Source organism: Vibrio sp. YMD68, assembly GCF_029958905.1.
Lineage (GTDB): Bacteria > Pseudomonadota > Gammaproteobacteria > Enterobacterales > Vibrionaceae > Vibrio.
In genome coordinates this window covers 2938102-2995772 of record NZ_CP124614.1, presented here as the reverse complement: position 1 = coordinate 2995772, position 57671 = coordinate 2938102, and the positions used below count along the sequence as shown (strand labels likewise).

Annotated in this window: 56 protein-coding genes and 14 tRNA genes (2 of these 70 only partly in view); 55 read left to right on the top strand and 15 right to left on the bottom strand. The window is 44.3% G+C overall.

The genetic code is table 11. The annotated features are described in order from the left end of the window. Positions 1-44, bottom strand: partial view of an MATE family efflux transporter gene (locus QF117_RS19650; protein WP_282387753.1) — the start only. Its footprint begins 1288 nt before the window's first position; 44 of the gene's 1332 nt are visible here — the first part of the coding sequence; its start codon is at positions 42-44; its stop codon lies beyond the left edge, outside the window. 147 nt (positions 45-191) lie between these two features. Further along, positions 192-965 (bottom strand): triose-phosphate isomerase, encoded by a 774-nt coding sequence (gene tpiA / locus QF117_RS19645; protein ID WP_282387751.1) that lies wholly within the window; start codon positions 963-965, stop codon positions 192-194. A 260-nt stretch (positions 966-1225) separates the two neighbouring features. Here tpiA and QF117_RS19640 point away from each other — a divergent pair, with 260 nt between their 5' ends. Both QF117_RS19640 and QF117_RS19635 read left to right on the top strand, forming a co-directional pair. Beyond that, a complete protein-coding gene (locus QF117_RS19640; RefSeq protein WP_282387749.1) occupies positions 1226-1576 on the top strand; it encodes a 5-carboxymethyl-2-hydroxymuconate isomerase in 351 nt (116 codons plus the stop codon). 49 nt (positions 1577-1625) lie between these two features. After that, positions 1626-2051 carry a DUF805 domain-containing protein gene (locus QF117_RS19635; protein ID WP_282387748.1) on the top strand — a complete coding sequence of 142 codons (426 nt, stop codon included), beginning with the start codon at positions 1626-1628 and terminating at the stop codon, positions 2049-2051. A gap of 100 nt (positions 2052-2151) precedes the next feature. On the opposite strand, the gene coaA is transcribed toward QF117_RS19635, so the two are convergent. Next, positions 2152-3075, bottom strand: a complete 924-nt coding sequence (gene coaA, locus QF117_RS19630) for a type I pantothenate kinase (RefSeq protein ID WP_282387747.1) — start codon at positions 3073-3075, stop codon at positions 2152-2154. Between the two features lie 209 nt (positions 3076-3284). Between coaA and QF117_RS19625 the strand changes: the two genes are divergently transcribed. From QF117_RS19625 to rpoC, 13 genes are all read left to right on the top strand, one after another. After that, positions 3285-3360, top strand: a tRNA-Thr gene (locus QF117_RS19625). 57 nt (positions 3361-3417) lie between these two features. Further along, a tRNA-Tyr gene (locus QF117_RS19620) sits at positions 3418-3502 on the top strand. A 35-nt stretch (positions 3503-3537) separates the two neighbouring features. After that, positions 3538-3612, top strand: a tRNA-Gly gene (locus QF117_RS19615). Between the two features lie 13 nt (positions 3613-3625). Beyond that, a tRNA-Thr gene (locus QF117_RS19610) sits at positions 3626-3701 on the top strand. A 103-nt stretch (positions 3702-3804) separates the two neighbouring features. Then, the gene (gene tuf, locus QF117_RS19605; protein WP_017035803.1) at positions 3805-4989 is read left to right on the top strand and encodes an elongation factor Tu; all 1185 of its coding nucleotides are present in this window, start codon (positions 3805-3807) and stop codon (positions 4987-4989) included. 231 nt (positions 4990-5220) lie between these two features. Next, entirely contained in the window at positions 5221-5601 is a 381-nt protein-coding gene (gene secE, locus QF117_RS19600) for a preprotein translocase subunit SecE (RefSeq protein WP_282387745.1), read from the top strand. A 12-nt stretch (positions 5602-5613) separates the two neighbouring features. Further along, positions 5614-6162, top strand: a complete 549-nt coding sequence (gene nusG, locus QF117_RS19595; protein ID WP_017035408.1) for a transcription termination/antitermination protein NusG — start codon at positions 5614-5616, stop codon at positions 6160-6162. A gap of 145 nt (positions 6163-6307) precedes the next feature. Then, positions 6308-6736, top strand: coding sequence for a 50S ribosomal protein L11 (rplK, locus tag QF117_RS19590; protein WP_017035406.1), 429 nt, complete (start codon positions 6308-6310; stop codon positions 6734-6736). 4 nt (positions 6737-6740) lie between these two features. Further along, on the top strand, positions 6741-7442 hold the full coding sequence (rplA, locus tag QF117_RS19585) for a 50S ribosomal protein L1 (RefSeq protein WP_017035405.1): 702 nt from the start codon (positions 6741-6743) through the stop codon (positions 7440-7442). Between the two features lie 302 nt (positions 7443-7744). Beyond that, a complete protein-coding gene (gene rplJ, locus QF117_RS19580) occupies positions 7745-8239 on the top strand; it encodes a 50S ribosomal protein L10 (RefSeq protein ID WP_017035404.1) in 495 nt (164 codons plus the stop codon). A 57-nt stretch (positions 8240-8296) separates the two neighbouring features. Continuing rightward, a complete protein-coding gene (rplL, locus tag QF117_RS19575; protein ID WP_017038554.1) occupies positions 8297-8665 on the top strand; it encodes a 50S ribosomal protein L7/L12 in 369 nt (122 codons plus the stop codon). Between the two features lie 233 nt (positions 8666-8898). Further along, positions 8899-12927, top strand: coding sequence for a DNA-directed RNA polymerase subunit beta (rpoB, locus tag QF117_RS19570; RefSeq protein WP_282387742.1), 4029 nt, complete (start codon positions 8899-8901; stop codon positions 12925-12927). Positions 12928-13001: 74 nt separating this feature from the next. Next, positions 13002-17204: a DNA-directed RNA polymerase subunit beta' gene (gene rpoC, locus QF117_RS19565; RefSeq protein ID WP_282387740.1), complete on the top strand. Its 4203-nt coding sequence runs from the start codon at positions 13002-13004 to the stop codon at positions 17202-17204. Between the two features lie 303 nt (positions 17205-17507). Here the strand turns inward: rpoC and rsd are convergent, their stop codons facing one another. Next, positions 17508-18002, bottom strand: a complete 495-nt coding sequence (gene rsd, locus QF117_RS19560; protein ID WP_282387738.1) for a sigma D regulator — start codon at positions 18000-18002, stop codon at positions 17508-17510. A 162-nt stretch (positions 18003-18164) separates the two neighbouring features. Here rsd and nudC point away from each other — a divergent pair, with 162 nt between their 5' ends. The 4 genes from nudC to QF117_RS19540 all read left to right on the top strand — a co-directional run bounded on the left by nudC (position 18165) and on the right by QF117_RS19540 (position 22040). Beyond that, positions 18165-18953 (top strand): NAD(+) diphosphatase, encoded by a 789-nt coding sequence (nudC, locus tag QF117_RS19555; protein ID WP_282387737.1) that lies wholly within the window; start codon positions 18165-18167, stop codon positions 18951-18953. 265 nt (positions 18954-19218) lie between these two features. Further along, complete coding sequence (hemE, locus tag QF117_RS19550) at positions 19219-20286, top strand: uroporphyrinogen decarboxylase (RefSeq protein ID WP_282387736.1); 1068 nt, start codon at positions 19219-19221, stop codon at positions 20284-20286. A 104-nt stretch (positions 20287-20390) separates the two neighbouring features. Then, positions 20391-21026 carry a TetR/AcrR family transcriptional regulator gene (locus QF117_RS19545; RefSeq protein WP_282387735.1) on the top strand — a complete coding sequence of 212 codons (636 nt, stop codon included), beginning with the start codon at positions 20391-20393 and terminating at the stop codon, positions 21024-21026. Between the two features lie 57 nt (positions 21027-21083). Next, positions 21084-22040 (top strand): DHH family phosphoesterase, encoded by a 957-nt coding sequence (locus QF117_RS19540; RefSeq protein WP_282387734.1) that lies wholly within the window; start codon positions 21084-21086, stop codon positions 22038-22040. Here the strand turns inward: QF117_RS19540 and QF117_RS19535 are convergent. From QF117_RS19535 to rsgA, 6 genes are all read right to left on the bottom strand, one after another. Continuing rightward, positions 22037-23176 carry a murein hydrolase activator EnvC gene (locus QF117_RS19535; protein ID WP_282387732.1) on the bottom strand — a complete coding sequence of 380 codons (1140 nt, stop codon included), beginning with the start codon at positions 23174-23176 and terminating at the stop codon, positions 22037-22039. The genes QF117_RS19540 and QF117_RS19535 overlap by 4 nt on opposite strands. Positions 23177-23360: 184 nt before the next feature. Continuing rightward, positions 23361-24893 carry a 2,3-bisphosphoglycerate-independent phosphoglycerate mutase gene (gene gpmM, locus QF117_RS19530; protein ID WP_282387730.1) on the bottom strand — a complete coding sequence of 511 codons (1533 nt, stop codon included), beginning with the start codon at positions 24891-24893 and terminating at the stop codon, positions 23361-23363. A gap of 160 nt (positions 24894-25053) precedes the next feature. Further along, positions 25054-25941, bottom strand: a complete 888-nt coding sequence (locus QF117_RS19525; protein ID WP_282387728.1) for a DMT family transporter — start codon at positions 25939-25941, stop codon at positions 25054-25056. 123 nt (positions 25942-26064) lie between these two features. Further along, positions 26065-27480, bottom strand: coding sequence for an SLC13 family permease (locus QF117_RS19520; RefSeq protein ID WP_282387727.1), 1416 nt, complete (start codon positions 27478-27480; stop codon positions 26065-26067). A gap of 181 nt (positions 27481-27661) precedes the next feature. Continuing rightward, a complete protein-coding gene (gene asd / locus QF117_RS19515; protein WP_282387726.1) occupies positions 27662-28543 on the bottom strand; it encodes an archaetidylserine decarboxylase in 882 nt (293 codons plus the stop codon). 110 nt (positions 28544-28653) lie between these two features. Beyond that, the gene (gene rsgA, locus QF117_RS19510) at positions 28654-29709 is read right to left on the bottom strand and encodes a small ribosomal subunit biogenesis GTPase RsgA (protein ID WP_282387725.1); all 1056 of its coding nucleotides are present in this window, start codon (positions 29707-29709) and stop codon (positions 28654-28656) included. Positions 29710-29856: 147 nt separating this feature from the next. Between rsgA and orn the strand changes: the two genes are divergently transcribed. Continuing rightward, the gene (gene orn, locus QF117_RS19505; protein ID WP_282387724.1) at positions 29857-30402 is read left to right on the top strand and encodes an oligoribonuclease; all 546 of its coding nucleotides are present in this window, start codon (positions 29857-29859) and stop codon (positions 30400-30402) included. An 87-nt stretch (positions 30403-30489) separates the two neighbouring features. On the opposite strand, the gene QF117_RS19500 is transcribed toward orn, so the two are convergent. Beyond that, complete coding sequence (locus tag QF117_RS19500; protein ID WP_282387723.1) at positions 30490-31218, bottom strand: hypothetical protein; 729 nt, start codon at positions 31216-31218, stop codon at positions 30490-30492. Positions 31219-31523: 305 nt separating this feature from the next. Between QF117_RS19500 and QF117_RS19495 the strand changes: the two genes are divergently transcribed. The 10 genes from QF117_RS19495 to QF117_RS19450 all read left to right on the top strand — a co-directional run bounded on the left by QF117_RS19495 (position 31524) and on the right by QF117_RS19450 (position 32890). Beyond that, positions 31524-31599 (top strand) — tRNA-Gly (locus QF117_RS19495). A gap of 74 nt (positions 31600-31673) precedes the next feature. After that, positions 31674-31750 (top strand) — tRNA-Met (locus QF117_RS19490). A gap of 58 nt (positions 31751-31808) precedes the next feature. Next, positions 31809-31884 (top strand) — tRNA-Gly (locus QF117_RS19485). 74 nt (positions 31885-31958) lie between these two features. Beyond that, positions 31959-32035, top strand: a tRNA-Met gene (locus QF117_RS19480). 58 nt (positions 32036-32093) lie between these two features. Continuing rightward, a tRNA-Gly gene (locus QF117_RS19475) sits at positions 32094-32169 on the top strand. Between the two features lie 74 nt (positions 32170-32243). Further along, positions 32244-32320, top strand: a tRNA-Met gene (locus QF117_RS19470). A 58-nt stretch (positions 32321-32378) separates the two neighbouring features. Further along, positions 32379-32454: transfer RNA gene (locus tag QF117_RS19465), tRNA-Gly, on the top strand. Positions 32455-32528: 74 nt separating this feature from the next. Next, positions 32529-32605: transfer RNA gene (locus QF117_RS19460), tRNA-Met, on the top strand. 58 nt (positions 32606-32663) lie between these two features. Then, positions 32664-32739, top strand: a tRNA-Gly gene (locus QF117_RS19455). Between the two features lie 74 nt (positions 32740-32813). Continuing rightward, positions 32814-32890 (top strand) — tRNA-Met (locus QF117_RS19450). A gap of 589 nt (positions 32891-33479) precedes the next feature. Here the strand turns inward: QF117_RS19450 and queG are convergent. After that, positions 33480-34628 (bottom strand): tRNA epoxyqueuosine(34) reductase QueG, encoded by a 1149-nt coding sequence (queG, locus tag QF117_RS19445; RefSeq protein ID WP_282387721.1) that lies wholly within the window; start codon positions 34626-34628, stop codon positions 33480-33482. Between the two features lie 209 nt (positions 34629-34837). Here queG and tsaE point away from each other — a divergent pair, with 209 nt between their 5' ends. The 9 genes from tsaE to QF117_RS19400 all read left to right on the top strand — a co-directional run bounded on the left by tsaE (position 34838) and on the right by QF117_RS19400 (position 44216). After that, positions 34838-35302 carry a tRNA (adenosine(37)-N6)-threonylcarbamoyltransferase complex ATPase subunit type 1 TsaE gene (gene tsaE / locus QF117_RS19440; protein WP_282387720.1) on the top strand — a complete coding sequence of 155 codons (465 nt, stop codon included), beginning with the start codon at positions 34838-34840 and terminating at the stop codon, positions 35300-35302. Positions 35303-35328: 26 nt separating this feature from the next. Continuing rightward, positions 35329-37014, top strand: a complete 1686-nt coding sequence (locus QF117_RS19435; protein ID WP_282389530.1) for a LysM peptidoglycan-binding domain-containing protein — start codon at positions 35329-35331, stop codon at positions 37012-37014. A 6-nt stretch (positions 37015-37020) separates the two neighbouring features. After that, on the top strand, positions 37021-39018 hold the full coding sequence (gene mutL / locus QF117_RS19430; protein WP_282387719.1) for a DNA mismatch repair endonuclease MutL: 1998 nt from the start codon (positions 37021-37023) through the stop codon (positions 39016-39018). Positions 39019-39027: 9 nt separating this feature from the next. Next, positions 39028-39960, top strand: a complete 933-nt coding sequence (gene miaA / locus QF117_RS19425) for a tRNA (adenosine(37)-N6)-dimethylallyltransferase MiaA (protein WP_282387717.1) — start codon at positions 39028-39030, stop codon at positions 39958-39960. Positions 39961-40162: 202 nt separating this feature from the next. Then, entirely contained in the window at positions 40163-40420 is a 258-nt protein-coding gene (hfq, locus tag QF117_RS19420; RefSeq protein ID WP_282387716.1) for an RNA chaperone Hfq, read from the top strand. 44 nt (positions 40421-40464) lie between these two features. After that, the gene (hflX, locus tag QF117_RS19415) at positions 40465-41754 is read left to right on the top strand and encodes a ribosome rescue GTPase HflX (protein WP_017035789.1); all 1290 of its coding nucleotides are present in this window, start codon (positions 40465-40467) and stop codon (positions 41752-41754) included. 45 nt (positions 41755-41799) lie between these two features. After that, entirely contained in the window at positions 41800-42978 is a 1179-nt protein-coding gene (gene hflK, locus QF117_RS19410) for an FtsH protease activity modulator HflK (RefSeq protein ID WP_282387714.1), read from the top strand. A 2-nt stretch (positions 42979-42980) separates the two neighbouring features. Further along, entirely contained in the window at positions 42981-43958 is a 978-nt protein-coding gene (hflC, locus tag QF117_RS19405) for a protease modulator HflC (RefSeq protein ID WP_017035791.1), read from the top strand. A gap of 72 nt (positions 43959-44030) precedes the next feature. Further along, positions 44031-44216: a DUF2065 domain-containing protein gene (locus tag QF117_RS19400; protein WP_026026703.1), complete on the top strand. Its 186-nt coding sequence runs from the start codon at positions 44031-44033 to the stop codon at positions 44214-44216. 108 nt (positions 44217-44324) lie between these two features. Here the strand turns inward: QF117_RS19400 and QF117_RS19395 are convergent, their stop codons facing one another. Both QF117_RS19395 and QF117_RS19390 read right to left on the bottom strand, forming a co-directional pair. After that, positions 44325-44552, bottom strand: a complete 228-nt coding sequence (locus QF117_RS19395) for a SlyX family protein (RefSeq protein WP_017035793.1) — start codon at positions 44550-44552, stop codon at positions 44325-44327. Beyond that, a complete protein-coding gene (locus QF117_RS19390; RefSeq protein ID WP_282387710.1) occupies positions 44545-45525 on the bottom strand; it encodes a hypothetical protein in 981 nt (326 codons plus the stop codon). The genes QF117_RS19395 and QF117_RS19390 overlap by 8 nt, the downstream gene beginning before the upstream one ends. A gap of 131 nt (positions 45526-45656) precedes the next feature. Between QF117_RS19390 and fkpA the strand changes: the two genes are divergently transcribed. From fkpA to rplI, 15 genes are all read left to right on the top strand, one after another. Then, positions 45657-46442, top strand: coding sequence for an FKBP-type peptidyl-prolyl cis-trans isomerase (gene fkpA / locus QF117_RS19385; RefSeq protein WP_282387708.1), 786 nt, complete (start codon positions 45657-45659; stop codon positions 46440-46442). A gap of 178 nt (positions 46443-46620) precedes the next feature. Next, positions 46621-47355 carry a transcriptional regulator gene (locus QF117_RS19380; protein WP_017035796.1) on the top strand — a complete coding sequence of 245 codons (735 nt, stop codon included), beginning with the start codon at positions 46621-46623 and terminating at the stop codon, positions 47353-47355. Continuing rightward, positions 47352-47750 carry a sulfurtransferase complex subunit TusD gene (gene tusD, locus QF117_RS19375; protein WP_282387705.1) on the top strand — a complete coding sequence of 133 codons (399 nt, stop codon included), beginning with the start codon at positions 47352-47354 and terminating at the stop codon, positions 47748-47750. The genes QF117_RS19380 and tusD overlap by 4 nt, the downstream gene beginning before the upstream one ends. Then, positions 47747-48103 (top strand): sulfurtransferase complex subunit TusC, encoded by a 357-nt coding sequence (tusC, locus tag QF117_RS19370; RefSeq protein WP_282387704.1) that lies wholly within the window; start codon positions 47747-47749, stop codon positions 48101-48103. Before tusD ends, tusC begins: the two co-directional genes overlap by 4 nt. 8 nt (positions 48104-48111) lie before the next feature. Beyond that, positions 48112-48390 carry a sulfurtransferase complex subunit TusB gene (gene tusB, locus QF117_RS19365; RefSeq protein ID WP_282387703.1) on the top strand — a complete coding sequence of 93 codons (279 nt, stop codon included), beginning with the start codon at positions 48112-48114 and terminating at the stop codon, positions 48388-48390. Between the two features lie 182 nt (positions 48391-48572). Then, positions 48573-48947 (top strand): 30S ribosomal protein S12, encoded by a 375-nt coding sequence (gene rpsL, locus QF117_RS19360; RefSeq protein ID WP_017035800.1) that lies wholly within the window; start codon positions 48573-48575, stop codon positions 48945-48947. A gap of 104 nt (positions 48948-49051) precedes the next feature. Then, on the top strand, positions 49052-49522 hold the full coding sequence (gene rpsG, locus QF117_RS19355) for a 30S ribosomal protein S7 (RefSeq protein ID WP_017035801.1): 471 nt from the start codon (positions 49052-49054) through the stop codon (positions 49520-49522). Positions 49523-49651: 129 nt separating this feature from the next. Then, the gene (gene fusA, locus QF117_RS19350; protein WP_282387696.1) at positions 49652-51748 is read left to right on the top strand and encodes an elongation factor G; all 2097 of its coding nucleotides are present in this window, start codon (positions 49652-49654) and stop codon (positions 51746-51748) included. Positions 51749-51894: 146 nt separating this feature from the next. Next, entirely contained in the window at positions 51895-53079 is a 1185-nt protein-coding gene (gene tuf, locus QF117_RS19345; RefSeq protein ID WP_017035803.1) for an elongation factor Tu, read from the top strand. A gap of 192 nt (positions 53080-53271) precedes the next feature. Continuing rightward, complete coding sequence (locus QF117_RS19340; RefSeq protein ID WP_282387693.1) at positions 53272-53460, top strand: (2Fe-2S)-binding protein; 189 nt, start codon at positions 53272-53274, stop codon at positions 53458-53460. Between the two features lie 69 nt (positions 53461-53529). After that, entirely contained in the window at positions 53530-54009 is a 480-nt protein-coding gene (gene bfr, locus QF117_RS19335) for a bacterioferritin (RefSeq protein ID WP_282387691.1), read from the top strand. 256 nt (positions 54010-54265) lie between these two features. Then, complete coding sequence (gene rpsF, locus QF117_RS19330) at positions 54266-54664, top strand: 30S ribosomal protein S6 (RefSeq protein ID WP_017035807.1); 399 nt, start codon at positions 54266-54268, stop codon at positions 54662-54664. A gap of 7 nt (positions 54665-54671) precedes the next feature. Next, positions 54672-54974 (top strand): primosomal replication protein N, encoded by a 303-nt coding sequence (gene priB / locus QF117_RS19325; protein ID WP_026026689.1) that lies wholly within the window; start codon positions 54672-54674, stop codon positions 54972-54974. Positions 54975-54990: 16 nt separating this feature from the next. After that, positions 54991-55218, top strand: a complete 228-nt coding sequence (gene rpsR / locus QF117_RS19320) for a 30S ribosomal protein S18 (RefSeq protein ID WP_000090472.1) — start codon at positions 54991-54993, stop codon at positions 55216-55218. 32 nt (positions 55219-55250) lie between these two features. After that, positions 55251-55703 carry a 50S ribosomal protein L9 gene (gene rplI / locus QF117_RS19315; RefSeq protein WP_017035809.1) on the top strand — a complete coding sequence of 151 codons (453 nt, stop codon included), beginning with the start codon at positions 55251-55253 and terminating at the stop codon, positions 55701-55703. Positions 55704-55845: 142 nt separating this feature from the next. Here rplI and QF117_RS19310 read toward each other — a convergent pair whose 3' ends face one another. Next, on the bottom strand, positions 55846-56565 hold the full coding sequence (locus QF117_RS19310; RefSeq protein WP_282389529.1) for a DUF481 domain-containing protein: 720 nt from the start codon (positions 56563-56565) through the stop codon (positions 55846-55848). A 214-nt stretch (positions 56566-56779) separates the two neighbouring features. Here QF117_RS19310 and QF117_RS19305 point away from each other — a divergent pair, with 214 nt between their 5' ends. Next, positions 56780-57671: the 5' portion of a replicative DNA helicase gene (locus QF117_RS19305; protein ID WP_282387686.1), read on the top strand. 515 nt of this gene lie beyond the right edge of the window; only the first 892 of its 1407 coding nucleotides appear in the window; it begins with the start codon at positions 56780-56782; the stop codon falls past the right edge of the window.

The following is a 57671-nucleotide window of genomic DNA, read 5'->3' as shown; positions in this document are numbered from 1 at the left end:
ACATTAGGAATGGGCGCTGTTAATAGGCCGTGTTTATCGTGCATTGTCCATACGCTATCTCATTAAAACGATAGGATACAAGATAAAGACAACATTGGGAACGAGCAGGAACTACCAGTAGAACTCAGATAAGTGCGATAAAAAAGGCCCGCGAATGCAGGCCTTAAGCAACAAGTTGTTGTGCTAACTTATTAAGCGTTTTTTGCTTCAGCCGCTGCTTTAGCGATAGCAGCGAAGCTTTTCGCGTCTAGCGCTGCGCCGCCAACTAGAGCACCGTCGATGTCTGGTTGTGCGAAGTAAGCTGCTGCGTTTTCTGGCTTCACAGAACCGCCGTATTGGATAACAACGTTCTTAGCGACTTCTTCTGATTTCTCAGCAATGTGAGCACGGATTTGAGCGTGAATGCGTTGTGCATCTTCAGCAGTCGCTGCTTTACCAGTACCGATAGCCCAGATTGGTTCGTAAGCGATGATCGCACCTTCAAGAGCTTCAACACCTTGAGTGTTGATAACAGCGTCAAGTTGACGAGCACATACAGCAACCGTTTCGCCTGCTTCGTTTTGTGCTTCAGATTCACCGATACAAAGAACTGGAGTTAGGCCGTTCTCTTTTAGGAATGCAAATTTCTTAGCAACGAACTCGTCTGATTCTGCGTGGTATTCACGACGCTCAGAGTGACCGATGATGATGTGAGATGCACCAAATTCTTTCAGCATAGCTGGAGACATGTCGCCAGTGAATGCACCGCTGTTGTTTAGGTCAGAGTTTTGAGCACCTAGGATGATTGCGCTGCCCGCTTCAGTAAGCGTACGCTCAGCAAGATCAACGAAAAGTGCAGGTGGAGCCACTGCTACGTCTACGCCTGTTACGCCTTCAAGTTCAGCATTAAGACCGTTTAGTAGGCCAACAACCATTTCTTTGCTGCCGTTTAGTTTCCAGTTACCCATCACTACAGGATGACGCATAAGAATATCTCCATTATTTTGAATGTAAAAAGCTCATTGATGTAAAAAATAAACGCGATTACGTAAGAATATAACAGATTAATACCATCAAATCATGATTCGGGTCATGAGTTTATTTAATGGTAAGACTTCTTCTTAAGTGATCCAGTAAACAGAATGATAGTGATTCCCTCGGAATTTGCAGAGTTAATTGGTATTAGTGTTGAGAATTCGCCGCGATAAATAATCACTTAAGATCTTCTGTCAGAAAAGGAAAGACAATGCCAAATCTTGTTATGGAATATTCAAATTCAATCGATCAACGAGTCAATGTTCAAGGCCTCCTAGAAGATCTCCATGATGTCGCGCTAAAAAGCAGCTTATTCGATCCTGGTTCGGTTAAGTCTCGGGCATTACGTTGCCATCATTGGTTGATTGGTGAGGAAGGGGATAGCGTTGATTTTATTCATGTAGGTTTTGAGTTGCTCGATGGGCGAACGGAAGAGCAAAAACGAGAGCTTTCCCGGCAGTTGATGACGGTACTTCAGCAACAAGCAAGCCAAGTAAGGAGCTTAACGGTGAATATCCGAGATATGGATAAAGCGTGTTTTCAAAAGACGATAAACCGATGAAATATGATAGATTACGCGTTGAGTTTCTATTTTTTCAAGGGTAAATAAGATGTCGATAAAGCAGCTACTGTTCTCATTTGAAGGGAGAGTGGGTCGAAAAACGTATTGGATATGGAATGTATTTTACTACGCGGTCATCATGGGCTTTGCTACAGGATCGAATGCATTGTTTCCGGCCATGGCCCATATCATACTGCCTGTGTTCCTATTGGTCATTCTGATCCCAGATTTAGCGATTACGTCGAAACGATGGCATGACAGAGGAAAATCCAGTTGGTGGTTAATGCTCAACGTTCCCCTGGTATTTGGTCGTATGGCTGTTCCTATCGGTGATCCCAGTGGGGTCGCGCAAACGACGACAATAGAAATGTTCAGCTCTGTGGCGGCGTTGCTCTGTGGAACCTGGATTCTAGTGGAGTGTGGATTTTTAAAGGGTGAAGATAAGACCAATCAATACGGCCCTGAGTTGAAATAACCGAATTTAAAAGAATAGGTAGAGGGGCTCGAGGCAATTATCGAGCCTTTACAGATTCAAAAGTAGTCAGCTCAGCCGTTCAAACTACCCTGAGTTTAAATCATTTCCGCAATAACACTTTCTCGACCGCATGAGATGGACCCTTTTTCAAAATTAATTGCGCCCTTTGCTTTGTCGGTAGGATATTTTCAACGAGATTAAGCCCATTAATTGATTGCCATATCTCTTTGGCTTTTTCAATCGCCTGCGATTCATTAAGCTGCGTGTAGTGGTTAAAGTAAGATCCTGGCTTTTTAAACGCGCCCTGTCTAAATTCCAAAAACCTTTCGATGTACCACTTTTCGATGACATCACTATCGGCATCGACGTAGATTGAAAAGTCGAGAAAATCGGAAATGAAGGTACTGAGCGAACTATTGGGGTAGTCAAGGCCACTCTGTAGAACATTTAAGCCCTCAATAATGATCACATCAGGCTTATCGATTCTCTTTACCTCGTTTGTTATGTCATAGGTTATGTGAGAGTAGACAGGAACTTGCAGGTTGGTTTCCCCTGCTTTTACATCGGATAAAAACTGTACTAAAGCCTTTGTATCATAGGATTCGGGAAACCCTTTTCGATGCATAATGCCTCGTCTATCGAGTTCGCTTTTCGAAAATAAAAAACCATCGGTTGTGACCAATTCGACCTTGGGGTGATTCTCCCAACGAGACAGCAAGGTGCGAATGATACGAGCTGTGGTGCTTTTTCCGACGGCAACACTGCCCGCAATTCCTATGATAAAAGGCGGCGAACTTTCGGTGCTGTCGAGGAACTGATGCAACACCGAGTTTCTACTTTGGCGAGCCTCAATGTACAAATTGAGCAGGCGACTCAGGGGGAGGTAAATATCGACGGCTTCTTCCATTGATAACCGTTCATTTACCCCGAGGAGCTCTTGGATATCAGATTCTGAGAGTGTCATTGGAACAGAGTTACGTAGCTCTGCCCATGTGGCACGCTCAAAAGATAGATAAGGACTCATAAGTGCTCACTCACCATGAAATAACGAAATAGAATGGCGAACATACAACAAGCACCAAACAATGCAAATAATAATAAGAAAGAACGCAGTAGAAAGACGGACTTTGCATGAAAAAACATCAAATGATTCCAATCATGCAAAAAAAATGACTTTTTTTAAATTTACTATTGCAAGCACGAATATCATTCAATAGAATGCGCACCACTTATGCCGACTTAGCTCAGTAGGTAGAGCAACTGACTTGTAATCAGTAGGTCACCAGTTCGATTCCGGTAGTCGGCACCATTCTTTCCTGTTTCATATTACTTGAAGCTATTTGTAGTAAGAATGGATTAAAAATTTGGAGGGGTTCCCGAGTGGCCAAAGGGAGCAGACTGTAAATCTGCCGGCACTGCCTTCGATGGTTCGAATCCGTCCCCCTCCACCATATTCTAAAGAAAATAGCACCTGAGTTATTATGTTGCGTGCATCGTATAATGGCTATTACCTCAGCCTTCCAAGCTGATGATGCGGGTTCGATTCCCGCTGCACGCTCCAGCTCACTTTTGTTGCTGATATAGCTCAGTCGGTAGAGCGCACCCTTGGTAAGGGTGAGGTCCCCAGTTCAAATCTGGGTATCAGCACCAGCTCTACAACGTAATTATTTCCTTTTGAATTATACATTATCACCAATTTTTTTTGGTTACGTGGTCATTAAGCCACTTTAATCTGTACCTAGAGGGACACACAATGTCTAAAGAAAAATTTGAACGTACGAAACCGCACGTAAACGTTGGTACTATCGGCCACGTTGACCACGGTAAAACAACTCTAACTGCTGCTATCTGTACGACACTTGCAAAAGTGTACGGCGGTGTTGCGAAAGATTTCGCATCTATCGATAATGCTCCAGAAGAGCGTGAGCGCGGTATCACAATCGCAACTTCACACGTTGAGTACGATACTCCAGAGCGTCACTACGCACACGTAGATTGCCCAGGACACGCGGATTACGTTAAAAACATGATCACTGGTGCTGCACAAATGGATGGTGGTATCCTAGTTGTTGCTGCAACAGATGGCCCAATGCCTCAAACACGTGAGCACATCCTACTTGGTCGTCAAGTTGGTATCCCTTACATCATCGTATTCATGAACAAATGTGACATGGTCGATGACGAAGAGCTACTTGAGCTAGTAGAAATGGAAGTACGTGAGCTTCTTTCTGAGTACGAATACCCAGGAGATGATCTTCCAGTAATCCAAGGTTCAGCTCTTGGTGCACTAAACGGCGAGAAGCAGTGGGAAGACAAGATCGTTGAGCTTGCAGAAGCGCTAGATTCTTACATTCCACTCCCAGAGCGTGCAGTAGACCAGCCGTTCCTACTACCAATTGAAGATGTATTCTCAATTCAAGGTCGTGGTACAGTTGTAACAGGTCGTATCGAGCGCGGTATCCTAAACGTAGGTAACGAAGTAGAAATCGTTGGTATCAAAGATACAGTAACAACGACTTGTACAGGTGTTGAAATGTTCCGTAAGCTGCTTGACGAAGGTCGTGCAGGTGAGAACGTTGGTGCACTACTACGTGGTACTAAGCGTGAAGACGTTGAACGTGGTCAAGTACTTGCTGCTCCTGGTTCAATCAACCCACACACACGTTTTGAGTCAGAAGTATACGTTCTGTCTAAAGACGAAGGTGGTCGTCACACACCATTCTTCAAAGGTTACCGTCCACAGTTCTACTTCCGTACAACGGACGTAACAGGCGACATCACGCTTCCAGAAGGCGTAGAAATGGTAATGCCTGGTGACAACATCCAAATGACGGTAGAGCTAATTGCTCCAATCGCAATGGATGAAGGTCTACGTTTCGCAATCCGCGAAGGTGGCCGTACAGTAGGTGCTGGTGTTGTTGCTAAAATCTTTGATTAAGATTTGACTAACTACTAGTAAAAAGGGCATCATTTGATGCCCTTTTTCTGCGCTGAATATTATGCTTGTTGGTCATGGCGAACAATTAAGCGTAAAGCAAGGAATTTGGTTTGAGGTTTTTCCTCATCTCAAGAGTATACATCAATGGTTATTTTTATTGATGTTATGGAATTCGCCCTGCAACAGCGGGGCTATTGTCGTCTATATTAAGACTTATGACAGGTTGGTTGTATGAAAGCAAATAATGCTGAAACTCCTGATAGCTCAAACGGTGCAGATACTTTTAAGTGGATTCTCACTTTTGTTCTGCTAACCGCTGCTGTTGTGGGTAATTACCTGTATGGTGAAATGTCTGTAGTGATTCGAGCTGCAGGCGTCGTTGTATTAATCGCCGCTGCACTTGGTGTATCTGCGACAACGGCTAAAGGTAAAGCAGCGATTGTCTTTGCACGCGAATCCCGTATGGAAGTGCGTAAAGTGGTATGGCCTACGCGTCAGGAAACCATGCAAACGTCGTTTATCGTATTAGCAGTATGTATTGTAATGGCTCTAGTGTTATGGGGCATTGACGGCATTATGGTTCGTCTTGTTGCCTTAGCAACTGGGGTGTGAGGGTTTTAATTCATGAGTGAAGCTCCAAAGAAACGTTGGTATGTTGTTCAAGCCTTTTCAGGCTATGAAGGTCGTGTGGCTCAATCGCTACGTGAACATATTAAAATGCACAACATGGAAGAGTTGTTTGGCGAAGTATTAGTACCTACAGAAGAAGTGGTAGAGATGCGTGCTGGCCAACGTCGCAAAAGCGAACGCAAATTTTTCCCAGGCTATGTATTAGTACAAATGCTGATGAATGATGAATCATGGCACTTAGTACGTAGTATTCCTCGTGTAATGGGCTTCATTGGTGGTACCTCTGACCGTCCTGCGCCTATCACTGACAAAGAAGCGGATGCGATTTTGAACCGTCTTGAGAAAGCGAGCGAAGCTCCGCGTCCTAAGACAATGTTCGAAGCGGGTGAAGTGGTTCGTGTTAATGATGGCCCATTTGCTGACTTCAACGGTACTGTTGAAGAAGTGGATTACGAGAAGAGCCGCATTAAAGTGTCTGTATCGATCTTTGGTCGTGCGACACCTGTTGAGCTTGAATTTGGTCAAGTGGAAAAACTTGATTAAAAAAACACCTTTTTAATGCTTGTTAATGGCGCGAATTATGCTTATAATTTCGCGCCTTTTTACAGGTATTACTGTAAGAAGTTTTTTATGAAAAACGGGGAGCTGACTGAAATGTTGGCGTTTGAACCCAAAATTAGGAAATATCATGGCTAAGAAAGTTGAAGCTTATATCAAACTGCAAGTAGCAGCTGGTATGGCAAACCCAAGTCCACCGGTTGGTCCTGCACTAGGTCAACACGGCGTAAACATCATGGAATTCTGTAAAGCGTTCAACGCAAAAACAGAATCTGTTGAGAAAGGTCTACCGACTCCAGTAGTTATTACTGTTTACAACGACCGTTCTTTCACGTTCGTTACTAAGACTCCACCTGCTGCTGTTCTTCTTAAGAAAGCGGCTGGCGTTAAGTCTGGTTCAGGTCGTCCTAACACTGAAAAAGTGGGTACGGTAACAGACGCTCAAATCCAAGAAATCGCAGAAACTAAAGCTGCTGATATGACTGGTGCTGATGTTGAAGCGATGAAACGTTCTATTGCGGGTACTGCTCGTTCAATGGGCCTAGTGGTAGAGGGTTAAGAACATGGCAAAACTAACTAAGCGCATGCGCACAATTCGTGAAAAAGTTGAAGTAACGAAAGAATACGAAATCAACGAAGCAGTTGCTCTTCTTAAAGAACTAGCAACAGCTAAATTCGTTGAGTCTGTAGACGTTGCTGTAAACCTTGGCATCGATGCTCGTAAATCTGACCAGAACGTACGTGGTGCAACTGTACTTCCGCACGGTACTGGCCGCGACATTCGCGTAGCAGTGTTCACTCAAGGTGCAAACGCTGAAGCAGCTAAAGAAGCTGGCGCAGATATCGTTGGTATGGAAGATCTTGCTGAGCAAGTTAAGAAAGGCGTAATGGACTTTGACGTTGTTGTTGCTTCTCCAGATGCAATGCGCGTTGTAGGCCAACTAGGTACTATCCTAGGTCCACGCGGTCTAATGCCAAACCCTAAAGTTGGTACTGTAACTCCTAACGTTGCTGAAGCAGTTAAAAATGCTAAAGCGGGTCAGGTTCGTTACCGTAACGACAAAAACGGTATTATCCACACTACTATTGGTAAAGCTACTTTCGAAGCGGCGCAAATTCAAGAGAACTTAGAAGCTCTTCTAGTTGCACTTAAGAAAGCAAAACCTTCTTCTGCGAAAGGTACTTTCGTGAAGAAAGTAAGCATCTCTACCACTATGGGTGCGGGTGTTACTGTTGATCAGGCTAGCCTGAACACACAAGCATAATTTGTTTGATTAGGCGCTGAATTAATGTATAATTCTGCGCCTAATTTGTGGTTGGGGCTGACGTTGATTCCTTTTTTTGAATTATCAATAAATGGAATTAGAACAGTCTCCGTCCAAGACCGTAGGTGTTAGTTGTTCGTCAATTAACTTAATCGTCCTACGTAGATGGTGCCCGAACTGACAGAAAGCTTTCTTATATAATGTCTCATTATATGATTAACTTTCTTCTGGGACTGCACCTTATTAACTCTCACTGTTGTGATAATAGTGAGTGGTGTAACGACAACCAGGAGTAAATCCAAATGGCTTTAAACCTTCAAGACAAAAAAGCAATTGTTGCTGAAGTCAACGAAGCTGCCAGTGGTGCACTTTCTGCAGTTGTAGCTGATTCTCGTGGCGTTGAAGTTGGCGCAATGACTTCTCTACGTAAACAAGCGCGTGAAGCGGGTGTTTATGTGAGAGTTGTGCGTAACACTTTAGCACGCCGTGCAGTTCAGGGAACAGATTACGAGTGTCTTACTGATACTTTCACTGGTCCTACTCTGATTGCATTCTCTAACGAGCACCCAGGTGCTGGCGCACGTCTTTTTAAAGACTTTGCGAAAGAGAACAAAGCGTTCGAGATCAAAGCCGCTGCATTTGAAGGCGCATTAACTGACGCTGAAGTACTAGCGACACTACCAACTTACGACGAAGCTATCGCACGCCTAATGATGTGCATGAAAGAAGCTTCTGCTGGCAAGCTGGTACGTACTATCGCTGCTTTACGTGATCAAAAAGAAGAAGCTGCGGCATAAGCCTTGCTTTCTACTGATTGTAAAATAAACTAATTGTTGACTTAAAAGAGAATTGTTATGTCTATTACTAACGAGCAAATCCTAGACGCAGTTGCAGAAATGTCTGTAATGCAAGTTGTTGAGCTTATCGAAGCTATGGAAGAAAAATTCGGCGTATCTGCTGCTGCTGCTGTTGTAGCTGGTGGCGCTGCTGGTGGCGAAGCTGCTGCTGAGCAAACTGAATTTGACGTAATTCTAGCTTCTGCTGGCGCAAACAAAGTACAAGTAATCAAAGCTGTACGTGGCGCTACAGGTCTAGGTCTTAAAGAAGCTAAGGGTCTAGTAGACTCAGCTCCTGCTGCACTTAAAGAAGGCGTTGACAAAGCTGAAGCTGAAGCGCTTAAAGCGACTTTAGAAGAAGTTGGTGCAACTGTTGAAATTAAGTAATTATTACTTAATTTCTTAGCCGCAAGGCTAATGGCTGGTGGTTTATTAACCACCGGCCTTTTTGCGCTGTAGGGTACTGGTGAATTTTCCCGCTGTTTAACCACTACTACCCATGCAAAAAACATTGCTGATTAAAGCAGTAATGTCACTACAGTAAACAGTTGTTAGTCACTGCCCCATTCTCAGAATGCCTTGGGCAGTTTGGGTCACTTATCAGCGAGCTGAGGAACCCCATGGTTTACTCCTATACCGAGAAAAAACGCATCCGTAAGGATTTTGGTACTCGTCCACAAGTTTTGGACATTCCATACCTGTTATCGATCCAGCTCGATTCGTTCGACAAATTTATCGAACAGGATCCTGAAGGGCAATACGGTCTTGAAGCTGCTTTCCGTTCTGTTTTTCCAATTCAGAGCTATAACGGCAATTCAGAGCTGCAATACGTTAGCTACCGTCTTGGTGAGCCTGTATTTGATGTTAAAGAATGTCAAATCCGCGGCGTAACTTATTCAAAACCACTACGCGTTAAATTGCGCCTAGTTATCTTTGATAGAGACGCGCCAGCAGGTACCGTAAAAGATATTAAAGAACAAGAAGTCTACATGGGCGAAATTCCGCTTATGACAGACAATGGTACCTTCGTTATCAATGGTACCGAGAGGGTTATCGTATCCCAGCTGCACCGAAGCCCAGGCGTGTTCTTCGACAGCGATAAGGGTAAGACCCACTCATCGGGTAAAGTTTTATATAACGCACGTGTTATTCCTTACCGTGGCTCATGGTTAGACTTTGAGTTCGATCCTAAGGATAACTTGTACGTACGTATAGACCGCCGTCGTAAGCTACCTGCTTCGATCATTCTTCGCGCACTTGGTAAAACAACAGAAGAGATCTTGGATCTATTCTTTGAAAAAGTGAACTTTGAAGTAAAAGACAAAACTCTATTGATGGAGTTAGTCCCTGATCGTCTACGTGGTGAAACCGCGTCATTTGATATTGAAGCAAATGGTAAGACTTACGTAGAGACTGGTCGTCGTGTGACAGCGCGTCACATTCGTCAACTTGAAAAAGATGGCGTAGAGCACATCGAAGTACCAGTAGAGTACATCGTAGGCAAAGTTGCATCGAAAGATTACATCAACGAAGCAACTGGTGAGATCATCGTTGGTGCAAACCATGAGATCAGCCTAGAAGCTCTAGCAAACTTATCTCAAGCGGGTCACAAAGCGCTAGAAGTTCTATTTACGAACGATCTAGACCACGGTCCATTCATGTCTGAAACATTGCGCATCGACAGTACTGTTGATCGCCTTTCAGCCTTGGTAGAAATCTACCGCATGATGCGCCCTGGTGAGCCGCCAACAAAAGATGCAGCAGAGACATTGTTCCAAAGCTTGTTCTTCAATGAAGATCGTTACGACCTATCTACAGTAGGCCGTATGAAATTCAATAGCTCAATTGAGCGTGAAGATGCGGGTGAACAAGGTACGCTAGATGAAACTGACATCATTGCCGTGATGAACAGATTGATCGAGATCCGTAACGGTAAAGGCGAAGTGGACGATATCGACCACCTTGGCAACCGTCGTATCCGTTCTGTAGGTGAAATGGCAGAAAACCAATTCCGTGTTGGTCTAGTTCGTGTAGAACGTGCTGTTAAAGAACGTCTAAGCCTTGGTGATCTTGATGCAATTATGCCTCAGGACCTTATCAACGCTAAGCCGATCTCCGCTGCAGTTAAAGAATTCTTTGGCTCTTCACAGCTGTCTCAGTTTATGGACCAAAACAACCCATTGTCAGAAGTAACGCACAAGCGTCGTATTTCTGCTTTAGGTCCTGGTGGTCTGACTCGTGAGCGTGCTGGCTTTGAAGTTCGTGACGTTCACGTTACGCACTACGGTCGTCTATGTCCGATCGAAACGCCTGAAGGTCCAAACATCGGTTTGATTAACTCTCTATCAGCATTCGCACGTTGTAACGAGTTCGGTTTCCTTGAGACTCCGTACCGTCGTGTTGTTGATGGTGTAGTCACTGAAGATGTTGACTATCTTTCTGCTATTCAGGAAGGTCAGTTTGTTATCGCTCAGGCGAATACAATACTCACTGAAGGTTCCACTTTTGCTGAAGAGCTAATCACGGCTCGTCAGAAAGGCGAATCTGGTCTTCACCCACGCGAACATGTTAATTACATGGACGTTGCAACAAACCAAGTAGTATCTATCGCTGCTTCGCTTATCCCGTTCCTAGAACACGATGATGCGAACCGTGCATTGATGGGTGCGAACATGCAACGTCAAGCTGTTCCAACTCTTAGAGCTGACAAGCCTTTAGTTGGTACGGGTATCGAACGTAACATCGCCGTAGACTCTGGTGTTACAGCGGTAGCAAAACGTGGTGGACAAGTTCAATCGGTAGATGCGTCTCGTATCGTTGTTAAGGTTAATGAAGATGAATTGATTCCTGGTGAAGCGGGTATCGATATCTACAATCTAACGAAATACACGCGTTCGAACCAAAACACATGTATTAACCAGCGCCCAACCGTCATGCCAGGTGAACCTGTAGCTCGCGGTGACGTTCTTGCTGATGGTCCTTCAACAGACCTTGGTGAGCTAGCGCTTGGTCAAAACATGCGTATCGCGTTCATGCCTTGGAACGGTTACAACTTCGAAGACTCGATCTTAGTATCTGAGCGCGTAGTTCAAGAAGACCGCTTCACGACTATCCACATCCAAGAGCTTTCTTGTGTGGCGCGTGATACTAAGCTGGGCTCTGAAGAGATCACAGCTGATATTCCAAACGTAGGTGAATCTGCTCTGTCTAAACTCGACGAGTCAGGTATCGTTTACATCGGTGCTGAAGTGAAGGGTGGCGACATCCTAGTTGGTAAAGTAACGCCTAAAGGCGAAACGCAACTGACGCCTGAAGAGAAGCTACTACGTGCAATCTTCGGTGAAAAAGCATCTGACGTTAAAGATACTTCACTACGTGTACCAAACTCTGTTTCAGGTACCATCATCGACGTTCAAGTCTTTACTCGCGATGGCGTAGAAAAAGACAAACGTGCGCTTGAAATTGAACAGATGCAGCTGAAAGAAGCGAAGAAAGATCTCACTGAAGAGTTCCAAATTCTTGAAGGTGGTCTACTTGCTCGTGTTCGTGCTGTTCTGGTAAATGGTGGTTACTCTGAAGCTAAGCTTGACTCTATTGGTCGTAAGCAATGGCTTGAGCAAACGCTTGAAGACGATGCGCTTCAATCACAGCTAGAGCAACTTGCTGAGCAATGGGATGAGCTAAAAGCGGATTTCGATAAGAAGTTTGAAACTAAGCGTCGTAAAATCACTCAAGGTGATGACCTGGCACCAGGTGTACTTAAGATTGTAAAAGTATACCTAGCTGTTAAGCGTCGTATCCAACCGGGTGATAAGATGGCCGGTCGTCACGGTAACAAAGGTGTAATCTCTAAGATTAACCCTGTTGAAGACATGCCATACGATGAAACAGGTCAACCTGTTGATATCGTACTGAACCCGCTGGGTGTACCATCGCGTATGAACATCGGTCAGATCTTAGAAGTACACTTAGGTCTAGCTGCGAAAGGCATCGGTGACAAACTGAACAAGATGCTGAAGGAACAACAAGAGCTGCATAAGTTCCGTAACTTCCTTCAGAAGGTTTACGATCTGGGTGATACACGTCAGAAAGTAGACATTGCTGAATTGTCAGACGATCAAGTTCGTACGTTGGTTAAGAACCTACGTGGTGGTCTACCGATTGCTACGCCAGTGTTCGATGGTGCTTCAGAGTCGTTGATTAAAGAACTATTAAAACTGGGTGATCTGCCAGAATCTGGTCAGCTTACGTTGTTTGATGGTCGTACTGGTGATGCGTTTGAGCGTCCTGTAACGGTTGGTTACATGTACATGCTGAAACTGAACCACTTAGTCGATGATAAGATGCACGCTCGTTCAACGGGTTCTTACAGCCTAGTAACTCAGCAACCACTTGGTGGTAAAGCTCAGTTCGGTGGTCAGCGTTTCGGTGAGATGGAAGTATGGGCACTAGAAGCATACGGTGCTGCTTACACGCTTCAAGAAATGCTAACAGTTAAGTCTGATGACGTTAACGGCCGTACTAAGATGTATAAGAACATCGTAGATGGCGACCACAGCATGGAACCTGGCATGCCAGAATCGTTCAACGTATTGTTGAAAGAAATTCGCTCGCTAGGTATCAACATCGAGCTAGAAGACGAAGAGTAATCCTTCCGGGTTATTTGGTAGAAGGTGCTCACTTTAGCGGGTGAGCCCCTTTTAACTCCTTACAGGAGCTGAATGTGAAAGATCTATTAAACTTTCTAAAAGCACAGCATAAGACCGAAGAATTTGATGCTATCAAAATCGGTCTATCTTCACCTGACATGATTCGTTCATGGTCTTTTGGTGAAGTTAAAAAGCCGGAAACGATCAACTACCGTACGTTCAAACCTGAACGTGATGGTCTTTTCTGCGCGCGTATCTTTGGTCCAGTTAAAGACTACGAATGTCTTTGTGGCAAATATAAGCGTCTGAAACACCGTGGTGTGATTTGTGAGAAGTGTGGCGTTGAAGTTACACAAACTAAAGTTCGTCGTGACCGTATGGGCCACATTGAGCTTGCATCACCAGTCGCTCACATCTGGTTCCTAAAATCACTGCCGTCTCGTATCGGTTTGTTGATGGATATCCCTTTGCGTGATATCGAACGTGTTCTGTACTTCGAAATGTACGTAGTAACTGAACCGGGAATGACAGATCTAGAAAAAGGTCAGATGCTCACTGAAGAAGAGTATCTTGATCGTCTAGAAGAGTGGGGTGATGAATTCACCGCGAAGATGGGTGCAGAAGCGATCAAAGATCTGCTGTCTACTATGGACATGCACCAAGAAGCTGAGCAGATGCGCGAAGAGCTAGAAACCACTAACTCTGAAACTAAGCGTAAAAAACTGACTAAGCGTCTTAAGCTCGTTGAAGCGTTCATTTCATCAGGTAACAACCCTGAATGGATGATCCTAACGGTGCTTCCGGTACTTCCGCCAGATCTTCGTCCTCTAGTACCACTAGATGGCGGTCGCTTTGCGACTTCTGATTTGAACGATCTTTACCGTCGTGTAATCAACCGTAATAACCGTTTGAAGCGTCTTCTAGAGCTAGCGGCTCCAGACATCATCGTACGTAACGAAAAGCGTATGTTGCAAGAGTCTGTTGATGCCCTTCTAGATAACGGTCGTCGCGGTCGTGCGATTACGGGTTCAAACAAGCGTCCTCTGAAATCTCTTGCTGATATGATCAAGGGTAAACAAGGTCGTTTCCGTCAGAACCTTCTTGGTAAGCGTGTAGACTATTCTGGTCGTTCTGTAATTACAGTAGGTCCATACCTTCGTCTGCACCAGTGTGGTCTTCCTAAGAAGATGGCACTTGAGCTATTCAAACCATTTATCTACAGCAAGTTAGAAACTCGTGGCATGGCGACGACGATCAAAGCGGCTAAGAAAATGGTTGAGCGTGAAGAAGCTATCGTTTGGGATATCCTAGACGAAGTTATCCGTGAGCACCCAGTACTGCTTAACCGTGCACCAACACTTCACCGTCTTGGTATTCAAGCGTTTGAACCAGTACTAATCGAAGGTAAAGCGATCCAGCTTCACCCACTCGTGTGTGCGGCATATAACGCCGACTTCGATGGTGACCAAATGGCGGTACACGTGCCTCTAACTTTAGAAGCACAGCTTGAAGCTCGTACATTAATGATGTCGACCAACAACATCTTATCACCAGCATCTGGTGATCCGATCATCGTACCTTCTCAGGACGTTGTATTGGGTCTTTACTACATGACTCGTGAAATGATCAATGCGAAAGGTGAAGGTATGTACCTTGCTGGCCCTGAAGAGGCTGAGAAGGCATACCGTACTAAGAGCGCTGAGCTACACGCTCGTGTTAAAGTACGTATCACTGAAAGTGTTGTTGATGAAGACGGTAACAGCACAACAAGCACAGACATGGTCGATACGACTGTTGGACGTGCAATGCTGTGGTCTATCGTACCTAAAGGTCTGCCGTTTAGCCTAGTTAACCAAAAGTTGGGTAAGAAGCAAATTTCTACTCTACTTAACGAGGCTTACCGTAAACTTGGTCTGAAAGACACGGTTATCTTCGCTGACCAAATCATGTACACAGGTTTTGCATACGCTGCACTTTCTGGTGTGTCTGTTGGTATCGACGATATGGTTGTACCTGCGGCTAAATACACTGAAATTGAAGAAGCAGAAGCTGAAGTTCGTGAAATCCAAGAGCAATTCCAATCAGGTCTTGTTACTGCGGGTGAGCGATACAACAAAGTTATCGATATCTGGGCGTCTACCAACGACCGTGTTGCGAAAGCAATGATGGATAACTTATCTTCTGAAACGGTAATTAACCGTGACGGTGAAGAAGAGCAACAAGAGTCGTTTAACAGCATCTACATGATGGCTGACTCGGGCGCTCGTGGTTCTGCTGCTCAGATTCGTCAGTTGGCGGGTATGCGTGGCCTGATGGCGCGTCCAGATGGTTCAATCATCGAAACGCCAATCACCGCAAACTTTAAAGAAGGTCTAAACGTCCTTCAGTACTTTATCTCAACGCACGGTGCTCGTAAGGGTCTTGCGGATACAGCACTGAAAACAGCAAACTCGGGTTACCTAACTCGTCGTCTAGTAGACGTTGCTCAAGACGTTGTAGTACACGAACATGACTGTGGTACGCATGAAGGTGTCGATATGATGCCTCATATCGAAGGTGGTGACGTTAAAGTTGCACTTTCTGAGCTAGCACTTGGTCGTGTTGTTGCTGAAGACGTTCTTAAGCCTGGTACTGAAGATGTACTGATTCCACGTAATACTCTGATTGATGAGAAGTGGTGTCAAATCATGGAAGACAACTCTGTTGACCGTATGAAAGTACGTTCAGTTGTTACCTGTGATGCAGACTTCGGTTGTTGTGCACAGTGTTACGGTCGTGACCTAGCACGTGGTCACCTAGTCAACCAAGGTGAAGCAGTCGGTGTAATCGCTGCTCAGTCTATCGGTGAGCCGGGTACACAGCTTACGATGCGTACGTTCCACATCGGTGGTGCCGCATCGACAGCCGCAGCAGAAAACAGCATCCAAGCGAAGACTACGGGTACTGTTAAACTTCACAATGCTAAGTTTGTTGTCAATAAAGACAAGAAACTGGTTATCACATCTCGTGCTTCTGAGATGACGATCATTGATGAGTTTGGCCGTACTAAAGAGAAACACAAACTTCCATACGGTTCGATTCTTAGCAAAGCAGACAGCGACGCTGTTACTGCTGGCGAAGTTGTTGCGAACTGGGAAGCGCATACTATGCCAATCATCACTGAAGTGGCCGGTCGTATCCAATTCGTAGATATGATTGATGGTGTGACGGTTTCTCGTCAAACGGATGATTTAACCGGTCTATCTTCAAGCGAAGTGACTGATGCAGCCGCTCGTCCAGCAGCAGGTAAAGATATGCGTCCAGCTATCAAACTTGTTGATGCGAAAGGTAACGATGTAATGATCCCTGGTACTGATATGCCAGCTCACTACTTCCTACCTGGTAAAGCGATCGTTAACATCGAAGATGGTGCTGAAGTAGGTATTGGTGACACGTTATCTCGTATTCCACAGAAATCTAGTGGAAACAAAGATATCACCGGTGGTCTACCACGCGTTGCTGACTTGTTTGAAGCTCGTAAGCCTAAAGAGCCTGCGATTCTTGCTGAGCACACAGGTACTGTGTCATTCGGTAAAGAAACGAAAGGCAAGCGTCGTTTAGTTATCACTCGTGAAGGCGGAGACGCTTACGAAGAGATGATTCCTAAGCATCGCCAGCTGAACGTATTCGAAGGTGAGAAGATCGAACGTGGTGATGTTATCGCTGATGGTCCAGAGACTCCACATGACATTCTACGTCTACGTGGCATTCATGCTGTGACTCAGTACATCGCTAACGAAGTTCAAGAAGTTTACCGTCTACAAGGCGTTAAGATTAACGATAAGCATATTGAAACTATCGTTCGTCAAATGCTACGTAAGTGTACGATTACGCACGCTGGTGACTCTGAATTCTTACCTGGTGAGCAAGTTGAGTACCACAACGTTAAGATCGCTAACCGCGCTCTAGAAGCTGAAGGCAAAGAACTAGTACGTTACGAGCGTGACTTACTAGGTATTACCAAAGCATCTCTAGCGACTGAGTCATTTATCTCAGCAGCATCTTTCCAAGAAACGACTCGCGTACTAACAGAAGCTGCGGTTTCTGGTAAGCGTGATGACTTACGTGGTCTGAAAGAGAACGTTATTGTTGGTCGTCTGATCCCAGCTGGTACTGGTTTCGCCTACCACCAAGAGCGTCAAAAGCAACGTGAAGAGCAACAAGAAGGTCCGTCAGCTGAACAAGCGACAGATAATCTAGCAGCACTTCTCAACGCTGGCTTTTCTTCTGAAGAATAAGTACTCTGACGAGTAATCACGATTCGTGATGAAAAAAGGCACCTTCGGGTGCCTTTTTTGTTTTTATTCGAGCGAGTATATGAGTGAAATAGTCAGCAGTACCGTTGGGTGAGAAATAGAAAAGTGTTGAGAGTGTCCAATGAGCACTTTCTAAAGTACTCATTGCACAGAGAGTCAGCGGCCTTCTGGGCAATCACTCCCTAGACACTCAATCATAGGTATCCGCTACTAGATATTCAGTTCTAAGTAGCTTAAGTCAAAAAACGTAAGCCAGAACTTGAACCTGTCCCTTAAACGAATAGCTTAAGCACCAGGAGGTATGGCAAGGCTATTTGCAATCAGTTGAATCAGCTGGTCTTCGACTTCAAATCGCATCTCAATCACCTCGCCAACTTGAGACAGATCATTGTCGAAGCTTTTTAAAGGGTCTTCCTCACTGACGGCTGCGTAGGTGTCTGTGAAGTTCAACAGCGGTTCGGTGGTGAGTACGATTTTTCCGTAAGTCTGATTGATCTCATCAGTGGCTTCAAACCCCGTTGCGCGCCATTGATCCATAACCATGTCATAGATTTTAAAATGACCTTCGGAGATATAATCGACTAAGTGCTGGCAAAAACTTTGAAGCGCTTTAGGCGTCGGAAGTTCAGAAACTGAAGATTTTACGGATGATGGTTGAAGTGATGCGAGCTTACAGTATTCAACAATGAGCAATTGACGAGTTTCAAGCCAATGATCGATGACCTCACTTGAGCCACCCCATTGTTGTTGCGTTTGTTTCAGTTTGTTTAGCATGACCATGCCCTCATGATCGGTACACAAATTTGTGCACGAATTAGCTTTGCAGTGCAAAGATCCCTTTTACATCCACCCAGAGTTTGTAAATATACTTATCATTAATAATCTCTGGTATAAATTAGATTGCCAGTAAAATGAATGAACTGCAAGCTAAGAGACCGTCTGATGTTAAAAAAACGTAACAGTAAAATGCACGAGAAAGCCTACTGGTGTGCCGTCACTGGAAGTGACATTTATCTTGTAGAACACGAGCTTCCATTTGCGACCGCGGAAGAGCTCAGCTTTCCAATTGAGCGCGCAGTTAACATTGGCCAATACCAGGGATTCCCTGTGTTATGGATAAATGAAGTCGATATAGAATCGCCTCTTGAACTCACCTCTCTTAGAGAATGCTTGCAGTTTCCTGATGCACTTTTCTTGCTCATGAGCAAAGCCGTCCAGCTTGGTAATATGACTCTGACACAACGGTTTTGTCCTCAATGTGGTGGGCGAAACCACTTGAATCTGAACCAACTTGCGATGCAGTGCACAGATTGTCGAACCTTACACTATCCCAGAATATCACCATGCATCATCGTCGCCGTGCGCAAACAACATCAAATATTACTCGCGCAGCACCCTCGCCATCGCAATGGTATGTATACAGTGATTGCTGGTTTCCTTGAAGTAGGAGAAACCCTTGAGCAATGTGTTGCGAGGGAAGTGAAAGAAGAGACCGGGATTCAAGTTCAAGATATTCGTTACTTTGGCAGTCAGCCTTGGGCATTTCCTTCCAACATGATGATGGGCTTTCTTGCAGAGTACGAGAGTGGTGAGGTCAAACCCGACTATCAGGAACTCAGTGATGCACGATGGTTTGATTTTGATAAATTGCCACCCGTCGCGCCTAAAGGCACGATTGCGAGAACCCTGATTGATACCTTAACTCAGGTTGATGAGTCGATAGAAAAATAGAGAGTGGCAGATAAAAAAAACCCTCCGAGAAGGAGGGGGTAAGTAAGATGTCGTTATGAGATGCTGAGCACTAAGTACTCAGTTATTATTGTAATTTTCGCTAGCAAACGAATTTTTAGCACTGTTACATAATGTGTGCAAACTAAGCATTGATTTAAAAGTTAATAACTTGATCTAGATTGCAAAGCACACCGCTTTTGAGAGCTGAACAGTGTTAGAATAGTAAACTTCAAAAATAGACAAGATTGAATTGGAATTTAACGGAATGACCGAATTAAAGAATGACCGCTATTTACGCGCCCTGTTAAAACAACCTGTTGACTGCACACCGGTCTGGATGATGCGTCAAGCTGGCCGCTATCTTCCTGAATATAAAGCAACTCGCGCAGAAGCGGGTGACTTCATGTCTTTGTGCAAGAACGCAGAATTGGCGTCAGAAGTAACGCTTCAGCCTTTGCGTCGTTTTCCGCTTGATGCTGCAATTTTGTTCTCTGATATTCTGACGATCCCAGATGCGATGGGTCTTGGTTTGTACTTCGAAACGGGTGAAGGCCCGAAGTTTGAACGTCCAATCACATGTAAAGCAGATGTTGAAAAAATTGGTTTACCGGATCCAGAAGGTGAGCTTCAGTACGTTATGAATGCCGTACGTCAAATCCGCAAAGACCTGAAAGGTGAAGTGCCTCTTATCGGTTTTTCTGGCAGCCCTTGGACGCTTGCCACGTATATGGTTGAAGGCAGCAGTTCTAAAGCGTTCACTAAAATCAAAAAAATGATGTACGCAGAGCCTCAAACTTTGCACCTACTGCTAGATAAACTTGCAGACACGGTTATTGAGTATCTGAACGCACAGATTAAAGCCGGTGCACAATCAGTCATGGTATTTGATACATGGGGTGGTGTGCTGACTCCGCGTGATTACAATCTATTCTCGCTTCAATACATGCACAAAATTGTCGATGGTCTGATTCGTGAAAACGAAGGTCGTCGCGTTCCTGTTACACTATTCACTAAGAATGGTGGTATGTGGTTAGAGTCGATTGCAGCCACAGGCTGCGATGCTGTCGGCCTAGACTGGACGATTAACATTGCTGATGCCAAAGCTCGTATAGGTGACAAAGTCGCTCTACAAGGCAATATGGACCCGTCTGTGCTCTACGCTCAGCCTGAACGTATTCGTGAAGAAGTCGGCACCATCCTTGAAGGTTTTGGTGATGGCGGAACTGGCCATGTATTTAATCTGGGTCATGGTATCCACCTAGATGTGCCACCTGAAAATGCAGGTGTGTTTGTTGATGCTGTGCATGAGTTATCTAAGCTATACCACAAATAGTTGATTAAATAGTTGAAAGCGCCTGATACGACCAGGCGCTTTTTTGTTATGGGGTACACTTGGCGCTATACTCATTCGATTGACGGAAAGGATACGGGCAATAAATGAAGACTCGCGATAAAATTGTACATGCAGCATTAGAGCTATTTAATGAACATGGTGAGCGTAATATTACGACCAATCACATTGCTGCGCACATAGACATTAGCCCTGGCAACCTTTACTACCATTTTCGAAATAAACAAGAAATCGTCCATGAGATCTTTACGCTCTACTCTGAAGAGTTGCTCGAACGATTTACTCCCATCAATGGTCAGCAGGAAAGTTTGGTGTTACTCAAACACTATCTGGATTCCATTTTCACCTTCATGTGGAAATATCGTTTCTTTTACGCCAACCTTCCTGAGATTCTTCAACGTGATACTTCGTTGCATGATGACTACATTAAAGTCCAAGAGAAGCTGCAAAATAACCTAATCAACATTATGAGGGCCTTCGTAAAGCTTGATTTGTTAGTGGTTGAAGAGTTAGAAATGAAATCTTTGGTGACTACATTACATTTAATTGCAAGCAGTTGGATTGGTTATCAATCGGCGATGTCGCTAAACGCTAAGGTCACCGAACAGGTTGTGCTGGAAGGTATGCTGCATATGATTGCGGTGGTCAAGCCTAAAGCCACGGAACTTGGTATTGAGCAACTACAACTGCTAGAAGATGGTGTTATCGCGATTTACGCTTAACTGAGCTGAACAACGGTTCTTTGCCTCCGCTACGGATTCATTTCCCCAAGGTTATTTATGCACTACGATGTTTTTAATGGTGATGCTGATGGCATCATCGCTTTACTGCAATTACGACTCTCTTCGCCTCGGACGTCACAGCTCATCACGGGTGTGAAGCGTGACATTAAGTTGGTTGAAAAATTGAATCTCTCGAATGATGACTCACTAACGATTCTTGATATTTCAATGGCTAAGAATATGGAAGGGTTAGTCTCTGCGCTCGAACTTGGGGTTGAGGTATTTTATGCGGATCATCATCAATCCGGTGATATTCCTGACCATCCATTACTCGATGCGAATATTGACCTCGATGCCAACACCTGTACGGCATTGATTATTGACCAATTATTAGAAGGCCAATACCACCTGTGGGCGATAACCGCTGCGTATGGTGATAATTTGATAGCGGTTGCGGATGATCTTGCACAGGCTAAAGGTCTGTCACAAGAGCAAAAAGAGCAGCTTAAAGAGCTAGGAACCTTGATCAATTACAATGGCTATGGGGCGAAAGTTGAAGACCTGCATTTCCATCCCGCCGATCTGTATCAAGCACTGCTTCACTATACTTCTCCGTTTGATGTGATTGCTGACCCAGAGTCTCCTTACTATAAGTTGCAACATGCTTATCAAGAGGACATGGATAAAGCGCTTGCTATCGATGCCAAATATCGCAGTGAAACCTTGGGGCTGTTTGAATTGCCTAATAATGCGGCTTCTCGCCGAATCAGTGGTGTATACGGAAACTTACTGGCGAATCAGGCGCCTGATTCTGCGCATGCCGTACTGACCGAAAACGCCGATGGAACCTACACCGTTTCATTAAGAGCGCCATTAACGAATAAGCAGGGCGCTGGTGATATTTGTGGGCAGTTTGCCACAGGCGGTGGCAGAGCAGCAGCCGCTGGGGTGAATGCACTCAAGAAAAGTGATGTGAGCGCTTTTATTGAAGCCGTTGAAGGCTTTTATGCTTAACGAGTTAACCACGATTTAGGGTTCTGCGTCTTACTATTTCGGCGCAGTTCAAAATACAGAGATGGGCGGCTCTGCCCTCCTGTATCTCCAGCTAAGGCGATGGTTTCACCAGCAGTCACCTTATCCCCTTCTTTCTTCATCAGGGTTTGATTAAAACCGTACAGCGTCATGTCACCTTTACCGTGGTCTAAAAGAACCACAAGGCCATATCCTCTCAGGTATTCCGCAAACACAACGGTACCCGGGTACACTGACTTGATCGCCTGTCCGTAATCTGCGTCAATAACAATCCCATTCCAATTGCTTTGTCCAGCTTGTTTGCTGCCGTAGCTGTGGAGTAATTTTCCTTTGATGGGCCATGGTAATTTCCCTTTTTGCTTTGTTAAGCCGTCCATAGGCACTGCATTTCGTTTCGCTGCCTTGGCGATTTCTGCTTTTAGTCGAGTTTCATTTCGCTGCAGCTCAGAGAGATAAACCTGATCACTTGATATGCTTTTCTTAATCTTATTGACCGTTTGACTGCGTTGAGTTTGGTTCTGTTTGAGGCTATTTCGCTTCGTTGTTTGCTGTTTGAGTAACTGAGCTATTTTTTGCTGTTCGAGTTGTAACTGTCGTTGATTTTTATTGAGTGCTTGCCGCGTTTGCTCAAGCGAATCAATCGTGATCGCCCGGGCTTTAGCTAGATGCTGAAAATATTGACTGATGCGGTCTTCTTCTACGCCATTATTTAAAATGCTGGTAGCGGTTTTGGCCCGTTGGGTGACATAGTAAGTTTTTATCAGCTCAGCCAGCGTGTCACTTTGCTGCTGTTTCAATTTGTTCAGCTGAGCGATTTCTGCATCAATCTTTTTAATGTTGTTGTTGGAAGTGGTGAGCGATGCCTTGGTCTTGGTAATCTGATTTTCTAAATCACTGATGCTCAATTCTTGTTTTTTAAGTGTGTTTTGCAGCTCATTGAGCTTCTTTTGTTGAGTTGATACGGAGTCTTTCTGACGTGATATTTCATTTTTCACCCCTTTGAGTTCGTTAGAAGAGGCCGCGTGACTAATGGTGGGAACGCTCAGTACCAGTGCTGAAAATAGAATGAAAAAATCGAGGCGATTTGTAAATGAGAATAGTGATAAAAACGTCGCCATAGAGCCAGAAGTCCATCGATTAAAATAAGGGCTTAGTATACCCAAAGAATTTTATGAGAAGAAAGGGGTATGTTAAAAGTTGCAAGGTAGTGGGTGTTTGATTGCCTTTAATTATTCGTCAGAGCCATAGATACAAAAATGCCTCAATTTACATTGAGGCATTCATTAAGATCATTGGCGCAAATTACTTGGTGAGAACTTGGCCTGTCATCTCTGCTGGGATCTCAATACCAACAAGATCAAGCATGGTTGGAGCAAGATCTGAAAGTTTACCTCCAGACTTAAATTCAAACTCTTTATTACCCACGTAGATCAACGGTACAGGCAGATTAGTATGGGCGGTGTGTGTGCCACCCGTTACTGGATCGATCATCATTTCAGCATTACCGTGGTCTGCTGTGATCAATAGCTGGCCATCGACTTCTTTAATCGCCGCAACCACTTTAGCCATACACGCATCAAGAGCTTCAATCGCTTGTTCTGCTGCTTCGTAAACGCCAGTATGGCCGACCATATCTGCATTAGGGAAGTTACAAATAATCGTGTCGTATTTGCCCGATTTGATAGCAGCAACGAGCTTATCTGTCAGTTCTTCAGAGCTCATTTCAGGTTGAAGATCGTAAGTCGCTACTTTTGGAGAAGCAACCAGTTGACGCTCTTCACCGTCAAATTCATTTTCGACACCGCCATTGAAGAAGAAGGTCACGTGGGCGTATTTTTCTGTTTCAGAGATACGCAGCTGCGTGTGCCCTTTCTTAGACAGCCATTCACCGTAAGTATTCTCAAGAGAGGTTGACGGGAAAGCGGTTGCCAGAGGAATATCAGCCGCGTATTGAGTCAGCATCACAAAGTTAATTGCAGGGAAAACAGCGCGCTCAAATCCATCAAAATCTGGAACGAATGTACGGGTCATCTGACGGGCACGATCGGCACGGTAGTTCATGAAAATAACCGCATCGCCATCTTCAATTTTTGCGCTTTCTTGGCTGTCTGTTTTAAGCTCAGTCGCTTTAACGAACTCGTCATTTTCATTACGCGCATAAGCCGCTTCTAGGCCTTCAACCGCTGAATCAAATGTGAACTCTGCTTTAGCTTGTGTCAGTAAGTCGTAAGCAACCTGTACACGTTCCCAGTTGTTGTCACGATCCATAGCGTAGTAACGGCCAACCAAAGACGCGATACGGCCTTTGCCTAAGCGCGCAAACAGTTCGTCAAAACGTTTTAGTGAGTTTTCAGCGCTGCGAGGTGGGGTGTCTCGTCCGTCCAAGAAGCAGTGCAGGTAAATTTTCTCTGCGCCACGTGCTGCTGCCATTTCAACGGCTGCATAGATGTGGTCTTCGTGAGAGTGAACACCACCTGGAGACATTAGACCCATCAGGTGGACCGCTTTTCCAGCAGAGACAGCTTTATCAATCGCTTCAACAAGAGCCGGCGTTTCAACAAACTCACCGTCAGCAATTGATTTTGTAATACGTGTTAAGTCTTGATATACCACGCGGCCTGCACCGATATTGGTGTGACCAACTTCTGAGTTACCCATTTGACCATCAGGCAAACCAACATCTAGGCCAGATGCTGAGATAAGAGTGTTTGGGTTGTTTGCAATAAGGGCATCCATCACTGGAGTTTTAGCGTTGTTGATTGCATTGCTGGCGTTATCTTCACGGTATCCCCAACCATCAAGAATCACTAGAGCCATTGGCTTCTTAGCTGACATAGATATAACCTCGTCCAAAATTAAAGTAACTTTAAAAACAAATTAGCGTAATTTTACTACACTTTAAAGGGTTTGCAGTAGCTAAAGATCAATGATTCTTCCTATCGCTACAAGAAAGGGTAGCCTATTGATCAAATTATAATGACAAATGAAAGTTTTATTATTGCACCAAAACGGCCGTACCGATCACGGCAACAACAGCCCCGATCCAGGCATAAATATTAGGGAGTTGCTTGGTGTAGAACCAGAGTATCGGTAAGAGCATGATTGGTGTGGTGGAGGAAAGCAGGGCAACCATGCCGACATTTCCGGTTTGCAGTGCGAACAATATCAATGTCATCCCTACCGCCATCGCAAGAAATCCATTAATGGCGGTAATCGTAAAGATGTTCATGGTCATTGGATTGCTGGCTTTCGCTAATTTTGCTCCAGACAACAAAAAGAGACTGTGAGCGACAAAAGCGGTGATCATTCGTATAGCAGACGCTGCGATAGGATCAACAGAAGTCAGCATAACCGGTTTTGCAATGATTCCACCGAGTGCTTGGCATAAAGCGGCAAGAAGCCCTAATGCGAGACCAATCCACACCTTTCCTTTGATCGTATCGAGATTGCTTTGTTGTCGACCTTTTCGGCCAAAGAAAATAGCCGTAACAACACCAGAAAACACCGGCACCGAACCCATTAGTTCCATTGAACTCATGGTTTCACTAAAAATAAAGTACCCAAGAATACCGGAAAATACCGCATGACAAGAAAAGAGAAGCCCTGCTTGCCTTGGACCCATGCGATTGAGACAGGCGAATAAAGCGGTGTCACCGATAAAGATGCCAATCAGGCCAGACAGCATCATTGGGGTAATATCACTGAGTTCAATCGTTCCCCAACCGCCGGTAAAGAGCGCCATACAAGACAGGATGAGGGAAGTACACCCCATGCGCCAGCGACTGTAGGCAAACGATCCTAAATGCAATGATGGTTTTACTGAGAGCAAGCTGGCGATTGCCCAAAGAAATGCGGCTGCGAGCGCGAGCCATTCAAATCCCACGTCGCGTCTTCCTAGAGTTCGTAGGTGATTAATGGCTTACAATATGCCCTAATCTTGAATCATTGCCTAGGGATATATCCTCGTCCAATTCAGATTAGGGTCATGTGGCGTATTCGGTCCTTTTTAGGTCAATATCAACAGAGCGGCGTAAACAATCAGTAAGCCCATTACCCCGATAATTAATCCGGTTTTGGCCATGTCTTTACTTTCAATCAGGCCGGTTGAATAGGCCAATGAATTCGGTGGCGTCGAGACGGGAAGAATCATCCCAAGTGAGGCCGAGAACGCCACCACGACCAGCAATCCTTGAAGACCGCCAACTGCGGTAAGGCTTTCCATTGAAGCCCCAATCGCTGCGGCAATTGGCATCAGTAAGTTTGCGGTGGCAGTATTGGACATGAAGTTAGCCATTAACCAGCAGACCACAGAAAGAGTCAACACGACGGCAACAGGAGAGAGCGATTCATAGTCAATAGCATGGGCAAGGGCAACCGCTAACCCTGTTTTATCAAGGCCAATCCCAATAGCGATACCACCGGCGACCAGCCAGAGGACATCCCAGTTAATCTGCTTTAGCTCCTCTTTCCCCATAATCCCAGTCAAGGTAAATACTGCAAGGGGGATGATGGAAACTACATATGTGTTCATGCCATGCACTTTGGTTGTCATCCAAAGTAAGATGGTCATGCCAAATGTTATGTAGACCGTGATGGCTCGCCAGCTGGTTTTAAACTTTCCATTTAGCTTTAAGATCATTTGTTGTTGCTGCGATGGAAACAGTTTTTGTAGGAGAAACCAGGCAAAGGTCAATTGAATAACAACAAACGGTAGGCCCATCATCATCCACGAAAGAAAATCGATACTGTTTTCTCCGGTCAAATATTGCAGGGCAATGGCGTTTGGTGGGGTGCCTATGGGTGTCGCGATGCCCCCCGTGTTGGCTGCGATAGGGATACAAAGAACCAGAGCTTTAATGCCCAAATCACCTTTAGGCGCCGAGGCAACAATGGGGCCGAGAAGGGCCAGCATCATGACCGTTGTTGCGGTATTAGACATAAACATGGAAAAGACCGCAGTAATCAGCATTAAACCGAGCATGATGAACTTAGGTTGAGTGCCAAAAGGTTTGAGGAGAACTCGGGCCAAGTTGTTGTCCAGTTCATATTTGGACGCTGCAATGGCTAAGGCGAAACCACCCATAAATAAAATGATAATCGGTGATGAAAAGGCACTGAAAATATCGGTGTAACTCATTAACTCACCTAAATCATGCCCTTCGGGAGGCTGGCGAAAGAAATGCAAGCCTTTATCGGAAATCATGATCAGTTCGAGGGCAATGATCAATATGGATGTAGCAAAAACAGGGACGGGTTCTAAAACCCATAGAAGAGCGGCGAGTAGGAATATGGCAAGCAGCCGATGTTGTATCAGCGTCAGATCATCGATAGGAATCAGATCAATCGGAATGAATAAAACGGCGAGAGGTAACATAAAGCATATGAACAACTTTATTAAAACACCTTTATTCAGTGCTGGCATGGAGCGATTCCTACAATAAAAAGAGAGTCAAAGTAGAATAGGCGATTTGGAAATAGAGGACTTGGACGAGCGTTATAGTTTTGATAAGTGGTGGATTTTATTGGATGAGTTTTGTTTCTAATCAAAAATGCCCTGTGATGAACAGGGCATAAGTTAGAATGTCGCTTTTGTTATTGCAGCGTTATTCTTCGCCAGCGCTATCGCCTGCTTTGATGTGAGCGTATGGTGCACCCATGCGAGTCGGTGCACAGAGCAGCATGCTTTCTTCAAAGGTAATGGCGTCTTTAGCGAACAGGTTGATGACGGTTGAACCTAACTTAAAGCGCCCCATCTCTTGTCCTTTTTTGAGATGAACCGATTTATTACCTTCCGCTGGGTAGTTCCAACGATAAACCGTATTGCCACGAGGCGGAGTGACGGTTCCTGCCCAGGTCAGTTCAATACTACCCACAATCGTGGCACCCACTAAAATTTGTGCCATCGGGCCAAACTCAGTATCAAAGATACACACCACGCGTTCGTTGCGGGCAAATAAATTTGGGATGTTCTCTGCGGTCAATGGGTTGACAGAAAACAGGTCACCCGGTACATAAATCATTTGGCGTAAAACACCATCACACGGCATGTGCACACGGTGGTAATCACTTGGCGAAAGATATAAGGTGGCAAACTCACCATCGGCAAATTCATTGGCCAGTTCCTCATCGCCACCAAGCAGTTCGACCGACGTGTAATCGTGGCCCTTAGCTTGGATCAGTTTACCATCGACAATCGGGCCGAATTGACTGACACACGCATCGGCGGGGTGAGTGATCACTTGATCACCTTCAGCTACAGGGCGAAGTCCATCTTTTAACTCACGGACGAAAAATTCGTTAAATGTTTTAAAGTGAGAGGGATCGGAGTCTAGCGCTTCATCCATGTTGACTTTGTATTGTTTGATAAATCCACGAATAATCGCGGTGGTTAAACTGCCCAATCGAGCAGAGGCCAATTTGCCGACCAAACGGGTTAAAGCATGCTTTGGTAGCCAGTGCTGCAGTTCAACTTTAATTTTATCCATTATGAAAATTCCAATACTGTTTAAATGTGCGACTCTGTTCTGGGCGCGAGATAGTACTTAAATATGATTTCATTGTCAGTAACCTAACAATATTTACATACAAAAATGGCTTAAAGATCGGCTTTTTTGTTGCGAGAATATTGTCGGTTGGCTTTATTTTCTGCCATGCTTTCTATAATTCTGTGGTAGTTGTCGAAACGAAGTTTGCTGATTTTTCCGTTTTCAACAGCTTCACGTAGGATACAACCAGGGTCATCTTTGTGTGTACAATCTCGGAACTTGCAACCACCTAAATAGGGCTTAAACTCAATGAAAGCTTCTGTGATCTCGTCGGGTTCAAGGTGCCACAGACCAAACTCACGAACCCCCGGAGAGTCAATCAAATCACCGCCTGAAGGGAAGTGATACAAACGCGCTGCTGTGGTGGTGTGCTGACCAAGCCCTGAGTTTTCAGAAACCGCACCTTCTTCGATATCTAAAGTCGGCATTAACGCGTTCACTAAACTTGATTTACCGACACCCGATTGCCCAACAAAAATGTTGATGCAACCTTTGAGTTCAGCCTCAAGTTCTTTGATGCCATAGCCAGATTCTTTACTCACGAACATCACTTTGTAGCCGATTTTCTCGTACTCTTTAAGCGTTTCACGGTACTCGCCAATCTGTTGTTCAGTAAGTAAGTCCACTTTATTTAGCACCACCAATGGCGCGATATTAACAGTTTCAGAAGCAATCAAATAACGGTCGATGATGTTAAGTGAAAGCTCAGGTAATACCGAAGAGACGATAACCATTTGGTCGACATTAGCCGCAACCGGTTTTAAACCGTCATAGTAATCGGGGCGAGTTAGCATTGAAGTTCGGGGTTCAACGGCTTCTACAACACCAGAAATACCGGCCATCGACTCTAAACCCGCACGCCAAATAACTTTGTCACCAGACACTAATGTTTCAATACTGCGACGCAAGTTGCAACGGTGAACTTCGTTGGTATCAAGATCTTCGATATCTGCATGTTGGCCAAATCGAGTGATAACGAGACCGTTTTTAGCACCACCGAGCATGCTCTCATCCCATTGGATAGAGTCTTCTTTCTTGAGTCGTCTATTTTGGTTGCTGCGTACTCTTCGCACTTGACCTTTGGTCAATTTTTTCTTTTTTGCCACAATGATGTCTTCAATACGTTATTGATGATGCGATCTACCTTCGGAAGGCCTGTTGTTTCAGCGAATGCTAATGATTCAGAACTATCTTGGGGATCCTTATTTGGGTATAGTACCTCTTTTATCCTTAAACAAATAGGCAACTCACTCATGTCCTTTAGCGATCAAAACTTAATTTGGGTCGATCTTGAGATGACAGGCTTAGATCCTGAAACTCATAAGATCATTGAAATTGCCACTGTCGTGACTGATAGTGAACTCAACATTTTAGCTGAAGGCCCGGTTCTTGCCATTCATCAAGATGACATCGAATTGGATAAAATGGATGAGTGGTGCACCACGACTCATACGGGGAGTGGGTTGGTTGAACGTGTGCGTAAAAGCCAAGTCAGTGAGCAAGACGCGATTAAACAAACGATTGAATTTTTAGAGAAATGGGTGCCGAAATCAGCATCGCCTATCTGTGGAAACAGCATTGGTCAAGATCGTCGTTTTTTGTACAAACACATGCCTGAACTTGAGCAGTATTTCCATTACCGTTATATCGATGTTAGCACGTTAAAAGAGCTAACACGCCGCTGGAAACCGGAAGTGTTGGACGGCTTTTCTAAAAGTGGCAGCCACTTGGCGCTTGATGATATTCGTGAGTCTATTGCAGAGCTGAAATATTACCGCCAAACGATCATTTCGATTTAATTCAGCCCTAACCAAGGGCAATGAGCTTCGCCTCTCATTTAATACCTGCTATTTTGAATGCCAGTTATCATACGCTGGCATTTTTTATTAGGGTACGGGTAAAAATGCGAATTGAGCAACGCCATGTACGACTTTTGTGATACTACGATTCATTTTATCTGCCACGATGAGCGCCATCATATCCTGAACTAGCGTCATTTTCGCAAAGAGGCGGTCAAAGCTCGTGTCAGCGCCTGTTTCACTCAATCGATTTGTTAGAATAAATAAGTCTCCATTTGAGTCTCTTCGGTGGTAAAGCCGCCAAACAAAAATCTCGATATTGCGGGCACTGTTGTAAAGCGCTTGTTCATCAAGTGAATCGAGAATAAAAAACTCTTGTTGGTGGTTGTAAGAGCGCCTGAGCATTTCTGAAAGACCAACGACGGCGGCAAAGACTCTGTCGCCTTGGTAGTTTTCGTCAAAGCTTAAAAGAATCGCGTCAACACTGGTTATGCCGTCGAGTTCATCAAAGACAAGTGAAGGAAGTTGCGTTTCATCGAGAGACCCAAAAATTTGTTCAATGCGTTTTTCTACGGTCATCCCTTCATTTTTTTTGAGTTGGGAGGGATTACGAGCGTACAATTTTTGGGTGAGCCGAATCATCATCTGCTTTTGTTGACGAGCATGTACATCCATCACAAAATCGATGTCACTCTTTCCTAGATTTCTGATTGGCTTCGGTACGGTCCCACAACCGGAAAGTGTCAGGCACAGTAGGCTAACGAGTATTACCGTTCGGTAATGCAATAAGATCACAGTGTGTTTTAAGAGAGGCATTAATTGTCTTTCCATGACGGGGCGCGACTTAAACGAGTGGATATATTGATCAAAGTTATACCAAAGAAGCAATATCTTCGATCTATTCATGAACTGGATTGGGCAAATAATGGCTTATCTCGCATTATCTCTTTAATTTGTGAGTTGAATGATTCGTCGGTTTTAGTCATAAGGTCAGTAAACTGGAAATTATGATGGCTTTTTAGGCGGATAGAAAAAAAAAGCTGTTTTTTTATCGGAATGACTTGCATCACAAATAAATGCTCTTATAATTCGCATCCCTAAACAACGGAAACGTTGTCAAAGCGATACTAGCTCAGTTGGTAGAGCGCAACCTTGCCAAGGTTGAGGTCATCGGTTCGAACCCGATGTATCGCTCCAAATTCTCTTTTAGTGCGTTTAGTATTAATAAGAAAATTGGCAATAGCGTCATTGTCTTAAACAATGCATTCGGACGCGGGATGGAGCAGTTTGGTAGCTCGTCGGGCTCATAACCCGAAGGTCGTCGGTTCAAATCCGGCTCCCGCAACCACATTACAGTTACACGTTGATTGATGGCTTATTGAAGCGACGATAAACGGTTAACTTATGCGATACTAGCTCAGTTGGTAGAGCGCAACCTTGCCAAGGTTGAGGTCATCGGTTCGAACCCGATGTATCGCTCCAAATTCTCTTTTAGTGCGTTTAGTATTAATAAGAAAATTGGCAATAGCGTCATTGTCTTAAACAATGCATTCGGACGCGGGATGGAGCAGTTTGGTAGCTCGTCGGGCTCATAACCCGAAGGTCGTCGGTTCAAATCCGGCTCCCGCAACCACATTACAGTTACACGTTGATTGATGGCTTATTGAAGCGACGATAAACGGTTAACTTATGCGATACTAGCTCAGTTGGTAGAGCGCAACCTTGCCAAGGTTGAGGTCATCGGTTCGAACCCGATGTATCGCTCCAAATTCTCTTTTAGTGCGTTTAGTATTAATAAGAAAATTGGCAATAGCGTCATTGTCTTAAACAATGCATTCGGACGCGGGATGGAGCAGTTTGGTAGCTCGTCGGGCTCATAACCCGAAGGTCGTCGGTTCAAATCCGGCTCCCGCAACCACATTACAGTTACACGTTGATTGATGGCTTATTGAAGCGACGATAAACGGTTAACTTATGCGATACTAGCTCAGTTGGTAGAGCGCAACCTTGCCAAGGTTGAGGTCATCGGTTCGAACCCGATGTATCGCTCCAAATTCTCTTTTAGTGCGTTTAGTATTAATAAGAAAATTGGCAATAGCGTCATTGTCTTAAACAATGCATTCGGACGCGGGATGGAGCAGTTTGGTAGCTCGTCGGGCTCATAACCCGAAGGTCGTCGGTTCAAATCCGGCTCCCGCAACCACATTACAGTTACACGTTGATTGATGGCTTATTGAAGCGACGATAAACGGTTAACTTATGCGATACTAGCTCAGTTGGTAGAGCGCAACCTTGCCAAGGTTGAGGTCATCGGTTCGAACCCGATGTATCGCTCCAAATTCTCTTTTAGTGCGTTTAGTATTAATAAGAAAATTGGCAATAGCGTCATTGTCTTAAACAATGCATTCGGACGCGGGATGGAGCAGTTTGGTAGCTCGTCGGGCTCATAACCCGAAGGTCGTCGGTTCAAATCCGGCTCCCGCAACCACTTCACCATTAAAGGCTGTTAAGTCAATAATGATGTGATTTAGCTCTTCTAATTTTATAGTGATTCTTTTCACTGATAGCCGAAAGGCTTTGCTCTTTTCCATCATGCTGAGAAGCATAATCCCCCAAAATTTATGAAACACTACCAAGTGCTAGTGGTTCTTGTCTGACTTTATCAATCGATTAGTTTTGAGACGAGCCAATGCTACGTCATTATTGATGTTGAGCGTGGTATGGCTGTATCTGTCAACAGAGTTATCCACAGAATGATAACTGTGGATAAGTTGGTGGGTAAACTGATTTTTCGGGCTAGAAAGTCGAGTAAACAAAAGATCTTTTTATTCAGATAGACTCGTGTTTCTGATAAGGAATCTAAGTAACCGATTGTTTATTTAGGTTTTTCTTGTATTTTTAATGCTAACTTTAGCCCTGTAATAAGATCATTAAGTGATTGTTTCTTGATCTTCGTCATATCTTCGTTTTGTGGCTAACTTTCTTAAGTTATAGGAAACGCCGTCTAGTTTAGTTTTTTTTCCACATTCTATTTTTTAGAACTAAGTCAAATAATGAGCAATGCATTTGTGCAATGTTCATGCGTCTCTAGGCAGTCCTTTTTCTATTACTCTAATTAATCGTTGGTTTTTTTGCTCAACACTATCAATCGTTTTTTGCTCAAGGCCACCAAGAGAAAGTGGCAACTGCCGGTGCTGTTCTTCTAGTGCCCATTTGATGTGTATATCAAGCATGTCATTAAAGCCTAACTTTTCTTCTAAAGCCGCCACAATAGACGATGAGAATGGTGCATTCCCCATTGCTATCGATAAATTTCTCAGCCATTGAATGTAGCCGATTCTCCGGATAGCAGAGCCTTCCATTTTTTGAAGGAACTCCTCTTCCTGCCAAGAAAACAGCGAGACGAGGTTAGCGTCTGCTAGTGTATCACGGCGGTGAAAATCGCCTTGCTCCGTGATAGTCGAGAATCGATTCCATGGGCATACTAGCTGACAATCGTCACAGCCATAGATTCTGTTACCCATAGGTTTGCGGAATTCTTCTGGAATGACGCCATCATATTCAATGGTTAAATAGGAAATACATCGTCTAGCATCGACAACACCATCGGCAATAATGGCTTGTGTTGGGCACGATGTGACGCAGGCGCTGCATTTTCCGCATTCATTCTGGCTGGGTTGATCGATAGGTAACGGAAGATCCACTAAGAGCTCACCCAGAAAAAACCAAGAGCCGGTTTCTTTGTCAAGCAGTAACGAATGTTTCCCCGCCCAACCTAGCCCAGCTTTTTCCGCGAGTGGCCGTTCTAGTATTGGAGCGCTATCGACGAATGGACGATAGCCGTATGCACCCACTTCTTGCTCTATCTTTTTACCCAGCTTTTTCAATTGATTGCGAATGATTTTATGGTAATCGCGGCCAAGGGCGTAACGACTGATGTAAGCCTGTGTTTTATCGGCGAGATTAGAGGCAAACTGGGCCTCTGGTGGTAGGTAATCCATTCTTGCACTGATTACTCGAATGGTTCCAGGTAATAGCTCAGCAGGTCGTGCACGCATCATGCCGTGGCGTGCCATCCAATCCATTTCACCGTGTAAGCCTGCGTCTAGATACTTTTGAAGCTGCGGTTCATGTTCAGAGAGGTCGACATCACAGATGCCCACTTTCTGAAAGCCAAGCTCTTTCGCCCAAATTTTGATTTGATCAGCGAGGTGTTGATAATCCATAGGTAAAGAGCCTGATTGAATAGGGGGCCGGATCTTACAAGATCTTATTACAAGGATCTAGCGGTTCCATGACGGTTCGAATGTTATTATTTGCCAATATTTGCGTTTAATTACACAAGAGCGCTTGTTTCTCAATTCTAACCCAGTTTACTATTCCTATTACTTTGATTTATATATAGTCAGTTTGAACACGTTCGAGAAGCCCAACCATGAAGACAAAACAATTTAATCTTATTAATGAAGAAGCGACGATTCACGTTGGTACTTTGCTTGCTCAGTGTTGTTCACAACAAACGACTATTTATTTGCATGGGGATCTTGGCGCAGGGAAGACGACATTCAGTCGCGGATTTGTTCGAGCCTTAGGTCACCAGGGAAACGTAAAAAGCCCAACTTATACCTTAGTAGAGCCTTACCAACTGGATAAGTGGCAAGTTTACCACTTTGATCTTTATCGCTTAGCCGATCCTGAAGAACTCGAATTTATGGGGATCCGAGACTACTACACGCCTGATGCTATTTGTCTCGTTGAGTGGCCTGAAAAGGGGGAAGGTTTACTTCCAAAGCCTGATCTTGATATTGAACTGCGTTATCAAGGCGAACAAAGAACGATGACCCTTACGGCGAACAATGAGTATGGACAGTCATTACTGAATCAATTGGAGCTAAGTTGAGTATTCAATCTATTGTGAAAGTGCGTGTGAATCGTTGTGTTCTGACCGTACTTACTGCGTTCATTTCATTGTTTTCTTACTCTCTTTGGGCGAATTCGCTTGAGGGGGTGAGGGTATGGCCATCTCCGGATGAAACCAGAGTGGTCATTGATTTGCAATCAGAGGCAGACTTTAGCTACTTCACCTTGAGCAGCCCAAATCGCTTAGTGGTTGATTTGAACAATACGTCTCTTAATACCAAGCTCCCGCTGTCTGTTAGTGACAGTCCAGTATTAAGACAAGTAAGAAAAAGTACGCCACCAAAAAAATCGACGTATCGCTTGGTGTTTGAATTGAAAAGCAAAGTACAGGCGAATATTTTTAAGTTAGCCCCTGTTTCTGGCGGTCAATATGGTCATCGCTTAGTCATCGATTTGCCTCATGGTTCAACGTCTAAAAGCGTCTCTACGGTTAAAGCCCCTGAAGTCAGTAAAGATGTTTCCCAAATCAAGCGACAAGAAGAGATTCTGATTGTTATCGACCCAGGTCATGGTGGAGAAGACCCCGGTTCTATCGGACCGAGCCGTAAATATGAAAAAAATGCAACACTGAGTATTTCAAAAAAGCTGGCAGCGCAACTGAATGCAATACCCGGTATCAAAGCGAGACTCACTCGTTCAGGTGATTACTATGTCAACTTGAATCGACGTGTTGCGATTGCGAGTGAGAACAATGCCCATCTATTGATATCGATACATGCCGATGCATTTACCACGCCTCAACCTAAAGGTGGCTCGGTGTTTGTCTTGAATACGCGTCGAGCAAATACAGAAATCTCTCGTTGGATAGAAGACAAAGAGAAACAGTCTGAGCTATTGGGTGGTGGTGGCGCTGCTTTCCCGAGCAGCATTAACGATCGTAACGTCAATCAAACCTTGCTTGATCTTCAATTCAGTCATTCCCAAAAGGAAGGATATAAACTGGCGACTGAGATTTTATCTGAGATGGGGAAAGTGACTAAGCTTCATAATTCAAAGCCTATCAATACCAGCCTAGCCGTGTTGAGATCCCCTCAGATCCCATCGGTACTTGTTGAGACGGGGTTTATTTCTAACCCAACAGAAGAGAAGCTTTTATTCCAAAGAGCCCATCAAGACAAACTGTCTCGCTCCATCACCAAGGCGGTGGTTAAATATTTAAAAGCGAACCCGCCTGAAGGCACCTATTTTAAAGCTCAAACCACGCCTAAAACGTATAAAGTTAAACGCGGTGACTCGTTGTCTGCAATAGCGAAAAAGTATGGCACGTCGACGAGTGCGTTGATGAAGGCGAATAAACTCAAAAGCAGCAGTTTAGCGATTGGGCAGGTACTGACGATTCCTGCTGCGGGCTCGGTTTCAACCGCGGCCGATACCGTCGAAACAAAGGTCGTGACGCATACGGTTCGTTCGGGTGATTACTTAGGGAAAATAGCCAGCCGTTATAAAGTGACCATTGGCGCTATAAAGCGTGAAAATAATCTGAAATCTGACACGCTAAAACTAGGGCAGAAACTTAAGATCACCGTGAGTCTAAAAGATGTGCCAATTCGTAAGCATACCGTCAAACGGGGCGACTATCTCGGAAAGATAGCGAGTAAGTATGGAGTGCCCATCAATAGTATTCGACAAGCAAACAAACTGAGGTCCGATGAATTAGCGATCGGTCAAATATTGATTATTCCTAATAAGTAGGCCTGTATGACCATAAAAATATTGCCTGCTCGACTGGCCAACCAAATCGCAGCAGGAGAGGTGGTAGAAAGACCTGCTTCTGTTGTCAAAGAGTTGGTTGAAAATAGTTTGGACTCAGGGGCGACGCGGATTGATGTTGATATCGAAAAAGGCGGAGCAAAGCTGATTCGAGTCCGAGATAACGGTAAAGGCATCGAAAAAGAGGAATTGGGCTTAGCGTTAAGCCGTCATGCGACCTCAAAAATACATTGCCTCGATGATCTTGAGGCCATAGTGAGTCTTGGTTTTCGTGGTGAGGCTCTTGCGAGCATTAGTTCTGTTTCTCGTTTGACGATGACATCACGCCCAGCGACTCAAGAGCAAGCTTGGTCGGCCTATAGTGAAGGTCGAGATATGCAGGTAAAGCTGACACCGACCGCACACCCCATTGGAACCAGCGTTGAAGTGCTCGATCTGTTTTTTAATACACCGGCTCGGCGCAAATTCCTTCGTACTGAAAAAACAGAATTCACCCATATTGACGAGTTGATGAAGCGGATAGCACTGAGCTGTTTTGACGTTACGATCAACCTCACCCACAACGGTAAATCGGTACGCCAGTATCGGGCTGCGAAGTCAGAAGTACAGGCAGAAAAGCGTATTTCAGCAGTGTGTGGCAGCCACTTTGTGAAGAACATGCTCAAGATCGAACTTGAACATCAAGGTTTGCGTTTGCATGGTTGGATCACCACGCCAGAAGGGGCTAGGCAGCAAAATGATCTTCAGTATTGTTATGTGAATGGCCGAATGATGAGAGACAAACTCATCAATCACGCAATCCGACAAAGCTATGAAAACACGCTACGCGTTGATCAATTCCCTACGTATATTCTATTTATTGAGATAGACCCTCATCAAGTCGATGTGAATGTACACCCCGCTAAACATGAAGTTCGTTTTCATCAAGCCAGATTAGTACACGATTTTATTTATCAGGCACTGAGCGATGCTCTCGCCCAAAGTGAGCACATCGGTTCACCTAAGCTCACGACGTCTGCTTTTCATCAGTCGAGTCAAGCATCGAGTGAATCTGATAAAGGCCCGGTAGACATAAACCCAAAGAATGAAAATAAGAAAGATCGAGGCGTCACTCACGATCGCGTTTCTCCTCAGATTATGGCCGCTATCGATCATTCACCGATGTACCCAAATAAAGTCACGAGCGAATCGAATGATAGGGTCGGCGAGTCGAGCCTCACTACTCCAAATTCAGCCGCTCATTGGCGAGGTTCAAAAACACCAACCTCGGGGCAGACGACCCAGCCAGTACCTGTTGATCGAGCAAGCCCAAAAGAGCTTCAGCTGTACTCTGAACTATTAACAACAGAGAATGAGAAACACACCCCACGAGCAGACCACAGAAATGCAGCAAGCGTGACACCAGCGCCTGTGCCGATAACATCGCTTGGCAAGGGGATCAATGTGGTTCATGGGCGTTATATATTGATGGCGTCTAAACAAAGCAGCGTGTTAGTGTCGTTAGCAAAGGCAGAATGGCTTCGTATTCGAGGTCAGCTTGATATTACTCATGCAGACCTGACCAGCCAGCCTCTTCTTGTGCCTTTGTCTTTAAAAGTCGATGAAAAGCAACACCTAAGTAATCAGCGTTTGCAGCCGACCTTATCTCGTCTTGGTATTCAAATTAAAGAGCGTAATAAGCAATCTTTAATGGTCATGGGCGTTCCGCAGCCGTTACGCCAACAAAACCTGCAAATAATCATTCCAGATCTGTTATCGTACTTGGCAACGAATGACTTGGAATCTGATTCTGACATCGATCCGACTTACCTTATTAATTGGTTGTCAGATCGTATAACCCAAGTGAAAACCGACTACACTTTATCGGAAGCGATTCAAATTATTGCGGAACTAGAACAGCTTTGGCATGGTCAATTACCATTAGATGATCCTAAGTTTGTCCAACCGATAGATTTTTCAGCGACGATTGCTGCGTTACTGGCTTAATAAAAAATAATGAATGAACAATTACCTTTAGCCCTGTTTTTGATGGGCCCAACAGCGTCAGGAAAAACAGATCTAGCGATTCGCTTGAGACAGAAATTTCCTGTTGAAATCATCAGTGTCGATTCTGCTTTGATATATAAAGGCATGGACATCGGCACCGCAAAGCCAGACGAGCATGAGTTGTCTTTGGCTCCACACCGCTTGATCGACATCTTAGATCCAAGTGAGGCGTATTCTGCCGCTGACTTTCGTTCTGATGCTCTATCGGAAATGAATCGTATTGTATCGGAAGGAAAAATCCCATTACTCGTGGGAGGCACTATGCTGTATTACAAAGCATTACTCGAAGGCTTGTCACCCCTTCCTGCGGCCGATCCTATTATTCGTAAAGAAATAGAACAAGAAGCCCAAGATTCTGGCTGGCAGGTGCTTCATGATCAATTACGAGAGATTGATCCTGTTTCAGCAGAAAGAATTCACCCAAATGACCCACAAAGATTATCTAGGGCATTGGAAGTTTACCGGATTTCAGGTAAAACTCTTACTGAACTTACTGAGACTAAGGGCGAAAGCCTACCGTTTCGGGTCAAGCAATTTGCAATAGCTCCCAAGGAAAGGGCAGAAATCCACCGCCGTATTGAACTGCGCTTTAGCAAAATGATGGAAGCAGGATTCGAAGAAGAAGTGAAGGTACTGTATGCCCGAGAAGATCTTCACCCTGAACTGCCATCTATTCGCTGCGTAGGGTATCGGCAGATGTGGGATTACTTAGATGGGAAGTGCGATAAAGAGGAAGCGGTTTTTCGTGGAATCTGTGCAACTCGTCAATTGGCCAAGCGTCAGATTACCTGGTTACGCAGCTGGGATGATTTAACTTGGTTAGATAGTGAGAACGTTGAACATGCGCTAGAAACGCTATCAAATGCAATAGCATCTGATTAAATTAGCTGTGTATAATGTGATCGCTTTTGCGTGAATTTATCCCGTCAAAGATCGTTTACTTGAAAAATGCAGGCATTGCCTACATAACAGGTAACAACGGGGTAACTATTACTCGTTTAGCTCAGATGCAAAGCAACACCTTTTTTTTGCACAAAACCACTAGCTAAATAATTACAACAAAATACAAAATAAGGAAAATAAAATGGCTAAGGGGCAATCTTTACAAGACCCATTCTTGAATGCACTACGTCGTGAGCGCATTCCCGTTTCAATCTATCTTGTTAACGGCATTAAACTACAAGGGCAAATCGAATCCTTTGATCAGTTTGTTATTCTATTGAAAAACACGGTCAACCAAATGGTTTATAAGCATGCGATTTCTACGGTTGTTCCTGCGCGTGCAGTGAGCCACCACAGCGGTGAGCGACCAGAGCGCCCACAAGAGAAATCAGAAGATTAATATTCTGACTTTTTTTATTAGATCAACAAGAAGGAGCTGACTGCTTGTTTGACCGTTATGAAGCCGGTGAGCGAGCCGTACTTGTTCATATCAACTTCACGCAAGAGGGTGAGTTGGAAGATTTAAGTGAATGTGAAATGCTTATTTCTTCTGCTGGAGTGTCGACACTGCAAGTTGTGACCGGCAGTCGTCAATCTCCACACCCTAAATATTATGTCGGGGAAGGTAAAGCTCAAGAAATCGCACAAGCTGTACAATTGGTCAGTGCGGATATCGTGATCTTTAACCACGCACTCTCACCAGCCCAAGAACGAAATTTGGAAGCCTTGTGTCAATGTCGAGTGTTGGACCGAACCGGTTTGATTCTCGATATTTTTGCTCAACGTGCTCGAACGCATGAAGGTAAGCTGCAAGTGGAGCTTGCCCAATTACGCCACATTTCTACTCGATTAATTCGAGGTTGGACACACCTAGAAAGGCAAAAAGGTGGTATCGGTCTGCGTGGGCCGGGTGAAACTCAACTAGAAACCGACAGACGATTATTGCGTGATCGTATTAAAACGATTTTGCGACGTTTAGCCAAAGTTGCTAAACAGCGAGAGCAAGGTCGAAGAGCAAGAAATCGCGCTGAGATCCCTACCATTTCATTGGTTGGGTATACGAACGCAGGTAAATCGACACTCTTTAATAGTATTACAGAAGCTGGGGTTTACGCGGCGGATCAGCTATTTGCTACTCTCGATCCGACATTGAGAAAAATTGAACTGTCAGATGTGGGGCCTGCTATTTTAGCGGATACCGTTGGTTTTATCCGGCACCTACCCCATGATTTAGTGGCCGCTTTTAAAGCAACGTTACAAGAGACACAAGAAGCTGACATTTTGTTACATGTTGTTGATGCCAGTGATGACCGTTTTCGTGAGAATATTCATGCTGTTCATGAAGTATTAGAAGAGATTGATGCACATGAGGTGCCAACTCTTGTAGTTATGAACAAAATCGATAACCTAGAAGGTCAAAAGCCTAGAATTGATCGGGACGAGGAAGGCAACCCTCGAACTGTTTGGGTCTCGGCAATGGAAGGGTTAGGGGTTGAATTACTATTTGAAGCGTTAACGGAAAGGTTAGCAAGTCAAATGGTGTCATATCAGCTACGAGTACCGCCTGAACATCAGGGCCGAATTCGTAGTACATTTTTCCAAATGAAGTGTATTCAAAAAGAAGAATATGACCAAGATGGTGATTTGTTGATTGATGTCAGAATGCAGCAAGTTGACTGGTTAAAGTTAGAGAAAAGAGAAGAGGCAGTTTTACGTGACTTTATAGTTACTTAAAGGACTGCTAGAGTATAACGTCATATCTAATGATGGAGCTTTCTAATGGCGTGGAATGAGCCTGGTAATAACAACGGCGACAACGGCCGCGATAAAGACCCTTGGGGTAATAAAGACAATCGCGGTGGCCGAGATCAAGGACCGCCAGATTTAGACGAAGTGTTTAATAAGCTGAGTCAAAAATTGGGTGGTAAGTTTGGTAATAAAGGTGGTAAGGGCCCTTCTTTCGGAGGTGGAGGCGCAATAGGCTTAGGCGTTATTGCAGCAATCGCAGTCGTTGTTTGGGGATTCTTTGGCTTTTACACTATTGGTGAAGCCGAGCGCGGTGTCGTATTACGTTTAGGTAAATACAGTCATATTGAGGAGCCTGGTTTGAACTGGCGTCCTGCTGGTATTGATACTTATGAAGCCGTGAACGTTCAAGCGATCCGGTCTTTGCGCGCATCCGGTTTGATGCTAACGAAAGATGAGAATGTAGTAACGGTTGGTATGGATATTCAGTACAGAGTATCGGATCCATACAAATACCTCTACACAGTAACTAACGCTGATAACAGTCTAAGTCAAGCGGCTGATTCTGCTCTACGTGCGGTCATCGGTGACTCGTTGATGGATAGTATCTTGACAAGCGGACGTCAACAAATTCGTCAAAGTACACAAGAAACATTGAATGAGATTATTGATGCTTACGACATGGGTTTGATCATTGTTGATGTCAACTTCCAGTCGGCTCGTCCGCCAGAGCAAGTAAAAGCATCGTTTGATGATGCAATTGCAGCTCGAGAAGATGAAGAGCGTTTTGAGCGAGAGGCAGAAGCGTATCGAAATGATATTTTGCCAAAAGCTACTGGTCGTGCAGAACGTTTGAAGAGAGAAGCACTTGGTTACTCTGAACGTACTGTCAATGCTGCAATTGGTGAAGTGGCTCAATTTGAGAAACTATTACCGGAATACACTGCTGCACCGGACGTAACGCGTAATCGTATGTACATCGATACCATGGAAAAAGTGTACACAAGTACATCGAAAGTACTGATTGATTCAGAGTCTAGTGGCAATCTACTGTACCTACCAATTGATAAACTGGCGGGTCAAGAAGGCAGCTCTAAGTCGACACGTAAGCCAACGTCATCTTATGATCAAATTGAACTTGAGTCAGAAGCTAATGTATCACAGTCAGATTCACAATCCCGCACGTCGGGCTCACGTCAAGGGAGATACTAATAATGCGTAAGTTAATGATCCCTATATTGGCGGTGACTATTGTACTCATGTTGATGTCACTTTTTGTTATTCAAGAAGGTGAGCGTGGCATGGTGATTCGTTTTGGTCGTGTTCTTGATGATAACGGCGTATCACGTATCTATGAACCGGGCGTACATTTCAAAATGCCGCTGTTTGACCGTGTGAAAACATTAGATGCACGTATCCAAACCATGGACGGTGTTTCAGACCGCTTTGTAACATCAGAGAAGAAAGACGTTTTAATTGATACCTATGCTAAATGGCGTATCGCTGATTTTGGACGTTTTTATCTGAGTACTGGTGGTGGTAATGTGATGACCGCAGAAACACTTCTTGAGCGTAAGGTAACCGATGTCCTTCGTTCTGAAATCGGTTCACGTGAAATCAAGCAGATTGTTTCTGGTCCACGTAACAAAGATGTCTTACCTGACAGTGCTGATAGTGAAGAAGTGACTACTGAAGCCGCTAGAGAAGCATTAGAGATTGATGGTGAGCGTGATAAGATCATGGAAAATGTACTAGCGGGAACAGCCGAGAGTGCAATGGCAGATTTAGGTGTTGAGATTGTTGATTTTCGAATGAAGAAAATCAACCTTCCTGATGAAATCAGTGAATCTATCTATCGTCGTATGCGTGCAGAACGTGAGTCAGTTGCTCGTAGACACCGTTCTCAAGGTCGCGAAAAAGCGGAAGTTATCCGTGCTCAAGCGGAGCTTGAAGTGGCCACCGTTATTGCAGAAGCAGACAGAACTGCGCGTGTAACACGTGGTGATGCGGATGCACAAGCAGCAAAAATCTACTCGGATGCTTACAGCAAAGATCCTGAGTTCTTTGGCTTTGTCCGTTCGCTTCAAGCCTATGAGCGTTCATTTAGTGAGAAGAGCGATATCTTAGTACTCGATCCTAAGAGTGATTTCTTCCAATACATGAACAATGCTAAAGGCATGGCTACGAAATAGTGGCAACATGTTGTTAAGTCATATGATAAAGGCTCCTAAGTTAGGGGCCTTTCTTTTTGGAGAGGAGTGATGATGTCAAATTCGATATGGGTGGCGCTAGGGTTGGTATTGGTGGTAGAGGGATTAGGCCCACTGATCGCTCCAAGAGGTTGGCGAGCCATGGTGTCACAACTCAGTGAGCAGCCAGACAATCAACTTAGAAGGTTTGGTGGTTGCCTAGTGGTTGCGGGTGTGGTGATCGCCTACGTTTTTGCTTAGTTTTTGTTGGGTTTGTACCTGGCTTGGGTAGGCGGAGAGCCTAAATTGCACAGTAAAGTGTAAAAAGCAGGCTCTTTATAGATTTGGGCTTCTTGTTATCCGCTTTGACTAGTAATGAGGAGGCGGCGTTTCTTCAGAAGGATCCGCTAGATTCGAAGAATCCATATTTTTTACTTTTCCGGCCACATACTTCATTTGATCTTGCATCTTGGTGATGAGCAGCTGCTGTGTTGAAAGTGCATCATTGAGTTCACTTACGGTTTGCTCTTGAAACGCCAGTTGGCATTCTAAATCATTGATACGATCTTCTAGTGCTTGATAGGATTTATCAGTCATCAAATTTCCACGCCTGTGCAATACCAGCAGATGTACCAGAGATAATCCGCTGTTGATTATCGAAAGCGGCATCATACACTACCGCACGAGGAGGACGAGTATCTTTTAATGGTTCCACTTCAAACCCATCCGTTTTTTTACCGCTCGTCGTATCCCAAACGATAACTCGGCTTGAAGGTGTACCGGTAACCAGTTTTGACCCATCATCAGAAAAACGCGCTGTAGAGAAAATAAGCTGGCGGGAGAAGCTGCTGAGTTGCGAGCGTACATTCCCCGTTTTTAGATCCCAAATGATCGCTTGGTTACCACCATCTGAACTAAATGCAAGATCCCCATCCCTTTGCAGTGCCACTCTGATCACCCTCTGCTCATGCTCAAATGTCCGTAAAATCAGCCCAGATTTGGTGTCCCATAAGTAGGCTTTATAATCATTTCCTCCTGATAGGGCGAAGCGTCCATTCGACGAAAGTGCAACGGAATTTATTTTTTCTTGATGAGCAAGGAACTCTAGGCGTCGTCCGGTGACTAAATTGACGTATATGGCTTTACCATTGGAAAGCCCGAGCAGAACTTGCTCCCCATTGCTTGAAATATCGACATCTCGAATAAGACCATCAGAAATCGACCACAGACCTTGAGCCTGTGTCCATGATAAGTCCCAAACGGCGAAATTGATTTGGCTCGCGGTGATAGCAAAGCGCCCATTATCTGAAATGCGAATACGTGACACACTATTTTCTTGGGCATCTTGTTGACCAAGTTGCGCGAGTTCTTTGTTTTCAACGAGATCCCAAAGAACTAACTGGCGTTCTTTGGAGTAAATGAGTGCAAATCGAGCATCACGACTGAGCGCAAAGCTGGTTGTGCCTTGAGGTTCTAATTCCCAGCGTTGGTCGTTATTAGAAGAAAAAAAGCAACCATTTAACGCTAGGATGACAAAGCAAAACAAGATTGAATGAAGAATATTTCGCATCAAGTCCAATTATCCGCTTGGTGTTGAAAGACATTTTGTAAACATATAGCTATATTGGTACAACTACGTCTCGCATGCCAGTCATAACTGAATGATTGTGATGAATGGTTAGCCCAAAACTGGAGAATTAAATGAAATCGATGTTTAAAGTATCACTGCTTGCAGCAACCGTAATGTTAGCCGTTGGCTGTCAGAAAGAAGAAGAACCAAAAGTTGAAACTGCGGCCGTTGAACAAGTTGCAGAAACTGGCAAAGCAGTTCACTTTCAAACGGAAGATGATAAAGCGGCTTATGCCATTGGTGTTTCATTTGCAAACTACCTCAGCACAAGCATTGAAAAACCGAACGAAATCGGTATTCAATTGAACAAAGATCTTGTCTTGAAAGGTATTGAGCATGTGTTTGCTGATAGCGCTGAATTAACGGAAGAAGAAACTCGTGAAGCACTCGAGCAATTGGATGCTCGAGTATCAGCAGCAATGCAAGCACAAGCGGCAGAAAAAGCAGCAGCGGCAGAAAAAGCCGGTCAGGACTTTCAGGCTGAGTTCGAACAGCAAGAAGGCGTAATGAAAACTGAGACAGGCTTAATGTACCAAGTCTTAACAGAAGCACAGGGTGAGCAACCAAAAGAGACGGATACCGTTCAAGTACACTATAAAGGTACGTTAATTGACGGTACTCAGTTCGATAGCTCATACGATCGTGGAGAGCCAGCGGTCTTCCCTCTAAACCGTGTGATTCCTGGCTGGACGGAAGGGGTTCAGCTTATGCCTGTTGGTTCGAAGTTTAAGTTTGTTATTCCACCTCAACTTGCTTACGGCCCTCAAGACACACCAACGATCCCAGCGAATTCTACGTTGGTATTTGAAGTTGAATTGTTGCAAATCGAAAGTGATGCAAGTGTAGAAGCTCAGTAAGCGATACTGAGATAGCATTTTTGAAGGCCTGACTTGCTCAGGCCTTTATTATTTTTAGCGATCCACACCTTATTCTTTGCTTTAAATCAGTATATCTCGACTTACTTAGGTGCTCGATTCAAATTTTCTGATAAACTTACATAGATTTGTTGATTTTTTGCGCTAAGGCTAGAATATCGTGACTACAACTGAAACACTTACAGACATACCACTAGAAAGCGAGTTGCTTGAAATGGAATCCGTTCATGTGAAGCCATTTAGCGATCATGACAAAATAATTTTAAGATCTTATGAAGCGGTGGTGGATGGCATTGCGAGCCTGATCGGTCCCTTTTGTGAGATTGTTTTGCACTCGCTTGAAGATCTCAACACGTCGGCAATCAAAATAGCGAACGGTGAAAATACAGGCCGACAAGTCGGTTCCCCCATTACCGATTTAGCCTTGAGAATGTTGAAAGATATTGAAGGCTCTGAACGTAACTTTTCACGTTCTTACTTTACACGAGCGAAAGGTGGGGTATTGATGAAGTCGATCACGGTTGCCATTCGCAACGGTGATAACCGCGTTATCGGTCTGTTATGTATCAACGTCAACCTAGACGCGCCTTTTTCTCAAGTTCTCCACTCCTTTATGCCAACGGAAGAAGCAAATGAAGCAGCTTCTTCGGTGAACTTTGCAAGCGATGTGGAAGAGTTGGTCGATCAAACGGTTGAGCGCACGATCGAAGAAATCAATGCTGACAAGTCAGTATCAAACAACACGAAGAATCGTCAAATAGTGATGGAACTGTATGACAAAGGCATTTTTGATATCAAAGATGCCATCAATCGAGTTGCAGATCGTCTCAATATTTCAAAACATACCGTCTACCTGTATATCCGTCAGCGTAAGACTGAGGATGAAGAGTCTTGAACCCTTCTCTCTGCTATGCGCTTGTTGTGAACGGCTCTGTATACGGCTCACAGTCGTCTAGAGTGGCATTTCTATTTGCCCAAGCGTTGATTAAAAAAGGACACATCTTAAAGAGTGTCTTTTTTTATCAAGATGGTGTGAGCAACGGATCCAGTTTGACGGTGCCAGCCAACGATGAATTTGATTTGGTCCAAGCTTGGCAAAAGCTCGCATCAGAGCACCATGTTTCCCTAGAGACTTGCGTTGCCGCGGCGTTGCGAAGAGGCATTGTGAGTGAAAATGAGGCGCATCAACATAATCTCGAAAGCTCAAATTTGGCGGATGGATTTGTCCAAGCTGGATTAGGCAGCTTAGCGGAATCGATGCTAACGCAAGATAGGGTTGTACAGTTTTGAAAAAGATAGGTTTTGTTTTTCACACGTCTCCTCACTCAACCTCCGCAGGGAGAGAAGGTCTTGATGCTCTTCTTGCTGCGTCTGCTTACTGTGAAGACATCTATGTGTTCTTTGTTGGCGATGGTGTCACTCAGTTGGTCAGCGCTCAGCAGCCTGAGAGAGTATTGAGCCGTGATTACATCAGTACATTCAAATTGATGGATCTGTACGACATTGAGCACGTATACGCTTGCCGAACGGGCCTAGAAGAACGAGGCTTATTAAATGTTGAAATGGCTTTCGATGTGCGCATTCTTCCAAGTGATGAGATTGCATCACAGATGGCGAGTTGCCATCATTTGCTGAGTTTTTAGGTGTCATCATGCTTTATATCGTCACTACTCCAGAAAAAGCAACACTGGCTATTCAGTTCGCGACGCAGACAGATGCGGTATTGTTAACTCAGTCTGCGGTCTACCTGACGAACCCCAAACATGCACAGCACCACGTGTTAAATACATCGCTTTGCCAAGTATTAGCGTTAAATATAGACCTCAAAGCCAGAGGTATTGAGCAATTTGTTGCGCAAGGTGTTTCATCGATAGATATTGACGAATTTGTGGATCTAACAGCAAAGCATTTAAAATCAGTCTCTTGGTGATGATTTTTCCATCCATTTTTACCTATATACCTTTTTATCTATTCAGTGGATGAAAAAAGATCTGTATATTTCTTGACACATCTCTCACTGCTGAATAGAATTTTGCGTCCCTATTTGTATCAACTACATTTAGGACTAGATTTTTCACAAAGCTTACTTTCAAGTAAATCAGGAGCTAGTTAATGGCAACTATTAACCAGTTGGTACGTAAACCTCGTGTAAAGCAAGTTGTTAAAAGCAACGTGCCTGCACTAGAAGCGTGCCCACAAAAACGTGGTGTATGTACTCGTGTTTACACAACTACACCTAAAAAACCTAACTCAGCACTTCGTAAGGTTTGCCGTGTTCGTCTAACGAACGGCTTTGAAGTGACTTCGTACATCGGCGGTGAAGGCCACAACCTTCAAGAGCACAGTGTTGTTCTAATCCGTGGCGGTCGTGTTAAAGACCTTCCGGGTGTACGTTACCACACTGTTCGCGGCGCATTAGACTGTGCTGGCGTAAATGACCGTAAGAAAGGTCGTTCTAAGTACGGTGTGAAGCGTCCTAAGTCTTAATGGATTCCGTTAAGTAAGGCCAAACACTAAATTAATTTAAATTCTTAATTTTTGAAAAAACTGTAAAGTTTTGGATAACCTGAAGAAGACAACGGAGAATATCCATGCCACGTCGTCGCGTTATAGGCCAGCGTAAGATCCTTCCAGATCCTAAGTTCAAATCTGAACTGCTGGCAAAATTCGTTAACATCCTAATGGTTGACGGAAAGAAATCTACTGCAGAGAAAATTGTTTACACTGCACTAGAAGTTATGGCTGAGAAATCTGGTAAAGATCACTTAGCTGTATTTGAAGAAGCTCTTGAAAATGTTCGTCCATCGGTAGAGGTTAAATCTCGCCGTGTGGGTGGTTCAACTTACCAAGTACCTGTAGAAGTTCGTCCGGTTCGCCGTAACGCTCTTGCTATGCGTTGGGTAGTTGAAGCTGCGCGTAAGCGTGGTGAAAAATCTATGGCTCAACGCCTAGCGGCTGAAATGCTAGATGCGTCTGAGAACAAAGGTACTTCGGTTAAGAAACGTGAAGACGTTCACCGTATGGCTGATGCTAACAAAGCATTCGCTCATTACCGCTGGTAATACCTTTTTAGTGCTGCGAGTTCCTCTCGCAGCACTTTCTTAACTCCCCACCTAATAGATATTAGGGTTTATTTATATTTCAAAATGCCTTTTTTGAAACATCAATAATTCCTACAAAGAGGATACACAGTGGCTCGTAAAACTCCTATTGAGCGCTACCGTAACATCGGTATCGTAGCTCACGTAGATGCAGGTAAAACAACCACAAGTGAACGTATTCTGTTCTATACTGGCCTTTCTCATAAAATCGGCGAAGTTCACGATGGTGCTGCTACCATGGATTGGATGGAGCAAGAGCAAGAACGTGGTATTACTATCACTTCTGCTGCAACCACGACTTTCTGGCGTGGTATGGAAGCACAGTATCAAGACCACCGCATTAATATCATTGATACTCCAGGGCACGTAGACTTCACTATTGAAGTAGAGCGTTCATTGCGCGTATTGGATGGTGCTGTCGTTGTATTCTGTGGCTCATCGGGTGTTGAACCTCAGTCAGAGACAGTATGGCGCCAAGCCGATAAATACCAAGTTCCACGTATGGTGTTTGTAAACAAAATGGACCGTACGGGTGCAGATTTCTTGCGCGTTGTAGACCAAATTAAAGATCGCCTAGGCGCAACGCCTGTACCGATTCAACTCAACATTGGTACTGAAGAAAACTTCCAGGGTGTTGTCGATCTTATCAAGATGAAGGCAATCAACTGGAACGACGCTGATCAAGGCATGACATTTACGTACGAAGATATCCCAGCAGACATGCAAGAAATGGCTGAAGAGTATCGTACTGAAATGGTTGAAGCTGCAGCCGAAGCCTCTGAAGAGCTGATGGATAAGTACCTGGAAGAAGGTGAACTGACGGAAGCAGAAATCAAACAAGGCCTTCGTACTCGCACTCTGAGTAATGAAATCGTACTCGCCACTTGTGGTAGTGCATTCAAAAACAAAGGGGTACAAGCCGTTCTTGATGCCGTCGTTGATTTCCTTCCTTCGCCTGTCGATGTACCAGCAATTCAAGGTATCGATGAAGATGAAAATGAAGTCGAGCGTCATGCTGACGACAATGAACCGTTTTCAGCCTTAGCATTTAAAATTGCAACAGACCCGTTTGTGGGAACGTTGACGTTCATTCGTGTTTACTCTGGGGTGGTGGAAAGCGGAAAAACAGCTTACAACTCAGTGAAGAAACAGCGTGAGCGTTTAGGGCGCATTGTTCAAATGCACTCAAATAAGCGTGAAGAAGTGAAAGAAGTGCGAGCGGGTGATATTGCCGCTATTATTGGTCTTAAAGATGTGACGACAGGTGAAACCCTGTGTGACCAGAATCATAAGATTATTCTTGAACGCATGGAATTCCCTGATCCTGTTATTCAGATTGTAGTAGAACCGCGTTCTCAAGCCGATCAAGATAAAATGACTATCGCGTTAGGAAAGCTAGCGGCAGAAGATCCATCGTTCCGTGTTGAAACGGACAAAGAAACAGGCCAAACGCTTATTTCTGGTATGGGTGAACTGCACTTAGATATCATTGTTGACCGGATGAAACGTGAGTTTAGCGTCAATTGCAACGTTGGTAACCCACAAGTTGCTTACCGTGAAACCATACGTGGTACTGCGAAGGCGGAAGGTAAGTTTGTCCGTGAGCATGCCGGTAAAGGGCAATATGGCCACGTTTGGCTTAAACTTGAACCATCAGAGCCAGGCGAAGGTTTTGTTTTCGTCGATGAAATTGCTAATGGCACGGTACCAAAAGAGTTTATTGAGTCAGTCGCGAAGGGCGCTGCAGAGCAAATGAATAGCGGTGTTGTTGCGGGTTATCCAATTTTGGATATTAAAGCTACACTCTATGATGGCTCTTATCATGAAACAGATTCAAGCGAGATGGCGTTTTTAATCGCTGCCTCTATGGCTTTCAAAACGGCGGCGCTTGAAGCGCAACCTGTTTTGCTTGAGCCTATGATGAAAGTTGAGGTAACTACTCCAGAGGACTGGATGGGTGATGTTGTTGGCGATATTAACCGTCGTCGTGGCATCATCGAAGGTATGGACGAGGGGACTGCTGGCCTGAAGATAATTCGTGCACAAGTTCCGTTGTCTGTCATGTTCGGTTACGCAACTGATTTACGTTCTGCGACACAAGGTCGTGCTTCTTACTCTATGGAGTTTAGTGAGTACGCTGAAGTGCCAAGCAATGTTGCAAAAGCAATCATTGCAGAGCGTGGTTAAAAAGTAGGGCATATTTTTTCTTCTTTTTTAGAAGATCAAGGCGTCCAAATATTGCGCTGACGCGAGTTGACGCATAAAATAGCAAATTCTGGATCTTCCTGATCAATAATGATCAGGTCGAATCATAACTAGGAAGGAACACGATCGTGTCTAAAGAAAAATTTGAACGTACGAAACCGCACGTAAACGTTGGTACTATCGGCCACGTTGACCACGGTAAAACAACTCTAACTGCTGCTATCTGTACGACACTTGCAAAAGTGTACGGCGGTGTTGCGAAAGATTTCGCATCTATCGATAATGCTCCAGAAGAGCGTGAGCGCGGTATCACAATCGCAACTTCACACGTTGAGTACGATACTCCAGAGCGTCACTACGCACACGTAGATTGCCCAGGACACGCGGATTACGTTAAAAACATGATCACTGGTGCTGCACAAATGGATGGTGGTATCCTAGTTGTTGCTGCAACAGATGGCCCAATGCCTCAAACACGTGAGCACATCCTACTTGGTCGTCAAGTTGGTATCCCTTACATCATCGTATTCATGAACAAATGTGACATGGTCGATGACGAAGAGCTACTTGAGCTAGTAGAAATGGAAGTACGTGAGCTTCTTTCTGAGTACGAATACCCAGGAGATGATCTTCCAGTAATCCAAGGTTCAGCTCTTGGTGCACTAAACGGCGAGAAGCAGTGGGAAGACAAGATCGTTGAGCTTGCAGAAGCGCTAGATTCTTACATTCCACTCCCAGAGCGTGCAGTAGACCAGCCGTTCCTACTACCAATTGAAGATGTATTCTCAATTCAAGGTCGTGGTACAGTTGTAACAGGTCGTATCGAGCGCGGTATCCTAAACGTAGGTAACGAAGTAGAAATCGTTGGTATCAAAGATACAGTAACAACGACTTGTACAGGTGTTGAAATGTTCCGTAAGCTGCTTGACGAAGGTCGTGCAGGTGAGAACGTTGGTGCACTACTACGTGGTACTAAGCGTGAAGACGTTGAACGTGGTCAAGTACTTGCTGCTCCTGGTTCAATCAACCCACACACACGTTTTGAGTCAGAAGTATACGTTCTGTCTAAAGACGAAGGTGGTCGTCACACACCATTCTTCAAAGGTTACCGTCCACAGTTCTACTTCCGTACAACGGACGTAACAGGCGACATCACGCTTCCAGAAGGCGTAGAAATGGTAATGCCTGGTGACAACATCCAAATGACGGTAGAGCTAATTGCTCCAATCGCAATGGATGAAGGTCTACGTTTCGCAATCCGCGAAGGTGGCCGTACAGTAGGTGCTGGTGTTGTTGCTAAAATCTTTGACTAATTTGTCACTGTAGCAAACACGATATCGAGAAAGGGAAGCTTAGGCTTCCCTTTTTTAATGATTAGAATTAATGATTAGAAATAAAACGCCTATCGTTATAACCAATTCATCTAATATTTTTGATATTTTTATCTAGTAATAGTATCAATTCTCATTTACATTTGTATTTGTGTTAACTGATTAGGTTGTAATATGTACGTTTGCTTATGTCATGGAATATCAGATAAGAAGATTAAGCAGCTAGTGATAGAGGATGGTATTTCTGATATCCGAGGTATCAAAAAATGCACGGCACTGGGCAGTCAGTGTGGCAAATGCATTCGTATGACCAAAGAAATTTTGGACGAAACTCAAGTCATTCAGTTAAAACAAGCAAGTTAAAGTCGTTTCAACTTTGACACTCTTCAGATTGGTTCTACATTTAATAGAGCCATAGAGGAGGGTTAGAACATGAAAGGCGATCCAATCATTATTCAACATCTCAATAAAATTCTCGGTAACGAGCTTGTTGCCATCAATCAATATTTTCTCCATGCACGCATGTATAAAGACTGGGGTTTAAAGCACCTCGCCGATAAAGAGTATCATGAGTCCATTGATGAGATGAAACACGCGGATCATCTGGTTGAACGCATTCTGTTTCTCGAAGGCATCCCTAATCTTCAAGATCTAGGTAAACTAATGATCGGTGAAAATGTCAAAGAGATGCTCGAAAGTGACCTGAAAGTTGAAATGATAGCCATTCCAGACTTAAAAGACGCTATCGCTTACGCGGAAGATGTCCGAGACTATGTATCACGTGATCTGTTCCAAGAGATTTTGGAAGATGAAGAAGAGCACGTAGACTGGCTAGAAACGCAGTTGGGCTTGATTGAGCTCACTGGAATTGAAAATTACCTACAAGCACAGTTTATTGATGAAGATGATTAAATCGAGTAGGTAACTGAGTTAAGTGGTTCAAAATCATGACTTTGAACGACTTAGCTCATACCAATCGCTTTAACCATTAGTCTTCATCTTTTTCTGCACTTTTCCTTTCGTATCAATCTCACATTTCTCTTGCCTATTTTGCTTCCTTTCTGTACCATTTGCCGTCCTTAATTCTCGGTCATTTATCTTTAGTTCCTTGCTTCCTCTGGACGACCGAGCCACTCGTGGAAGCTAATAATCCGTAAGGAGCAACCAAATGCGTCATTATGAAATCGTATTCATGGTTCACCCTGATCAAAGCGAGCAAGTTGCTGGCATGATCGAGCGTTACACTGGTTCTATCACTGAAGCTGGCGGTACTATCCACCGTCTAGAAGACTGGGGTCGTCGTCAAATGGCTTACCCAATCAACAAGCTTCACAAAGCTCACTACGTTCTTATGAACGTTGAAGCTGGTCAAGAAGTGATTGACGAGCTAGAAACTGCTTTCCGTTTTAACGATGCAGTTCTACGTAACATGATCATGCGCACTAAAGGTGCTGTGACTGAACAATCTATTATGCTTAAGCAAAAAGAAGAGCGTGCTGAGCGTGCTCCTCGTCGTGAAGAGCGTACAGATCGTCCAGAAGCTAGCCAAGAAGCAGCTGCTGAGTAATTAACTTATGACCAATCGAATGGAACTTAGCGGCTCTGTCGTCAAAGAACCAATTCGAAGCCAAAGCCCTGCTGGTATCGCTCATTGCCGTTTTTGGTTAGAGCATCGTTCCACCATGGTAGAAGCTGATTTACCCAGACAAGTCTATTGTCGTATGCCGGTAGTCATCAGTGGGCAAGGGTCAAAAGCAATAACTCAGAACTTAGTTCAAGGCAGTAATATTAAGGTAAGTGGCTTTGTCGCTTATCAGACCGGCCGAAATGGCGTGGGAAAATTAGTATTGCATGCTGACAACATAACTCAAATTTAAGATCAGGAGATAGCCCATGGCTCGTTTCTTCCGTCGTCGTAAATTCTGCCGTTTTACTGCAGAAGGCGTACAAGAGATTGACTACAAAGACGTAGCAACTCTTAAAAACTACATTACTGAAGCTGGTAAAATCGTACCTAGCCGTATCACTGGTACAAGTGCTAAATATCAGCGTCAACTAGCTCGTGCTATCAAGCGTTCACGCTACCTAGCTCTTCTACCGTACACTGATAAGCATCAGTAAACGGTCGTTTTATTAAGAAAGAGGATTAAATAATGCAAGTTATTCTACTTGATAAAATCGGTAACCTAGGTGCTCTTGGCGATACTGCAAACGTTAAATCTGGCTACGCTCGTAACTTCCTTATCCCACAGGGTAAAGCGGTTATGGCAACGAAAGCTAACGTTGAAATGTTTGAAACTCGTCGCGCTGAGCTTGAAGCTAAAGTTGCTGAACAGCTAGCTGCTGCTCAAGTACGTGCTGATAAAGTTACTGCACTAGAAGCGGTTGTTATCGCTTCTAAAGCGGGTGATGAAGGTAAACTATTCGGTTCTATCGGTACTCGTGACATCGCTGACGCTATTACAGCGGCAGGTGTTGCAGTAGCTAAGAGCGAAGTACGCCTACCTGAAGGCGCTCTGCGCAACGTTGGTGAATTCGACGTAAGCATCCAACTTCACTCTGAAGTTTTTGCTACAGCGAAAGTACAAGTTGTTGCTGCTGAGTAATTTCAGTATCTAGACGATTTCTTCGTTAAGAAGATTTTAAACACCGGCTTAGGCCGGTGTTTTTTTATGCCTAAAACAATGAATAGCGCGGCGACAAAAAGATCGGTGCAGAAAAGAGACACTACCTAGGTAATAAACAGTACTAAAAAATAAACAATAAATTAACCGAAAATATACTGTCAGAGTTACTCAGTCCTTCTGGTACTTTGTCGTGGTATTGCTGCGAATAAGCCACTTTCAGTGCGATATCGTCAGTAATATTGTTCGTCATACTAAAATCGGTATCCAATCGAGTATTGCTTAAGCCCGTCACTGTCGTAATATCGGCTGACAAGGTTAAGTTATCAATCACATTCCAATCGACATTAATATTTCCTCGAAAAATCGCTTCTTGTACTGTTTCGGGAAAGATAATGTCATCGTCTTTTATCTCGTCCAAGTTGGGCTCTTGATAGCGATAGCCAGGGCCAAGTTCTAACTCGATGGTTAACTGTTCGGTATTGGTAAATTGATAACCCAATCCTGCTGACAACGTATGATCTTTGAAATAGGCGCTATACCGTGTTTCTATGCCTTTGAAGTTACCATAGAGGTAGGTTTTGGGGCTCAATTTGTAATCGCTTTGCGCCGTATAGGTCGATTGACGCTTATCTTCTTCGCCATCTTTATACAGCATGTGAAATTTCCATTCGCCACTGCTACGATGACGCCCAGAGGTATACTCGGCGTTCATTCTTGAATTCAGCGATTGCGAATCGGAGTTGCCGTTATGGGCCTGGTAACCAAATTCAATCTCAGATTTCCAAGGAGAAGGGAGTTCTATTTGGGTGGGGCTTTGTGTTGCTTCCTTTGCATAAGCCAGTGATGTTGTTAGCGTGCAAAAGCAAGCGAACCAAAGTTTACGCACTCGGAACCTCTAGGGGGAAAATGAAGAGTAGATAATATGTCAGACGTTGTATGCTTTCGTCAGCAGTTGGTTAATTATACTTAAGTAAAATACAAACACTCTCTAACTTAATTACAAATGAGATATTCTCGTTATAATAGCGGCAATAAAAAAGAAGTTGAGCAAAAAAATGGCAGACCAGAAAACGGATTACAGAAAAAAAATCAACGCAGACAGACAGGTTGATGCAATCAAGGTGCCTCCTCATTCATTAGAAGCAGAGCAATCGGTTATTGGTGGCTTGCTTTTGGATAATGAACGTTGGGATTCTGTGGCCGAAAAGGTTCTCGCCAATGACTTTTATAGCCGACCGCATCGATTAATTTTTGAGGCGGCAAAATCAATTTTAGACGACAGTAAACCTCTCGATCTCATCACTTTGTCCGAGTTTTTGGAGCTCAGAGAACAGCTTGAAGATGTTGGCGGGTTTGCCTATTTAGCGGATCTCGCTAAGAACACGCCAAGCGCTGCCAATGTTAATGCATACGCCGATATTGTCGCAGAGCGTGCGTTGGTTCGTAATTTGATTGGTGTTGCTAATGAGATTGCTGATGCGGGTTATGATCCACAAGGCCGTAGCTCTGAAGATTTACTCGATTTAGCGGAGAGTAAAGTCTTTGCGATAGCCGAAGAGCGAACCACAGAAAATGAAGGCCCTCAAAGTGTCGATAATATTCTAGAGAAGACCCTTGAACGCATTGAAATACTGTACAAATCACCTCAAGACGGCGTAACCGGTGTGAGTACTGGCTTTAATGATTTGAATAAAAAAACCGCAGGTTTGCAAGGTTCTGATTTGATCATTGTGGCTGCCCGTCCTTCTATGGGTAAAACAACGTTTGCCATGAACCTCTGTGAAAATGCGGCTATGGATCAAGATAAGCCAGTGTTGATTTTCTCACTAGAGATGCCGGCAGAACAATTGATGATGCGTATGCTCGCTTCGATGTCTCGTGTCGATCAAACCAAAATTCGTACGGGTCAATTAGACGATGAAGATTGGGCTAGAATCTCCTCTACCA

Coding starts and splice junctions, on each gene's coding strand:
- tpiA (WP_282387751.1), bottom strand. CDS start 965: ATGCGTCATCCTGTAGTGATGGGTAACTGGAAACTAAACGGCAGCAAA.
- QF117_RS19640 (WP_282387749.1), top strand. CDS start 1,226: ATGCCAAATCTTGTTATGGAATATTCAAATTCAATCGATCAACGAGTC.
- QF117_RS19635 (WP_282387748.1), top strand. CDS start 1,626: ATGTCGATAAAGCAGCTACTGTTCTCATTTGAAGGGAGAGTGGGTCGA.
- coaA (WP_282387747.1), bottom strand. CDS start 3,075: ATGAGTCCTTATCTATCTTTTGAGCGTGCCACATGGGCAGAGCTACGT.
- tuf (WP_017035803.1), top strand. CDS start 3,805: ATGTCTAAAGAAAAATTTGAACGTACGAAACCGCACGTAAACGTTGGT.
- secE (WP_282387745.1), top strand. CDS start 5,221: ATGAAAGCAAATAATGCTGAAACTCCTGATAGCTCAAACGGTGCAGAT.
- nusG (WP_017035408.1), top strand. CDS start 5,614: ATGAGTGAAGCTCCAAAGAAACGTTGGTATGTTGTTCAAGCCTTTTCA.
- rplK (WP_017035406.1), top strand. CDS start 6,308: ATGGCTAAGAAAGTTGAAGCTTATATCAAACTGCAAGTAGCAGCTGGT.
- rplA (WP_017035405.1), top strand. CDS start 6,741: ATGGCAAAACTAACTAAGCGCATGCGCACAATTCGTGAAAAAGTTGAA.
- rplJ (WP_017035404.1), top strand. CDS start 7,745: ATGGCTTTAAACCTTCAAGACAAAAAAGCAATTGTTGCTGAAGTCAAC.
- rplL (WP_017038554.1), top strand. CDS start 8,297: ATGTCTATTACTAACGAGCAAATCCTAGACGCAGTTGCAGAAATGTCT.
- rpoB (WP_282387742.1), top strand. CDS start 8,899: ATGGTTTACTCCTATACCGAGAAAAAACGCATCCGTAAGGATTTTGGT.
- rsd (WP_282387738.1), bottom strand. CDS start 18,002: ATGGTCATGCTAAACAAACTGAAACAAACGCAACAACAATGGGGTGGC.
- nudC (WP_282387737.1), top strand. CDS start 18,165: ATGTTAAAAAAACGTAACAGTAAAATGCACGAGAAAGCCTACTGGTGT.
- hemE (WP_282387736.1), top strand. CDS start 19,219: ATGACCGAATTAAAGAATGACCGCTATTTACGCGCCCTGTTAAAACAA.
- QF117_RS19545 (WP_282387735.1), top strand. CDS start 20,391: ATGAAGACTCGCGATAAAATTGTACATGCAGCATTAGAGCTATTTAAT.
- QF117_RS19540 (WP_282387734.1), top strand. CDS start 21,084: ATGCACTACGATGTTTTTAATGGTGATGCTGATGGCATCATCGCTTTA.
- QF117_RS19535 (WP_282387732.1), bottom strand. CDS start 23,176: ATGGCGACGTTTTTATCACTATTCTCATTTACAAATCGCCTCGATTTT.
- gpmM (WP_282387730.1), bottom strand. CDS start 24,893: ATGTCAGCTAAGAAGCCAATGGCTCTAGTGATTCTTGATGGTTGGGGA.
- QF117_RS19520 (WP_282387727.1), bottom strand. CDS start 27,480: ATGCCAGCACTGAATAAAGGTGTTTTAATAAAGTTGTTCATATGCTTT.
- asd (WP_282387726.1), bottom strand. CDS start 28,543: ATGGATAAAATTAAAGTTGAACTGCAGCACTGGCTACCAAAGCATGCT.
- orn (WP_282387724.1), top strand. CDS start 29,857: ATGTCCTTTAGCGATCAAAACTTAATTTGGGTCGATCTTGAGATGACA.
- QF117_RS19500 (WP_282387723.1), bottom strand. CDS start 31,218: ATGCCTCTCTTAAAACACACTGTGATCTTATTGCATTACCGAACGGTA.
- queG (WP_282387721.1), bottom strand. CDS start 34,628: ATGGATTATCAACACCTCGCTGATCAAATCAAAATTTGGGCGAAAGAG.
- tsaE (WP_282387720.1), top strand. CDS start 34,838: ATGAAGACAAAACAATTTAATCTTATTAATGAAGAAGCGACGATTCAC.
- mutL (WP_282387719.1), top strand. CDS start 37,021: ATGACCATAAAAATATTGCCTGCTCGACTGGCCAACCAAATCGCAGCA.
- miaA (WP_282387717.1), top strand. CDS start 39,028: ATGAATGAACAATTACCTTTAGCCCTGTTTTTGATGGGCCCAACAGCG.
- hfq (WP_282387716.1), top strand. CDS start 40,163: ATGGCTAAGGGGCAATCTTTACAAGACCCATTCTTGAATGCACTACGT.
- hflK (WP_282387714.1), top strand. CDS start 41,800: ATGGCGTGGAATGAGCCTGGTAATAACAACGGCGACAACGGCCGCGAT.
- hflC (WP_017035791.1), top strand. CDS start 42,981: ATGCGTAAGTTAATGATCCCTATATTGGCGGTGACTATTGTACTCATG.
- QF117_RS19400 (WP_026026703.1), top strand. CDS start 44,031: ATGTCAAATTCGATATGGGTGGCGCTAGGGTTGGTATTGGTGGTAGAG.
- QF117_RS19395 (WP_017035793.1), bottom strand. CDS start 44,552: ATGACTGATAAATCCTATCAAGCACTAGAAGATCGTATCAATGATTTA.
- QF117_RS19390 (WP_282387710.1), bottom strand. CDS start 45,525: ATGCGAAATATTCTTCATTCAATCTTGTTTTGCTTTGTCATCCTAGCG.
- fkpA (WP_282387708.1), top strand. CDS start 45,657: ATGAAATCGATGTTTAAAGTATCACTGCTTGCAGCAACCGTAATGTTA.
- tusB (WP_282387703.1), top strand. CDS start 48,112: ATGCTTTATATCGTCACTACTCCAGAAAAAGCAACACTGGCTATTCAG.
- rpsL (WP_017035800.1), top strand. CDS start 48,573: ATGGCAACTATTAACCAGTTGGTACGTAAACCTCGTGTAAAGCAAGTT.
- rpsG (WP_017035801.1), top strand. CDS start 49,052: ATGCCACGTCGTCGCGTTATAGGCCAGCGTAAGATCCTTCCAGATCCT.
- QF117_RS19340 (WP_282387693.1), top strand. CDS start 53,272: ATGTACGTTTGCTTATGTCATGGAATATCAGATAAGAAGATTAAGCAG.
- bfr (WP_282387691.1), top strand. CDS start 53,530: ATGAAAGGCGATCCAATCATTATTCAACATCTCAATAAAATTCTCGGT.
- rpsF (WP_017035807.1), top strand. CDS start 54,266: ATGCGTCATTATGAAATCGTATTCATGGTTCACCCTGATCAAAGCGAG.
- priB (WP_026026689.1), top strand. CDS start 54,672: ATGACCAATCGAATGGAACTTAGCGGCTCTGTCGTCAAAGAACCAATT.
- rpsR (WP_000090472.1), top strand. CDS start 54,991: ATGGCTCGTTTCTTCCGTCGTCGTAAATTCTGCCGTTTTACTGCAGAA.
- rplI (WP_017035809.1), top strand. CDS start 55,251: ATGCAAGTTATTCTACTTGATAAAATCGGTAACCTAGGTGCTCTTGGC.